Raw genomic sequence first — 56,998 nt, 5'->3', positions numbered from 1 at the left:
GAGCCCCTGGCTCCGTCCGGCCTTCAGCGCCTCGCTACCAGTAGTGCCGCCGACCGCCCACCGCATGCCCGACGGCGCCCAGGATCCACAGAACAATGCCGATGATGACGAGCACGACACCGATCGTCCACAGGATCGAGATGCCTGCCACAAGGCCGATGACCAGCAGAATGACACCGAGGACGATCATGGCGTCCTCCCATCTCACGAGTCCTCCCAGTATGCGCCTGACGCCTCCGCCGTGCGATGCCGTCACGTGGACCGAGGGGCCGGGGCTCCGCCCGTAGGGTGACTTCCCGCGCATGTCGCCGGGGGAGTCCGGGGCCACCGGGCCCGGGCTGGTACCAGCAGGGAATGCCCAGGCGATCGCATCCGCAGCCCGACAGCACGGACCCCCGCGTGCCGCCCGAACGGCGACGGCACCGGATCCGCACCCCGCCACGCCGGGCGCCGCGCTCCGTCGCCCGCCCTGCGACCCGGACGCCGGGCTCGCAGCACGCGCCGCCCGGACGGTGGTCCGGGCCTCGCGTGAACGCCGCGTTGCAGACGGCCGCGGCCTATTCCTGGCGGATCCTCGTCGTGGGAGCCGTTGTGTACGGCGTCTTCTCGGCACTGGGGCGGTTCCACGAGGTCGCGTCGGCCGTGTTCCTCGGCCTGGTGGTCACCGCGATGCTGCTCCCGGTGGCGAATCTCCTGGCCCGCCTGCTGCCGCGGCCGCTCGCCGTCGCCGTGGCACTGATCGGCAGCATCGTCCTGGTCCTCGGCGTCCTCAGCCTCATCGGTGGGGTGGTCGCCGGAGAACGGGCGGGGCTGGAGCAGGAGTTCGGTGACGGTCTGGCCAGGATCGAGCGATGGCTGGAGGCGCCCCCGTTCCGGATGGACCCGAAGGCGCTCGAGGACCTCCGGGGCCGGATCGGGGAGTATCTGTCCAGTCATCGCTCCACCCTCATCAGCACGGCCCTCAGTGGCGTGGGCCGGCTGGTGGAGGTGGTGACGGTGTTCGTTCTCGCCCTGTTCTGCTCGGTCTTCTTCATCCACTCGGGCGACCGGCAGTGGGCCTGGTTCTGCAAGCAGCTTCCGGAGACGGCCCGGGACCGGGTGACGATCGTGGGCCGAGCGGCATGGGGGACGTTCACCGGGTACACCCATGGGATCGTGCTGGTGGCTGCCACCAACGCCGTACTCGTCGGGCTGGCCCTCTTCGCGCTCGGCGTACCCCTGGCGCTGCCCCTGGCGCTGCTGGAGTTCTTCGCCGCCTTCATCCCGTTGATCGGCTCGCCGATCGCCCTCGCCATCGCCGCGGTGGTGGCTCTGGCATCGAAGGGCCCGGTCGTGGCGGCCGTCGTCATCGCACTGATCGTGGTCATCGGCCAGATCGAGGGCCACCTGCTGCACCCGCTCGTGATGAGCTGGGCCGTCCGTCTGCACCCCGTGGTCGTCGCACTCGCGGTGATCGGCGGCGCCATCGCGGCGGGGGTGCTCGGCGCGGTGGTGGCCGTCCCGCTGGTGTCGGTGCTCTGGTCGGCCCATCAGGCCCTGCGCCGGGCACGCGCATCCACGCAGACGAAGGACTGAGCGGAGCGCAGGCCCGGCGCCGGACCCGGAGGGCGTCGACCGGGCTCAGGCCGCCGGGACCCGGTCCGCCGGCAGGATCGTGGCCGTGGGGACGTGGGTCGTGTCGCGGCGGGCGAGCAGCCAGTACAGCAGGGCCGGTACCAGCAGGCCGATCACCCAGGAGATGTCCGCGCCGCCCAGCGGCTCCACCAGCGGGCCGGTGTAGAAGCTCGTCGCCAGGAACGGGAGTTGGGCGGCGATGCCCACCGCGTACACCGTCAGCGCGTCCCAGCGCCAGGCGCCGTAACGGCCGGCCGGGTCGGACAGGGCCGGGATGTCGTACCGCTCGCGCGATATCAGGTAGTAGTCGACGAGGTTGATGGCCGACCACGGAGTGAAGAAGGTCAGCAGGAACAGCAGGAAGTCCTTGAACGAGGCGAGGAAGGTGTCCTTGCCGAGCAGGGCGACCGCCGTGCCCGCCACCATGATGACGGCGATGTACGCGGAACGGCCGCGCTGCGAGAGCGCCCGCTGCCCGCGGAAGCCGCTGATGCCGGTCACCATCGACATGAACCCGCCGTAGGTGTTCAGCACATTGATGGTCAGCTTGCCGAGCGCGATCACGAAGTAGAGCAGGGAGGCGATCAGCCCGGTGCCGCCCAGCTTGACGACGTAACTGACCTGGTCGTCGAGGAACGCCTCGCCCGCGGATGCCGCGACCAGTACGCCGAAGGCCATGGACCACTGGGAGCCGAGCGTCGTGCCGGACAGCGTCCACCAGAAGGTGGCGCGGGCGCTGGTGGTGCGCGGCAGGTAGCGCGAGTAGTCCGCGACGTAGGGCCCGAACGCCAGTTGCCAGGAGGCCGCGATCGACACCGCGAGCAGGAACATCGGCAGGTCGAACGCACGGTCGGCGAGGGCGGCGCCGAGGTCGATGCGGTCGAGCAGCCGGATGCCGAGATAGAGGAAGGCCAGCGCGCAGACCACACTGGCGACCCGGCCGAGGACGTGGACCACCCGGTAGCCGATCGCCGCCATCAGCGCGGTGACCGCGGCGAAGACGAGGATGCCGGGGGTCTGCCCGAGGTGGGTGAGCTCGCCGACCGCCTGGCCGGCCAGCACGCTGCCGCTGGCGAAGAAGCCGACGTACATCACGACCACGAGCAGCAGCGGCACGACGGCGCCCCGCACCCCGAACTGTGCCCGGCTGGAGATCATCTGGGGCAGGCCAAGCCGAGGACCCTGCGCCGAGTGCAGCGACATGACCGCGCCGCCGAGCAGATTGCCCACCAGCAGGCCGATCAGGGACCAGAAGGCGCCGCCTCCGAAGATGACCGCGAGCGCGCCGCTGACCACCGCGGTGATCTGGAGGTTCGCTCCGAGCCAGAGGGTGAACTGGGAGAACGCGGTGCCGTGCCGTTCGTCGTCCGGTACGACGTCGATCGAGCGGCGCTCGACGAGGGAGTCGGCCATGGGGATGCTCCTTCTGCTCTTACTTCTTGGTCAGGCCGTGCGCCGCGGCCCAGTCGTGCGCCACGTCCTCCGGGTCCTTCTTGTCCTTGTCCACGAGGCGGTTGAGCTCCGTGAGGTCCTTCGTGGTGAGCGTGGCGCCGAGGCGGGCCAGTGCCCTGCGGACCGTGGAGTCCGCCGCGCGGTCCGCGATCAGGGGGACCACGTGCTGGCCGGGGATCAGGTTCTTGGGGTCGGTGAGGACCACCCAGCCCTCGGCGGCGATGTCCGTGTCGGTGGTGAAGAGGTTGGCGACGTCGACGTCGCCCTTCTTCAGGGCGCCCTTGACCAGCGGGCCGGATGAGTCCAGCGACTTGAACTCCTTGAACTCGACTCCGTACACGTCCTTCAGACCGACTGCCCCGACCGCCCGCTTCTTCACCTCGGGGGCCGCGCCGATGACGAGCTTCCCGTTCTGCTTCGCGAGGTCGGCGAGGGAGGTGAGGCCGTACTTCTCGGCGGTCGCGGGAGTGACGACGAAGGCGTCCGAGTCCTCGGCCATGCCGTACGGGAGGATCTGGAGGCCTTTGGGGAGGGCGATGGCCAGGGCGTTCTGCATCTCGCCCTCCTCGGTGGCCTTCGCCTTCGGGTCGAGGTAGTGCAGGAGGGCGCCCTGGTATTCGGGGAGCAGGTCGATGTCCCCGCCCTCCAGGGCGGGGATGAGGATCTCGCGGGTGCCCAGGTTGGCCCGCACCGTCGTCTTCACCCCGGCGGCCCGCAGGGTCTCGGCGTACAGGTGGCCGAGCACCTGGTTCTCGGTGAAGTTGGCCGTGCCGATGGTGAGGCCGCCGGCGCTGGAGCCGCCGCCACTGCCGGCGTTCCCCTGGCCGTCGAGCGAGGTGATGCCGCTGCTGCAGGCTGCGAGGGCGGGGACGGCGGCCGCGGCGAGGAGGCCGCCGAGCAGGGAACGGCGGGTGGTGCTGTGGGACGTGCGGGTCATGGGGGGTCTCCTCAGGCGGTGCGGTGGCGGAAGAGGATGCGCTGCAGTCCGGACAGGGCCAGGTCCAGGGCGACGGCCACGACCGCCACCAGGACGGCGCCGCCCAGGACCTGGACCAGGTCGCGCTGGGCCAGACCGTCGAAGACGTAACGGCCGAGACCGCCGAAGCTGACGTACGCGGCGACCGTGGCGGTGGCGACGACCTGGATCAGGGCGAGGCGCAGGCCGGTCATGATCAGGGGGAGGGCGAGGGGGAGTTCCACCTGCCACAGGATCTGGTGGCCGCGCATGCCCTGGCCGCGGGCCGCGTCCTTCACCTCCGGGTCCACGGCCGTCATCCCGGCGTAGGTGTTGGTGACGATCGACGGGACGGCGAGGGCGACCAGTGCCACGTACACCGGGGTCATCGACAGACCGCTGGCCAGGAAGACCAGCACCACCAGACCGACTGTGGGGAGCGCCCGGCCGAACGACGAGAGGTTGATGGCCAGGAATGCGCCGCGCCCGGTGTGGCCGATGAGCAGGCCGATCGGGAGGGCGATCGCGGTCGCGATCAAGGTGGCGAGGAGTGAGTACTGGAGGTGCTCGGCGAGGCGGTGCGCGATGCCGTCCGGGCCCTGCCACTGTTCGGCGTCGGTCAGCCAGGTGCCGAGGTTCGCGAAGAGTTCGTACATCGGTCAGGCCCTCTGCTTCCGCTTCCAGGGGGTGAGCACGTACTGCACGGCCACCAGCGCCGCGTCCGCGATCAGCGCGAGCAGCAGGGTCAGGGCGATGCCGACGACCACCGGGGTCGGGAAGTTGCGCTGGAACCCGTCGGTGAAGAGCTGGCCGAGGCCGCCGTCGCCGATGTACGTGGCCACGCTGACCAGGGAGATCGACATGACCGTGGCGATCCGTACGCCCGCCATGATCACGGGGAGGGCGAGAGGCAGTTCGACGGTGAGCAGGATGCGCAGCGGGCGGGTGCCCATCGCCTTGGCGGCTTCCCTGGTGCGCGCCGGGACGGAGTCCAGGCCCTCGACGGTGTTGCGGAGGAGCACGACCAGTGTGTAGACGGTCAGGCCGATCACGGTGGTGGTGCGGGTCAGTCCGGACACCGGCAGAAGAAGGACGAAGACCGCGATGGACGGGATCGTGAAGAGGATGTTCGACAGGCCGAGGAGGAAGCCGCGCAGGGGGCGTACCCGGTGGGCCAGGACGGCCAGCGGAATCGAGATCAGCAGACCGAGGAGTACGGCGGTCAGGGCGGCCTGGAGGTGGGAGACGGTGAGGGTGGCGAGGTCGCTCGCGTGGTCGGAGATCCACGACCAGTCGATGGTCATGCGCTGCCCTTTCCGGCCGGGGCCGCCGCCGGCCGGGGGGGCCGCGACCGCTGCGGTGTGGGCGTCGCCCGCCCGGGCGTGGACGGCCTCGCGTGCGGTGACCCCGGTCAGTGCGCCCGTGTCGTCGACCCGGGCGATCAGGCCGGCCGGCGAGGCGACCGACTCGTTCAGCGCGGAGAGCAGCGAGTCCGTCTCGCGCAGCGGCCGTACGGGGAGGAGCGGGGCGTCGCCCGCCCGGCCCCGCGGCGTGGCTGCCGGGTCGAGCCAGCCGAGGGGCGCGCCCTCGGCGGAGACGACCAGCTGCCAGTCGGTACGCCCGGCGGGGGCGGTCTCGTCGGCCCGTATCGTCGCGGCCGCCTGCCGGGGAAGGTCCGCGAGTGTGCTCAGCGAGAGCAGTTTCAGGCCGCGTTCGGCGCCGAGGAAGTCGGCGACGAAGTCGTCGGCCGGGCGGGCCAGGAGTTCGGCGGGAGGTGCGCACTGCACCAGATGGCCGCCGGTGCGGAAGACGGCGATCCGGTCGCCGAGCCGTACCGCCTCGTCGATGTCGTGGGTGACGAAGACGATGGTCTTGTTCAGCTCCTGCTGGAGTCGGAGCAGCTCGTCCTGGAGCTGGGTCCGTACGACGGGGTCGACCGCGCCGAACGGCTCGTCCATCAGGAGCACCGGCGGGTCCGCGGCGAGGGCCCGGGCGACTCCGACGCGCTGCTGCTGGCCGCCGGAGAGCTGGTGCGGGTAGCGCTTGGCGGCCTCGGCGGGCAGTCCGACGGTCTCCAGCAGCTCGGCCGCGCGGGCCCGGGCGCGCTTGCGGCCGTGGCCGAGCAGCAGCGGGACCGTGGCGATGTTGTCCAGGATCGTGCGGTGCGGGAAGAGCCCGGCCTGCTGGATGACGTAACCGATGCCCCTGCGGAGCTCGGCGGCGTCCGCCTCGAGGATGTTCCTGCCGCCGAGTGTGATCGTTCCTGAGGTCGGGTCGACCATGCGGTTGATCATCCGGAGGGTGGTCGTCTTGCCGCAGCCGGAGGAGCCGACCAGGACGGTGATGCCGCCCTCCGGCATGGTGAGGCTGAGCTCATGGACTGCGGTGGTGCCGTTCGGGAATCGCTTGTTCACTGCGTCGAATTTGATCATCAGTCGTCCCTTGCCCCGGCTGCATATAGTCATGCAGAGTTCTTGCCAGCTGAATAGGTTGTCAATGCCTCGGGGTAAAACAGTGGTTACGGAAGCCCGAACCACGAGATGCAATGTCTGAATGAGGAGGGTTCGCGCATGATGTCGTCCCACATGATGGACTCCTCGCCCTTCGGTGGCTGGGCCGCGGACCATGCCGTCTCCGTCGTCGAGCTCGACGGCGAGACCCTCCCCGTCGCCGACGTCGTCCGGATCGCCCGCGGCACCGCCCGGCCCCTGCCCGGCATCGAGGCGATGAAGCGTGTCGACCGGTCCTGGGCCGCCGCCCGGGAGCTGGCCGCGACCGGGCGGGTGTACGGGCGCTCCACCGGGGTCGGCGCCAATCGCAACGAGGGCGTGCCCACCGAGGCCGCCGCCGATCACGGGCTGCGCCTGCTGCGCAGCCACGCCGGGGCCATCGGCGACCCGCTGCCCGCCCGCGAGGTCCGCGCCATGCTCGCCGTGCGCGCCAACCAGCTGCTCGCGGGCGGTGCCGGGCTGCGGCCCACCGTCGTCACCGCGCTCTGCGAGGCGCTGGAGGCCGGCGCGCACCCGGTGGTCAACGAGTTCGGTTCGGTCGGCACCGGTGACATCGCCGCCCTCGCCCAGGTCGGCCTCGCGCTCGTCGGGGAGCACCCCTGGCAGGGGCCCGGCGCCGCCCCCGAGCCCCAGGCGCTCGACAACAACGACGCCCTTGCCCTGATCAGCAGCAACGCCCTCACCCTCGGCCAGGCCGCCCTCGCACTCGATGAGCTGCGCCGGCTCGTCACCGCCACCGAAGCGGTTGCCGCGCTCTCGCTGCTAGCGGTCGACGGTTCGCACGAGGCGTACGCCGAACCGGTGCACGCCGCCCGACCGCACCCCGGCTCGTACCAGGTCGCGGCCCGGATGCGAGAGCTGATCGGCGCCCCCGACCGCCCGGGGCCGCCACTCGGCCGGATCCAGGACCCGTACGGCTTCCGCTGCGTGCCGCAGATCCACGGTCCCGCGCAGGACGCTGCGGACGCGCTCGAACGCGTCCTCGCCGTCGAGATCAACGCCGCCGCCGAGAACCCGCTGATCTGCCCGGACGCCGGTCTCAACGACAGCCCCGCCGCCTATCACCACGGCGGTTTCTACATGGCCCAACTCGCCCTGGCCCTCGATCACTTCAGGCTTGCGGTCACCCAGGTCGCCCGGCTGTCCACCTCTCGGCTTTCGGCGCTCAACGAGCCGTCCTTCACCCGGCTGCGGCCGTTCCTCGCGGACGGCGAACCCGCCTCCTCGGGCGTGATGATCCTGGAGTACGCGGCCGGGGCCGCCCTCGGTGATCTGCGGGCGTTCTCCGCGCCCGCCTCGCTGGGGCACGCCGTGCTCTCCCGGGGCGTCGAGGAGCAAGCCAGCTTCGCGTCGCTGGCCGCCCGTCAGACGCTGCGCGCCTGCAGCGCCTACCGGCAGGTCGTCGCCTGCGAACTCGTCTCCGCCGTCCGGGCGTTGCGCCTGCGCGACCTTCGGCCCGATCCTGAGCTTCCGGTCGGGCGGGCGTTCGCGCTGGCCGATTCGCTGCTCGACGCGGACCTCGCGGACCGGCCGCTCACCGATGATGTGAAGGCTGCGGCCGGGGAACTGCTCGACCGCTGCACGGACCTGTGGAACACCGGACTCACCGGAACGGGCCGGGACACCGGACCCGCCGGCACAAGGGGGACAGCATGAGCAGCGGGAGCAGCCCGGCCGCGCGGTTGCAGCAGCTCTTCGAGGGGCACCGGCTCACGCCGACCCAGCGGCGTATCGCGCACTCCATGGTGCGCAAGGCCGCTGACGTGCCCTTCCTGTCGAGCGTGGAACTCGCCGAGCTGGCCGGGGTCAGCCAGCCGTCCGTCACCCGGTTCGCCGTCGCGCTCGGGTTCGACGGGTATCCGGCGCTGCGCAGGCATCTGCGCGAGGTGGCTCCCGGAGCCGGTGAGGCGGCCGCGTCGGCCACCACCGACGACACGTACAACGAGTACCAGCAGGCCGTCCGCGCCGAGATCGAGAACCTGCAGCACCTCGCCGAACTGCTCGCCGACCCGGCGCCCGTCGAGCGGGCGGGACGGCTGCTCGCCGCGTCACGGCCGCTGCCCGTGCTCGGGCTGCGGGCCGCCTCCTCGCAGGCCCGTGGGTTCGGTTACTTCGCCGCCAAGGTCCACCCGGACGTGCGCGTGCTCGACGAGGGCGGCAGCATGCTGCGCGACCGCATCGACGCCGCGCGGCGGGCGGGGGCGAGCGCGCTGCTCTGCTTCGCGCTGCCGCGCCACCCGAAGGAGGTCGTGGAAGCGCTCGCGTACGCCCAGGAACAGGGACTGACCGTGGTGTCGGTCGCCGACTCGGCGTTCGCCCCGGTGGCCGGGCACAGCGATCTGCTGATTCCGGCGGCCGTCGGCACCGGGCTCGCCTTCGACACGGCCTGTGCGCCGATGCTGCTCGGGCGGGTGCTGCTGGAGGCGATGTGCGACGACCTGCCCGACGCCCAGGCGCGGCTGGAGGAGTTCGACGCGCGGGCGGCGGCGCGCGGGCTGTTCGCCGAGTGAGCACGGGGTTGCTGCCGACGGTGTGAGCCGATGGCGGCCAACCGGCCGTCGATTCTCAGGCGTTGCTCAGACGTTGCTCAGAAACAGTCATTAATCTGCGCCCACGGAACACAGGACCGATCTCAGTCGAGAAGGGTACGGACGTGGGGCGCGGAGCGCAGTCGCTGGCGAGGGTGGCCGTGATCGTACGGGCGGGAGCCGCACCGCTGTGGTGGCCGGGGCTGCTGGCCGCCGCCGTCGGTGTGCTCGTCCCGGGGCTCACCGGGCGGCGGATCGGACTGCTCGCCGGAGCGGCGCTCTTTCTGGTCACCGCGGCCGCGGTGGCGCTCGTACGGGGCCGGCGGTACGCGGCACTGGCCGGGGCCGCCACCCGGGCCGGGCGGACCGACTTCCTCCAGGACCGGGCCGTGACCGTACGCAACTGGCGGCGCGGGCACCGGTGGTGGCTGCTGGGGGCGTTTCTCGCGGCGGTCGCCTGCGGGTTCCTGCTGCCCGGGGCCGGTGGGCTGATGCTTGCGGGCGCGGGGGCCGGGCTCTGGCTCAAGGCGGTCCGGATCGGACAGCGGGAGCGCAAGGACGACGTCCTGTACTGGGTGCGCACCGACTGGGTGGCGAAGGGGCGGCCCGCGGGCAGGCAGGTCGCGGCCTACCGGACGACCGGACCGGTGGCGGGCGACGCCGCGCCCGGTGGGGCGCGGCGCCGCTGAGGGCGCCCTGCCGAGGTCAGACGTCCAGCTCGGCTTCGATGCGCTTCAGCTGGTGGCGGGCCATCGCCAGGTTGGCGCGGCCGGCGTCGAGCACCAGGTAGAGGAAGAGCCCGTTGGTGCCGCGCGCCTTGAGCAGCCGGATCAGGTGGTACTGGGCGCCGAGCGTGATCAGGATGTCTTCGATCTCGTCCTTGATGCCGAGGTGTTCCATGGTGCGGAGTTTGGCGCGTACGACATCGGTGTTGCCCGCGGCCGCGACGTCCAGGTTGAAGTCCTTGCCGCCGCCGAGTGTGCCCAGCGCCATGCCGCTGGTGTAGTCGACGAGAGCGACACCGAGGGTGCCCTCGATGGACGTCATTGCTTCCTTGAGTGCCGTTTCGGTGTTGGCCATGAGTGCTCGTTTCCTTTCCTTGCCGGCCGAGGTGACCGGCTCCGTTATCTGGCGCCCCTGGTGCGGACAGGGCTGGCGTTACGTGCGGTGCGGGAGGGGGCCGCCGGGCGGCGGGGTACGTGGGCGCGGCGCGTGCGGTGCGGGCGCGGGCTGCGGCATGCGTTGCAGTGCGGCATCGACCAGTTCGCCGATCCGGGTGCTCGTCCGGCGGCCTTCCAGGTGGAGCCGGCCGACGTTGATCCGGTCCTCGGCCAGGAGCGTGAGGACGGCGGACGAGCCCGCCGCATACGTGGCGACGTAGCCGGTCTCTCCTCGTACGAGCAGTTCGCGGAAGCCGCCCCGGCCGGTCGCCTCCGTCATCCGGAGCGCGACGCCGAGCGCGGCCGCGGTGAGTGCGGCGATGCCCTCCGCCTCCACGCCCGGGGTGTCCTGGGCCAGGACGAGTCCGTCGGTGCTGGCCGTGAGCGCGCCCGCGAGGAGCGGCACCCGGGCCCGCAGCCGCTGGAGTTCGGCCAGGACGTCCTGGACCTCGGCCTCGGGAACCATCAGTTGTCTCCTCCCGGCACGCTGTCTGAGCGCGCGAATCACAGGGCCTCCAATGCGTCTCTGAGCCGGCGCAGCAGGGCGACGTCGGGATCGGCCGTGACCTCGGGAAGCGTGATCCGGCCGGGCGCGGTGGCGGACGGGGCCGCCGTCTGCCGGACCGCTTCGACCAGCCCGGCCGCCGTGAGCCGCCGCAGGTCGACGAGGATGTGGAAGGCCGAGCGGCCCAGGTGCTGTGCGATGTCGGAGGCCGTACGCACGCCGTCCACCAGGTCGAGTACGCGGCGCCGGCGGGAGGGGACGGGGGCGTCGACGGGGTGGGCCGCCCGGACGAGCGGGGCGGTGTCGGTCGTCGCATGGGGCCAGATCCGGTCCAGCAGTTCCCGGCGCCGGAGCGTCTCACGCTGCACGGCATCGACGGGGACGGGGCGCACGGGACCGATCCAGTGCGAGACCCCGTAACGGAACCGGGCCGGGGTCCGGGAGGGTGCGAGGGCGAAGAAGGCGGCGTCGTACAACGCCCCTAAGTGGCAGAGCTCCAGTGCGCCGCCGGGTATCCGTCCGCTGTCCACGAGGTAGCGGCCGACCCGCTGCCCGGCGCCTGCCTGGGCGACTGCGTCCCACCAGCCGTCGCGGTGCACGGTGCCGCTCGTGGTGAGCAGGATGTCGATGCCCGGCGTCGCAGGGCTTTCGGCGTGTACGACCTGGCCGTCCGCGAGGTAGAGCGTGCCGCGGTCGCGCATCAGGGCGCCGGTGGCACGCTCGGCGGCGAGGCGCTGGAGCATGGGGGAGAGGGCGGAGGCTGCTCTCACAGGGGAGGCTCTCTCGGAAGGGGTTCTGTCGGGAAGTGTTCGTTCGGGCGCGGTGGTGCTCATGCCAGGACCAGCCGCTCCGCCATCTCGCTCAGCCGTATTCGGGCGAGCGCCAGGTTGCCGTCGGAGCGGTCGAGCCACAGATGCAGGAAGACACTGCTGTCGAAGGCCGTTTCGACGAATCGGAGGATGTGGTAGCCGGTGTGGGTGGTGACGATGACGTCCTCCACCGGTGGGGCCGCGTCCTTCTCGGCAACAGGGCTCTCTCCTGGACCTGTTGAGGTTTCCGGGGCGGAGAGGGCGAACGCGGGCTGCTCCGCCGCCATGCGCGCCACCTCGGCGGTCTCGGCCGCGGTAGCCTCGTGGTCGCCGTTGGGTGAGTCGCCGATGGTGCCTAGGGCGAGACCGCTCGTCCAGTCGACCACCGCGGCGCCTCGGGCGCCGGGCAGCCTCATGACCTCGAGCAGGCACTCGTCGATTCCGGGCACGCGGACTCCCTCCCGACAGGACGTGCGGCTGTGACTCCGAGGCTACGCAACGTGCTCGCGCCAGGTGGGCGTTCTGGCATTTTCCATTGGTACATGCGGAAGGCGGTCGGAATCGGTCGGCCCCGTTGTCGCTCCTGTCGCGTTCTGTCCGTGTTCGATGCCGCTCCCCGTCTCCGTGGCAGGTCTTTCGGGCGCGCCTGTTGACTACAAGTATTCAGGGCGACAGGATGTGAATAGAAGCATCACAGTCGCGAGGAGGCATTGCCATGTCAGGACCCCGCCCCGTACGGGCACCGCGCGGTACGGAACTGAGCGCCCTGGGATGGCAGCAGGAGGCCGCCCTGCGCATGCTCCAGAACAACCTCGACCCCGAGGTCGCCGAGCACCCCGACAAGCTCGTCGTCTACGGCGGCACGGGCAAGGCGGCCCGCGACTGGCGTTCGTACGACGCGATGGTGCGCACGCTGCAGACGCTCAAGCAGGACGAGACGATGCTCGTCCAGTCCGGGCGGCCGGTCGGTGTCATGCAGACCCACGAGTGGGCGCCGCGCGTCCTGATCGCCAACTCCAACCTGGTGGGCGACTGGGCGAACTGGGAGGAGTTCCGCCGCCTGGAGGCGCTCGGGCTCACCATGTACGGCCAGATGACCGCCGGGTCGTGGATCTACATCGGCACGCAGGGCATCCTGCAGGGCACGTACGAGACGTTCGCCGCCGTCGCCGCGAAGAAGTTCAACGGGACGCTGGCCGGCACGATCACCCTGACCGCCGGACTCGGCGGCATGGGCGGCGCCCAGCCGCTCGCCGTGACCATGAACGACGGCGTCGCGATCTGCATCGACTGCGACCCGCGCGCCATCGAGCGCCGCATCGAGCACCGCTACCTGGACGTGCGCGCCGACTCCCTGGAGCACGCGCTCCAGCTCGCCGTCGAGGCGCGCGACGCGCGCAAGCCGCTTTCCATCGGGCTGCTCGGCAACGCGGCGGAGCTGCTGCCCCGGATGCTCGCCGAGGGCGCCCCGATCGACATCGTCACCGACCAGACCAGCGCGCACGACCCGCTGGCGTACCTGCCGATCGGCGTCGACTTCGACGACATGGCCTCGTACGCCGCCGAGAAGCCCGCCGACTTCACCCAGCGGGCGCGCGAGGCGATGGCCAAGCACGTCGAGGCGATGGTCGGCTTCATGGACGCCGGGGCCGAGGTCTTCGACTACGGCAACTCGATCCGCGGCGAGGCCCAGCTCGCGGGCTACGACCGGGCGTTCGACTTCCCCGGGTTCGTCCCCGCGTACATCCGGCCGCTGTTCTGCGAGGGCAAGGGCCCGTTCCGCTGGGCCGCGCTGTCCGGTGAGGCGTCGGACATCCACAAGACCGACAAGGCGATGCTCGAACTCTTCCCCGAGAACGAGTCGCTGCACCGGTGGATCAAGATGGCCGGCGAACGCGTCCACTTCCAGGGACTGCCCGCCCGGATCTGCTGGCTCGGCTACGGCGAGCGGGACCGCGCCGGTGAGCGGTTCAACGACATGGTGGCGAGCGGTGAGCTGGCCGCGCCGCTGGCGATCGGCCGCGACCACCTCGACTGCGGTTCGGTGGCGTCCCCGTACCGCGAGACCGAGGCGATGCTCGACGGGTCCGACGCGATCGCGGACTGGCCGCTGCTGAACGCCATGGTCAACGTCGCGTCCGGTGCCTCCTGGGTCTCCATCCACCACGGTGGCGGAGTCGGGATGGGGCGCTCCATCCACGCGGGGCAGGTGACCGTGGCCGACGGCACGAAGCTGGCGGGCGAGAAGATCCGCCGGGTGCTGACGAACGACCCGGGCATGGGCGTCATCCGGCACGTCGACGCGGGGTACGACATCGCGGAGTCCGTCGCCGCGGACAAGGGCGTTCGGGTGCCGATGAGCGAGGGCGGGCAGTGACGGTGCCGGGTACGGGTTCCGTCGCACCCGATCATTCCGCTGCGCACGATCGCCCGCAGGCGTCCTTCCACACCATGTGGAAGGAGCTCGCTCCCCTCGGGCGGCACGCCGGGAGCGGTGGCTACCGGCGGTACGCCTGGACCGCTGCCGACCGTGACTGCCGCGACTGGTTCCGGACGCAGGCCGAAGCCCGTGGGCTCGTGTACGAGGCCGACCGGAACGGGAACCAGTGGGCGTGGCTCGGGGATCCGCTCGGTGACGACGCCGTCGTCACCGGGTCGCATCTCGACTCCGTGCCCGACGGCGGCGCCTTCGACGGTCCGCTCGGCGTGGTCTCCTCCTTCGCCGCGTTCGACGAACTCCGCCGCAGGGGAGCGGAGTTCACCCGGCCGTTCGCCATCACCAACTTCGGTGACGAGGAGGGGGCCCGGTTCGGGCTCGCCTGCGTCGGCTCCCGGCTCGCCGCCGGGCAGCTGACCGTCGAGAAGGCGCACCAGCTCCGCGACGGTGACGGGATCACGCTGCCGCAGGCCATGGAGGCGGCCGGCTACGACCCCGACGCCATCGGCCCGGACCCCGAACGGCTGGCCCGCATCGGTGCGTTCGTCGAGCTCCATGTCGAACAGGGGCGCTCCCTCGACCTCACCGGCGACCCGGTGGGCATCGCCTCCGCCATCTGGCCGCACGGCCGCTGGCGGTTCGACTTCCGGGGCGAGGCCAACCACGCGGGCACCACCCGGCTCGTCGACCGGCGCGACCCGATGCTCACGTACGCCGAGACCGTGCTGGCCGCCCGCCGCGAGGCACAGCTCGCCGGGGCTCTGGCCACCTTCGGCAAGATCGCCGTCGAGCCGAACGGGGTCAATGCCATCCCTTCCCTCGTCCGTGGCTGGCTCGACTCGCGCGCCGCCGACCAGGACACCCTCGACGCCGTCGTCACCGGCATCGAGCGGGCCGCCCGGGAGCACGCCGAGCGTGCGGGCATCGATCTCGACGTCGTACGGGAGTCCTTCACGCCCGTCGTGGAGTTCCAGCACACCCTGCGCGACGAACTGGGCAAGATCCTCGCGGGCAGCGGCAACAACGGCGGCGACGCGGGCCGCGCCGTGCCCGTCCTCGGAACCGGAGCCGGGCACGATGCGGGTATTTTGTCCGCTTCGGTGCCTACCGCCATGCTGTTCGTACGGAACCCCACCGGGATCTCGCACTCGCCGGCCGAATACGCCGCCGAGGACGACTGCGCGGCCGGGGTGATCGCACTCGCCGATGTACTGGAAGGCCTCGCGTGCAGCTGACAACGACAGCGACGGGGAAGATGCACGACACCGTGACGTTCTGGCTGTCTCACGCCTGGCTCGGCACCCATGTCGAGCCGGGCGTGGCCCTGGACGTCGCCGACGGGCGGATCGCCGGTGTCCGTACCGGCGTCGACGCCCCGCCGCCGGGTGCCACCGTGCTGCGCGGGCTCACCCTCCCCGGTCTCGCCAACACCCACTCGCACGCCTTCCACCGCGCCCTGCGCTCCACGGTCCAGGTCGGCTCCGGCACCTTCTGGACCTGGCGCGAGCTCATGTACCAGGTCTCGGCCCGGCTCACCCCCGAGTCGTACTACGACCTCGCCCGCGCCGTGTACGCGGAGATGGCGCTGGCCGGCATCACCTCGGTCGGCGAGTTCCACTATCTGCACCACGCGCCGGGCGGAGCCCCGTACAGCAACCCGAACGCGATGGGCGAGGCCCTGATCGCCGCCGCCGACGCGGCCGGCATCCGGATCACCCTGCTGGACACCGCCTATCTCGCCGCCGGCTTCGGGCAGGGCGCCGGCCAGTACCAGCAGCCCGACCAGCACCAGTTGCGATTCTCCGACACCACCGCCGAGGCCTGGGCCGAACGCGCCTCCCTCCTCAAGGGCACCGGCCACACCCTGATCGGCGCGGCCGTCCACTCCGTGCGCGCCGTGCCCGCCGGGCAGCTCGCCACCGTGGCCGCATGGGCCGAGGAACGGCAGGCGCCCCTCCACGTCCACCTCTCCGAACAGGTCGCGGAGAACGAGGCCTGCCAGGCCGCCCACGGCTGTTCCCCCACCCGGCTGCTCGCCGACCACGGGGTCCTCGGCGCACGCACCACCGGCGTCCACAACACGCACCTCAGCGCTGCGGACATCGCACTGCTCGGCGCCTCGGCCACCGGTACCTGCATGTGCCCGACCACCGAACGCGATCTCGCCGACGGGATCGGCCCCGCCGTCGCCCTTCAGCGTGCGGGCTCGCCGCTCTCCCTCGGCAGCGACAGCCACGCCGTGATCGACCTCTTCGAAGAGGCCCGCGCTATGGAGCTCAACGAGCGCCTGCGCACCCAGACCCGCGGTCACTGGACGGCAGCCGCGCTGCTGCGCGCCGCCACCGTCGACGGGCACGCCGCACTCGGCCGCCCGGACGCCGGCACCCTCGAACCGGGCGCCCTCGCCGACTTCACCACCGTCGCCCTGGACTCCGTCAGGACAGCGGGACCGGCGCCCCGACTGGCAGCAGAGGCAGCCGTATTCGCCGCCTCCGCCGCTGATGTGCGCCATACGGTCGTGGCAGGCCGGCACATCGTCCGCGACGGGCAGCACGCGCTCGTCGAGGACGTCCCCGCAGCACTCGCCTCGGCCATCTCAGCCCTGCACGGCTGACGCCGGACCACCGCAAGGAGAGCAGCCCCCCGATGACGACGACCGCCCTCACCAACATCGCCAGTCTGGTCACCAACGACCCCTCCCTCGGTGACAATTCCCCCCTGGGCCTGATCCTGGACGCGGCCGTCGTCATCGAGGGCGACCGCATCGTCTGGACCGGTGAGTCAAGCAAAGCACCCGCCACTGACAACGCCGTCGACGCGGGCGGCCGCGCGGTGATTCCGGGGTTCGTCGACTCCCACTCCCACCTTCTCTTCGCGGGCGACCGAACCCAGGAGTTCAACGCCCGGATGTCGGGCCGCCCCTACACCGCGGGCGGCATCAGGACCACGGTCGCCGCCACCCGCGCGGCCACCGACGACGAGCTCTCCGCCAACGTCGCCCGCTATCTCGGCGAGGCGCTCCGCCAGGGCACCACCACGTTCGAGACCAAGTCCGGTTACGGGCTCACCGTCGAGGACGAGGCCCGCGCCCTGCGCATCGCCGCCCGGCACACCGACGAGGTCACCTACCTCGGCGCCCACGTCGTGTCCCCCGACTACGCCGACGATCCCGCCGGATACGTCGACCTGGTCACCGGACCAATGCTCGACGCCTGTGCCCCGTACGCCCGTTGGGTCGACGTGTTCTGCGAGAAGGGTGCGTTCGACGGCGACCAGGCCCGCGCGATCCTCACCGCCGGCATGGCCAAGGGCCTGCATCCCCGGGTCCACGCCAACCAGCTCACCTACGGCCCCGGTGTCCAGCTCGCCGTCGAGCTGGACGCCGCCTCCGCCGACCACTGCACGCACCTCACCGACGCGGACGTCGACGCCCTCGCCCAGGGCAGCACCGTCGCCACACTGCTCCCCGGCGCCGAGTTCTCCACCCGCGCGAACTGGCCCGACGCCCGCCGCCTCCTCGACGCGGGCGCCACCGTCGCGCTCTCGACGGACTGCAACCCCGGCTCGTCGTTCACCTCCTCCATGCCCTTCTGCGTCGCACTCGCCGTCCGCGACATGGGCATGACCCCGGATGAGGCCGTCTGGTCCGCCACCGCGGGCGGCGCCGCGGCCCTGCGCCGCACGGACATCGGCCGGATCACCCCCGGCGCCCGCGCAGACCTGGCGCTCCTCGACGCCCCCAGCCATGTCCACCTCGCCTACCGGCCGGGGGTTCCCCTGGTGCAGGCGGTCTGGCAGCGCGGCGAACGCACGCTCTGACCGCGCGGACGGCACCTCAATCATGCGGAAGGACCTGCCCGTTGCCGGGGCAGGTCCTTCCGCATGAGGTCGCGCGAGGGCGCGGAACGTGCCGGGGCGTCACTCCTCCAGCGTCAGGCCCTTCCTGAGCCTGTTCAGTGTCCGGGAGAGCAGCCGCGAGACATGCATCTGGGAGATGCCGAGTTCCTCACCGATCTCCGACTGCGTCATATTGGCGACGAAGCGGAGCGAGAGGATCTTCCGGTCGCGTGCGGGCAGCGAGGCGATCAGCGGCTTCAGGGACTCGACGTACTCGATGCCTTCGAGTCCGTGGTCCTCGTAGCCGATCCGGTCGGCCAGCGCGCCCTCGGCGTCGTCCGCCTCCGGCTTGGCGTCGAGCGAGCTCGCGGTGTACGCGTTGCTCGCCGCCATGCCTTCGACGACCTCGTCGTCGGTGAGACCGAGGCGCTCGGCGAGTTCACTCACCGTGGGCGCCCGGTCGAGCCGCTGGGCGAGTTCGTCGCCCGCCTTGGCCAGGTCGAGCCGCAACTCCTGCAGTCGGCGCGGGACGCGCACGGACCAACTGGTGTCGCGGAAGAACCGCTTGATCTCGCCGATGATGGTCGGCATCGCGAACGTGGGGAACTCGACGCCCCTGCTCAGCTCGAACCGGTCGATCGCCTTGATCAGGCCGATCGTGCCGACCTGGACGATGTCCTCCATCGGTTCGCTGCGCGAGCGGAACCGGGAGGCGGCGAACTTGACCAGTGCCAGGTTCAGTTCGACGAGCGTGTTGCGTACGTACGCGTACTCGTGGGTGCCCTCTTCGAGGGACTCGAGCCGGGCGAAGAGCGTCTTCGACAGCGCTCTGGCGTCCAGCGGACCCACTTCGGAATACGGCGGGATCTCGGGAAGTCCCTGCAGTCCTTCGCCGGTGCTTCCGGTCCTGCCGGTGTCACTGCTGGTGCTGCCGGTGTTGCGTGTGCTGCTGCGCTGGCCCGGGACAGCGGCCGTGGCAGGGGAGTCTGATTCGGTCAGTCCCTGAGGACATGCCGACGTCGCGACGTGGGTACGCGGTTCGTCGAGCCGGGGTGACATGGTCTCCTCCATCGTTCTCGGCATATGGCTGCCGATGCCCATACGTGTTCCTGCGGTGAAGCGGCGCCTCCAAAGCCGGCCGTGTTTCGGGTGTCCTCCTACCCTTACCCGCTTCCGACGGTGAGTTACAACCACTAATTGAGAGTAAATGTCCGGTTTGTTGGGGTCTTTGGCTACCGCGTGGCGTACGGAACGCGTACTGTTTTACGAACGTCAGCGACAGCTGCACACGCAACCGCATGCGCAGTGACAGTCAGTGAGGCGTGCGGCGACGCAGGCAGTGACGAACGGTGAAGAGGGACAGGCATGGACCGCCGGACGGTCGGCAGTGCGAACCGGGGTCGACTTCAGGTCGAGACCCGGACCGAGGGGCGCAGTGAGGTCGTGACGCCGGTGGGTGAGCTCGATCACCACACCGCCGATCTGCTCCGTGAGCCTCTGGAGAGCGCGGTCGAGCAAGGGCGCGTGCGCCTGGTGGTCGACTGTTCGCGACTCGAGTTCTGTGATTCCACCGGGCTCAATGTGCTGCTCGGTGCCCGTCTCAAGGCGGAGGCGGCCGGGGGAGGGGTCCATTTGGCCGGAATGCTGCCGGTGGTGGCGAGGGTCTTCGAGATCACCGGGGCCGAGGCGGTCTTCACTGTCCACGACTCCCTGGAAGAGGCTCTGGACGCCTGATCGTGGCGTGTTTCATGACACCGGGCGGCCCGGGTGTTGCCCGAGTCACGCGAACCGCGCAGGCGAAGTGGGTGTTGTCACGATTCGGCCGGGCAGAAGAGAACCCGGCCGGTGCCGGGCGTCCCCTGGGCTTCGTATCCGGTCGGTGCCCGCATCTGTATGTGTATCTGTTCAATGGCGACATGGTGAATCGGTGAGGTGAAGCGCTGATGAGCACCACCCGGCAGCATCCGCCGGGCGACCTCGGCCGCGAGCCGGAGGGGGCGGGCGACGGCGTCGGCGTGCCCTCGGGCGAGCCGGTCGAGCGGCAGTGGCGCACGCTGCCGCTGCGGCAGGTCAGCGGCATCGTGCCGGCGGCCCGTGATTTCGCCCGCCAGGCCCTCCATGAATGGGGCTGGCTGCCCGCGTCGACCGCCGACCGCCGCGCGGCCGCCGAGGACGTCCTGCTGGTCGTCTCCGAACTGGTCACCAACGCCTGCCTGCACGCGGAAGGGCCCGAGGAGCTGCGCATCGCCTGCACCTCGAAGGTGCTGCGGGTGGAGGTTCTCGACGGCGGTGCCGGACAGCCCACCCCGCGCACCCCGCACCGCGCGGGGCGGCCCGGCGGGCACGGCATGTTCATCGTGCAACGGCTCTGCCTGGACTGGGGGGTCCTGCGTGTGCCCGGCGAACCGGGCAAGACTGTCTGGGCGGAGCTGGCCGCCCCCGCGTAGTCAGGGACCCGGCTCCGGCTCCGGACACCTGACTTCGCGTCCCGCAGGAGCGTGCCCGATCGGCGCGCTCTTTGTCTTCCCTCCACAAGGCCCCAGGCGTACCTTGAGCGCCCGATCTGATGTGTCGTCAGTAACTTGCGGCGATGTGATGCGTCGTGCGGCGACTACCGGCATGAGGGGAACTCGAGGTGTCGTACCCGAAGCGAACAGCTCTCGCGCTGGCGTCCGCGCTGGCCGGCTCGTTGGTGCTGCTGGCCGCGCCCGCCGCACACGCCACGGTCGTGGACGTCGACTACAAGTGCAAGACCCCGATCGGCGACAAGAGCGCCGTGTCGCCCATCGATATCAAGGGCGTCAAGAGCGGCAACGGCTACACGCTCACGATGTCCTTCCAGAAGGGTGTCTCGTCCAGCCCCGTAGAACTGGGCAAGGGCGCCATGAACCCCAGTGCGGTGATCCTGCTGGGCGGCGCCGAATCGGGCCAGGTCCGGGTCTCGGGACCGGCGAACGCCGCGGCCGTCCCGGCCAACACCCCCATCAAAATCAGTGACTTGACGGGCACGTACACCCCGAAGAAGAGCGGCAAGGTCACCTTCACCGCCGGGGTGCTCACCATCAAGGCGCTCGGCACGACCACGACCTGCACCCCGGGCAACAGCCCCAAGCCGTCGCTGGAGCTCGACGTGACGGCGGGGGGCGGCGTGCAGAGCTCATCGGACGGCGGCCAACTGCCGAAGACCGGTCCGCTCGACTCCGCGACGGCCCTCGGGATGCTCGGCGGCACGGTGCTGCTGACCGGCGCGGCCGGAGTGCTGTGGCTGACCCGGCGCGGGCAGCGGGCCACGGGCTGAGCCCGAACCGTCCCGGCCGCATCCGCGCACCGCACGTACGCACCAGGGAGCCCTGCCCATGACGTCGTTGACCGGTCACGCCGCCCGAGCCGTCCTCGCCCTTCTGCTGTGTGCGTTCGTCATGACCCCGGTGGCCGGTGCCGCCGGACGGACCGACAGCGCCGCGGACTGGACGGCTCGGCCCGCCGCGGGCGGCGCCGGGACCGGCAAGGACGACGGCAGACCGTACTTCTACCTGGAGGGCGCGCCCGGCACCGTGCTGCAGGACCGGCTCGCCGTCATCAACCCGGGCCGCACCCCGGTCACCGTACGGCTGCGCGGAGCCGACGCGTACAACGCCGGGGACGGCGACTTCGCCGTACGGGGATCGAAGAACTCCACCGGAGCCGGTGCCTGGCTGCGGCTCGCGGCGGACAGGGTGACCGTGCCCGCCCGTACCCGTGCCGACGTGCCGTTCTCCGTCACCGTGCCGATGACGGCGGTGCCCGGCGACCACCCCGGCGCGATCGTCGCCGAGAGCGCCGGCCGTTCGGTCGGCGTCCGCGTCCATCTGCGGGTCGGCGGGCCGGCCCTGGCCGCGCTCACCGTCGAGGACGTCACCGTGTCCGGCCGGACCATCCACTACACCCTCGTCAACCGCGGCAACACCGCCCTCGCCCCGCGCCTCGCCGTCGGCGCGGACGGGGTGTTCGGCACGCTGCTGCGGCGCGAGGCCCGGACCCTGCCGGTGGAACTGCTGCCCGGACAGCGGGTGAAGCTCACCGAACCGTGGCGGGACGTCCCCGCACTCGACTCCGTCACCGTACGGCTGCGGGTCAGCGCCGAGGGCGGCGTGCACAGCGAGGCGGTGGCCTCAGCGGTCTTCGTCCCCTGGGCGCCGGTCACCGGCGGCGCACTGCTGGTCCTCGCCGCGACCGCCTTCGGCGCGTACGGGTACCGGCTCGGGCACAGACAGCGGCGACCGCCGGGCGACGCGAGCCCGCGATCGCGATCCACGTCGGACGAAAGGCACTTGGTGCAGGCGGGAGCGGACACGTGAGAGGACACACCGGAGCCGCGGAACGACGGACGGCCGACCCCGTGCGGCGACGGACCGGAGCGGCATTCCTTCCGCCGGGAAGCCTCCGCTGGTTCGCCGCACTGCTCGTCGCCCTGCTGCCCGCGCTGCTGTTCCCGCCCGCAGCAGGTGCCCGCGCGGCGGACGGCCGGCCTACGGTCACCCTGTCGCAACAGCAGGCGGGCAAGGGCGGTGAGATCACCGTCAAGGGCAGCGGCTGGCGGCCCCACGCCCTGCTGATGATGCTGATCTGCGGGCAGTCCGCACCGGGCAGGGGCGTCATCGGCGGCACCAACTCCTGCTCCAACGCCGACGGACGCGCCGTCACCACGGACGCCAAGGGCACCTTCAGCAAGAAGATGCCGGTCGCCGAGCCGCCCGAACCGTGCCCGTGCGTGGTGCATGTCGCGACGGTCACCGGGGAACAGGCCCTCGCGGATGCCGTGTTCGTCGTCGCGGGCCACCCGGTCGCCCCACTGCCGAAGCAGACCGACGGCGGGAAGCTCGCCGTGCTGGCCGCCACCCGGCTGGAAGGCGACAGCGGGATCCTCACCTGGTTCGGTGCCCCACCCGCCCGCAAGCTCGTGTTCACCGTCGGCAACCTCGGCTCGGCACCCGTCAAGGACCCGGTCTTCGAGGTCGGCACGGCCCACGGGGTCTTCGCGCCGCAGTGGGAGGAGCAGCAGTGGCGCGGCACCGTGGCGCCCGGGCGCAGGGCGCAGATCGAACTTCCGGTCGAGCTGGCGACGGGCGCGCACGGCGACTACCGGATCTCCCTGCGGTACGGGACGAAGGTGCTGGCCGAACAGCCGTGGAGGGTGGGCCGTCCCTGGGGCGTCACCCTCTTCTGGATCCTGCTCTGCGTCGTCGTGCCGGCCGCCGTGTTCAGGATCGGCATGGCGATCGTCGACAAGGTCCGGCCCCGCACGCCGTACGCCTCGGTCCGGCCCGGACGCCATCGCCACCCGCAGCTCACCGAGGTGACCGCGAAGCTTCCGAGGCTGCGCCGGGCACCGGGCACCATCCCCGTGCATCCCGCGACGGCGCCCCTGCCAGGACGCACCGGGCCTGCTGCGGGCACGGCAGCGCTGCCGTGGTTCACACCGGAATCCGCACCGTCAGAGAACAGACCCACGACGAAGGGACATTCGTGAGCACCCAACGGAGGATGAGCGCGGCCGGAGTCGCGCTGATGCTCGGCGGCGCGGGGATCCTGCTGGCCGCGAGCCCGGCCCAGGCCGCCGACGTCTCGTACAAGACGGAGTGCATACCGCCGTCCATCTCCGGGCTGCCGCCCGTGCAGGGCACCACCAAGGTGCAGCTGACCGCACCCGCCGAGGCGAAGGTGGGGGACACCGTCGAGGTGGTGTGGAAGACGGTCGAGGCCGCCTCCAGCAACCCCGACGTCCTCGACCTGGAGAAGGACACGGTCAAGCCGACCGGCACGGTCAAGGTGGGCGGCGCTGCCAGTGGCGACCTGCCGATGGAAGGGCCGCGGCAGAACCCGCCGATCCCCAAGAACAGCCCCATGGTGCTGCCCGACATGAAGGGCACGCTGAAGCTGGAGAAGGCCGGCGAGATCACGCTGACGCCGGACGCGTACAACATCAACGTCTCCAAGCCGATCTCCACCGACACCAAGTGCTCCCCGAAGGAGACCGTCCAGCCGGGCGCGACGATCAAGGTCACGGACGGTGGCGGCGGCACGACGACCGCGGGCGGCACGACAACCGCGGGTGGCACCACGGTCGGCGGTGCGGCCGGCGGAGGCGCGGGCGCCGGCGGTACGGACAGCGGGGGAACGGACTCCGGAGGCACCACCACCGGATCCAGCGGTGGCGGCAACGGCGGTCAGACGGACTTCGAAGGCAAGGAGGTGTCCGTCGCGTACGCCTGCAAGACGCCGATCGGCGACAAGAACGCCACCTCCCCGGTGAAGATCGACGCGAAGAAGAACGGCGGCAGCTTCGACCTCACGGTGAAGTTCAGCAAGTCGGTCATGGACAGCCCAGCCGATATCCCGGCCGACTCGGTGAAGCCCTCCATGGAGGTCAAGCTCGGCGGGGCCGACAAGGGCACGGTCCATGTCGAGGGCCCCACCAACAAGGAGCCCATCAACTCCGGCGACCCGATCGAGATCCCCGATCTCACGGGAACGTACAAGCCGGGTGCGAGCGGCAGGTCCACCCTCAGCCCGGGCGTGCTGACCGTGATGGCGCTCGGCACGACGACGACCTGCACCCCGCCCGCCGGCGTCGCGGTCTCCCTGGAACTGGACACCGCGTCCCAGCCCGGCGGGGCGGCCGGCGGAGCGGCCACGGGCGGCACGGCGAGCGCCGGCGGTACGGACTCCGGTGGCGGGCTGGCTGCCACCGGCGCCGAGGACAACGGCACCCTGCGCGCGCTCGGCCTGGTCGCCGGTACGGCGATCCTGCTGGGCGGCGCCGTGTTCACGTTCACCCCCTGGCGCCGGCTGCGCGGCACCCGGTGAGCTGAGCTCCGTACCAGGGCAACGCGACGGGCCGTCCCACCGGTCAACCGGTGGGACGGCCCGTCGTACGAGCGGTCAGCGCATCAGTGCATCAGCGATGGGTGCGTCAGCGCACGTCGCCCATGAGCTGCTTGACCTTGTTGCGGTACATGAAGATCGCGACACCCGCAGCCGCCGCGAGGGCGGCCTGCAGCGTGACCACGCCGGTGCCGTTGAGGTCGACACCCGCGATGGAGAGCAGACCCGTGGTGCAGTCACCGGCGGTGACGGCCAGGAACCAGACACCCATCATCTGGCTGGCGTACTTGGCCGGAGCCATCTTCGTGGTGACGGACAGGCCCACCGGGGACAGCGTGAGCTCGGCGACCGTCTGGACGAAGTAGATCGCGACCAGCCACATCGCGGCGGCCTTGTGGCCGTCCGTGGCGATCGTCAGCGGAGCCAGGAAGAGGAAGAACGACGCACCGACCAGCACCAGACCGGAGCTGAACTTCACGATGGTGCTCGGCTCCTTGCCACGGCGGTTCAGCGCCAGCCAGAAGGCGGCGAAGACCGGGGCCAGCGCCATGATCAGGACCGGGTTGACCGACTGGTACCAGGAGACCGGGAAGTCCCACCCGAAGACGCTGTTCTCGGCCGAGGAGTCGGCGAAGATCGCGAGCGTCGAACCGCCCTGGTCGTAGATCATCCAGAAGATGGCGGCGGCGACGAAGAACCAGATGTAGCCGGACATCTTCGACTGCTCGGCGGCGCTGAGCTCCTTGTCGCGCTTGATGCGCGCCAGGACCAGCACCGGAATGACCAGGCCCGCGACGGTGATCGGGACGAGGATCCAGTTGAGCGTGTAGACGCCGGTGACGACCGTGATGATGTAGAAGACCGCGGCTATGGCCATCCAGATCATGCCCTTGCGCAGCGTGCTCGCGCGCTCGGCGGCGGACAGCGGCTTCGGAACGACGAGGCTGCGCTCGTTCAGGTGGCGGGTGCCCATCAGGAACTGGACGAGACCCAGCGCCATGCCGGCCGCGGCGAGCGCGAAGCCCAGGTGCCAGTTCACGTTCTCACCGACGGTGCCGATGACCAGCGGCGCGGCGAAGGCACCGACGTTGATGCCCATGTAGAAGATCGTGAAGCCACCGTCACGGCGCGGGTCGTCCGGGCCGTCGTAGAGCTGGCCGACCATCGTCGAGATGTTGGACTTCAGCAGACCGGATCCGATGGCCACCAGGCCGAGACCCACGAAGAACGTGCCCTCCATGGGCAGCGCCAGCGCGAGGTGACCGATCATGATGACCCCACCGGCGACGGCGACGGTCTTGCGGGGACCCCAGACGCGGTCACCGAACCAGCCGCCGGGCATCGCGAGCAGGTACACCAGCGACACGTAGACCGAGTAGATCGCCGTGGCCGTGGCCGGGTTCATGTGAAGCCCGTTGGGGGCGATCAAGTAGAGGGGGAGCAGGGCCCTCATGCCGTAGTAGCTGAAGCGCTCCCACATCTCGGTCATGAAGAGAGTGGCCAGGCCGCGGGGGTGGCCGAAGAAGGTCTTCTCGGAGCCAGACGTGCTGGCTGAGTCCTTCGTCAGGCTGGACGCCATGGTCGATCCTTGCTTGCTCGGGACGCGACGCCCTGTGAGGGTGAGGCGCCCGGTGGGGGGAGGCCGGCACCGATACGGCTGCGCCCCACCCCTCACGCCTGAGAGGGATTCGCTCCGGTCTCCGTACGTGTACGGAGTCGATACCGGAGTCGGAGGACGGACCGCATCGGGATCCACGCCCGGCGCACTTCTTTGCGCTCCGGGCCCGGCCACAGGTCATTCACTGCGTCAAGGCCGACGGGTGTCGGCCCGCACACCAAAGAGACCTTCGGCGCTCAAAGCTGCTCAAAGGTCCTTGAGTAGTGCAACAGGCGTCGAGCCACCATACGACACCACACTGCCGGATATGGAAGGACTTGAGACATGGATCACAGGGAACGGTGCAACCAGACTCACACATTCCAAGGCGTGCCTCGCTCCGCGTCGCTGACCCGAAGGCCTTGTCGATCACCTCACGGCAGCCGCCCCATGCGGACTACCATCACCCCATGACCCGTGTACTGCTCGCCGAGGACGACGCATCCATCTCGGAGCCGCTGGCCCGCGCCCTGCGGCGGGAGGGCTACGAGGTCGAGGTCCGCGAAGACGGCCCGACGGCGCTCGACGCCGGACTCCAGGGCGGCATCGATCTGGTCGTGCTCGACCTGGGCCTGCCCGGGATGGACGGTCTCGAAGTGGCCCGGAGGCTCCGCGCCGAGGGGCACGCCGTGCCGATCCTGGTGCTCACCGCCCGCGCCGACGAAGTGGACACGGTCGTCGGTCTGGACGCCGGAGCCGACGACTACGTCACCAAGCCGTTCCGCCTGGCCGAGCTGCTCGCCCGGGTGCGGGCGCTGCTCCGCCGCGGTTCCACCGAGCCGGCCCCGCAGCCCGCCACGCACGGCGTGCGGATCGACGTCGAGTCGCACCGGGCCTGGATGGGCGACGAGGAACTCCAGCTCACCGCGAAGGAATTCGACCTGCTGCGGGTCCTGGTCCGCGACGCGGGCCGGGTCGTCACCCGCGACCAGCTGATGCGCGAGGTCTGGGACACCACCTGGTGGTCGTCGACGAAGACCCTCGACATGCACATCTCCTGGCTCCGCAAGAAGCTCGGCGACGACGCCGCCAACCCGCGCTACATCGCCACCGTCCGGGGCGTCGGCTTCCGCTTCGAGAAGAGCTGACGTACAGAAACGACCATGCGCCGCCGACTGATCAACTCCACGCTCGCCGTGGTGCTCGTGGTGATCGCCGTCTTCGGCGTCTCCCTCGTCATCGTCGAGACCCGCACCATCAGCAACAGCGCCCAGGAGAGCGTCGACTCCGAGGCGCTGCGACTGATCAGCGTGGTCGAGAGCCGGATCGTCGAATCCGAGCGGATCGACCCCACAGTGCTCGCCGAACAGGTCGACGACAACCGGTACGCGCTCGTCAGGATCCCCGGCCGCGCCCCCCTCGAAGTGGGCACCCGCCCCACCGGCAGCGTCATCAGCAGTACGGCGACGGGGGAGCAGGGCGAGAAGGTCACCGTCGAGGAGTCCCGGTCGGCCGTCACCCGTGAGGTCGGCCGCACGCTGATGATAATCGGCGCGGTTGCGCTGCTCGCGATCGTCTCCGCCGTACTCCTCGCCGTACGCCAGGCCAACCGGTTGACCTCGCCGCTGGTCGACCTCGCCGAGACGGCGGAACGGCTCGGCTCCGGCGACCCGCGGCCGCGCCACAAGCGGTACGGAGTGCCGGAACTCGACCGGGTCGCCGACGTCCTCGACTCCTCCGCCGAACGGATCGCCCGGATGCTGACCGCGGAACGCCGGCTCGCCGCCGATGCCTCCCACCAGCTCCGCACCCCTCTGACCGCGCTCTCCATGCGGATCGAGGAGATCTCCGTCACCGACGATCCGGACACGGTGAAGGAGGAGGCGAACATCGCTCTCACCCAGGTCGAGCGCCTCACCGATGTGGTGGAACGGCTGCTGACCAACGCCCGCGACCCGCGGACCGGCTCCGCGGTCGTCTTCGACCTCGACGAGGTCGTCAAGCAGCAGATCGAGGAGTGGCGGCCCGCATACCGCGGCGAGGGCCGCGCCATCGTCTGCTCGGGCAAACAGGGTCTGCGGGCGGTCGGCACCCCCGGCGCGGTCGCCCAGGTGCTGGCCGCACTGATCGAGAACTCACTGATGCACGGTGGAGGCACCGTGGCGCTGCGTACCCGGGTCACCGGCAACCAGGCGGTCATCGAGGTGACGGACGAGGGCCCCGGCGTCCCGCCCGACCTGGGTGCCCGGATCTTCGAGCGGACGATCAGCGGCCGCAACTCGACGGGTATCGGTCTGGCGGTGGCCCGTGACCTGGCCGAGGCGGACGGCGGCCGCCTGGAACTGCTGCAGCTGCAGCCGGCGGTCTTCGCCCTGTTCCTGAGCCGCGTCCCCGTCACCCGCCAGGAACCGGAACGCCCGGTGCGCTGAACCGGGGGCTCCGAGCCGCGCCCGTCGAGCCGAGGGCAGGGAGATCAGGCCCGCCCGGCCGTCGAGGGCGAAGCGGTGACCGGACGACCCCGGTGCCTCACCGCCGTACCGCTTCCGCCGCTTCCGCCGGCAACGGCGCCCGCCCCTGTGCCACCACGCCTACCCCGTCTTTGGCAGGCAGCGCCTTGAACACCCAGCTCCGGTAGGACCAGAACCGGAACAGCGTCGCGATCCCGATCCCGAGGATCTTGAACACATTGCTCTGGACCGGGCTGTTCCACCCGAACCCGTACGTCGCCGCGTACAGCACGCCGTTCTCGATCACTGCGCCCGCCGCGCTGAACAGCAGGAACAGCATCAGCTCGCGGGTGCGGCCGGTCTTGTCACGGTCCCGGTACGTCCAGTAGCGAAAGCCCACGTAGTTGAAGAGGATGGCGACGAACGTCGCCAGCACGCTCGCCCGCACCACCTGAAGGTCCGTGGTGTGCCGCAGCAGGTTGAAGACCGCGACGTTCACCAGCAGACCCAGCGCACCGACCGCGCCGAACTTGGCGACCTCCCGGGCCAGCCGGTCCAGCCGGGTTCGCAGTGCGCCCCGTTCGCTCATGGTGATCGCTCAACCCCGTCCCTGGATCCGGTCGACCCGGTCATGCTATCCAGCCCACCCGTGGGTTGCCTGTGGGCTGCCGTACAGGTGTGGCTGCCCCGTGCCGCAGACGCCCGGGAGCCGCCCCGGAACCGTCCCGGCAGGGCATCGTCCGGTGCTCCCCGGAGCGGCGGATACCCTGGAGGAGTGACGTTTCCGGTAGTCGGCATGGTCGGTGGCGGGCAGCTCGCCCGTATGACCCACGAGGCGGGCATCCCCCTCGGCATCAGATTCAAGCTCCTGAGTGACACCCCTCAGGACTCAGCGGCCCAGGTGGTGAGCGAAGTCGTCGTCGGCGACTACCGCGACCTGGACACCCTGCGCGCCTTCGCGCGCGGCTGTGACGTGATCACCTTCGATCACGAGCACGTCCCGACCGAGCACCTGCGGGCCCTGGAGGCGGACGGCATCCCCGTGCGCCCCGGCCCCGACGCCCTGGTGCACGCCCAGGACAAGGGGGTGATGCGCGCCAAGCTCTCGGAGATCGGCGTGCCCTGCCCCCGCCACCGCATCGTGGCGGACCCCGCCGACGCGGCGGCGTTCGCCGCCGAGGTCGGGGGCTTCCCCGTCATCCTGAAGACGGTCCGCGGCGGCTACGACGGCAAGGGCGTCTGGGTGGTCCGCTCCGAGGCGGACGCGGCCGAACCGTTCCGGGCCGGTGTCCCGGTCCTCGCCGAGGAGAAGGTCGACTTCGTACGGGAACTGGCGGCGAACATCGTCCGCTCGCCGCACGGCCAGGCCGTCGCCTACCCGGTCGTCGAGTCGATCCAGGTCGCCGGCGTCTGCGACACGGTCATCGCCCCGGCCCCCGACCTGAGCGAGAAGCTCGCCGGTGAGGCCCAGCAGCTGGCCCTGCGGATCGCCGCCGAACTCGGTGTCGTCGGCCACCTCGCCGTCGAGCTCTTCGAGACCGCCGACGGACGCATCCTCGTCAACGAGCTCGCGATGCGCCCGCACAACTCCGGTCACTGGACCCAGGACGGCGCGATCACCTCGCAGTTCGCCAACCACGTCCGGGCCGTGCTCGACCTGCCGCTCGGCGACCCGCGCCCGCGCGCCACGTGGACGGTCATGTCCAACGTCCTCGGCGGCGACTACCCGGACATGTACCAGGCGTATCTGCACTGCATGGCCCGCGACCCGCAGCTCAAGATCCACATGTACGGCAAGGACGTGAAGCCCGGCCGCAAGGTCGGCCATGTCAACACCTACGGCGACGACCTGGCGGACGTGCGCGAGCGCGCCCGGCACGCGGCCGACTACCTGCGAGGAACGATCACCGAATGACTTCCCCCGCCGCGCCGCTCGTCGGCATCGTCATGGGCTCGGACTCCGACTGGCCCGTCATGGAAGCAGCGGCCAAGGCCCTCGACGAGTTCGAGATCCCCTACGAGGTCGACGTCGTCTCCGCCCACCGCATGCCGCGCGAAATGATCGCGTACGGGGAGAACGCCGCGGACCGCGGCATCAAGGCGATCATCGCGGGTGCGGGCGGCGCCGCCCACCTGCCCGGCATGCTCGCCTCCGTCACCCCGCTGCCCGTCATCGGCGTCCCGGTTCCGCTGAAGTACCTGGACGGCATGGACAGCCTGCTCTCCATCGTGCAGATGCCGGCCGGCGTCCCGGTCGCGACCGTCTCGGTCGGCGGCGCACGCAACGCGGGCCTGCTCGCCGCCCGCATCCTCGCCGCCCACGACGGCGAGCTGCTGGCGCGCATGCGTGAGTTCCAGCAGGAGCTGAACGACCAGGCGACGGAGAAGGGCAAGCGGCTGCGCACCAAGGTCGAGGGCAGCGAGTCCTTCGGCTTCGGCAAGTAGACAACCAGAAGAGGAAGCGGGCGACCATGGCGGATCAGATCGCGGGCCGGATCACGGACCACTCCGGTGACCACCTCGCACAGGCGGCGGAACTCCTCGCCGAGTACCCCGTCGTCGACGGCCACAACGACCTGCCGTGGGCGCTGCGCGAGCAGGTCGGATACGACCTGGACGCACGCGACATCGCCACCGACCAGTCCACCCACCTCCACACCGACATCGGGCGGCTGCGCGCCGGCGGCGTCGGCGCGCAGTTCTGGTCCGTCTATGTACGGTCCGACATGGCCGGCGAGGATGCCGTCAGCGCCACCCTGGAACAGATCGACGTCGTCGCCGAGCTGCTGGACCGCTACCCCGCGGACCTGCGGCGCGCCCTGACCGCCGACGACATGGAGACGGCCCGCGCCGAGGGCCGGATCGCCTCCCTGATGGGCGCCGAGGGCGGCCACTCCATCAACAACTCGCTCGGCACTCTGCGCGCCCTGCACGCCCTCGGCGTCCGCTACATGACGCTGACCCACAACGACAACATCGCGTGGGCGGACTCGGCGACCGACGAGCCGGGCGTCGGTGGTCTCTCCCCGTTCGGCCACGAGGTCGTGCGCGAGATGAACCGCACCGGCATGCTGGTCGACCTGTCCCACGTGGCGGCGACGACGATGCGCGACGCGCTCGCCACGTCCACCGCGCCGGTGATGTTCTCGCACTCCTCGTCGCGGGCGATCTGCGACCATCCGCGCAATGTCCCCGACGACGTGCTCGCACAGCTCCCGGCCAACGGCGGTATCGCCATTGCGACCTTCGTACCGAAGTTCGTCCTGCCGGCCGCCGTCGCCTGGACCCGGGCCGCGGACGAGAACATGCGCGCGCATGGACTGCACCACCTCGAGACCACCGCGCAGGCGATGAAGATCCACGCGGAGTTCGAAGCGGCCAACCCCCGCCCGATGGCCACCGTGGCGACCATCGCCGACCACCTCGACCACATGCGCGAGGTCGCCGGGATCGACCACATCGGAATCGGCGGCGACTACGACGGCACCGCGTTCCTCCCCACCGGCCTCGAGGACGTCGCGGGCTACCCGAACCTGATCGCGGAGCTCCTGGGCCGCGGCTGGTCCGCCACCGACCTCGCCAAGCTCACCTGGCGCAACGCCGTACGGGTGCTGCGCGACGCGGAGGACGTCGCCCGTGACCTGCGTAGGCGGCGCGGCCCGTCCCACGCCACGATCGAAGAGCTCGACGCCCCGACGGCCCGGTAACGGCTCCGGAAACGACCCGGGCCCGCGTCTCCCCCGAAGACCTGAACGACAGGGGAAGACGCGGGCCCGGATGTTTGCGGGGACCGGCGGGAGACGCAGGCTCAGGCCCGGGGCCGCCCCATCGCCCGGTACGTCCAGCCCGCCTCGCGCCACAGGGCACCGTCCAGCGCGTTACGGCCGTCCAGAATGATCCGGTGCGTCGCGGCTTCACCCAGCGCCGCCGGGTCCAGCTCACGGAACTCGCGCCACTCCGTCAGGTGCAGCACCACATCCGCACCGCGCACGGCGTCCAGCGCCGACTCCGCGTACCCGAGCGTCGGGAAGAGCCGCCGGGCGTTGTCCATGCCCTTCGGGTCGTAGACAGTGACCTGGCCGCCCTGCAGGTGGATCTGCCCGGCCACGTTCAGCGCGGGCGAGTCGCGTACGTCGTCCGAGTCCGGCTTGAACGTCGCACCCAGCACACCCACCCGCTTGCCGAGGAACGAGTCTCCGCCCACGGCCTCCCGGGCCAGCTCCACCATGTGGCCGCGGCGCCGCATATTGACCGAGTCGACCTCGCGGAGGAAGGTCAGCGCCTGGTCCGCGCCCAGCTCACCGGCGCGCGCCATGAACGCGCGGATGTCCTTGGGCAGGCAGCCGCCGCCGAAGCCGATCCCGGCCCGCAGGAACTTGCTGCCGATCCGCTCGTCGTGGCCGATCGCCTCGGCGAGCTTCTTCACGTCGCCGTCGGCGGCCTCGCAGACCTCCGCCATCGCGTTGATGAACGAGATCTTGGTCGCCAGGAACGAATTCGCGGCGGTCTTCACCAGCTCGGCGGTCGGGAAGTCCGTCACCACGAACGGCGACCCCTCCGCGACCGGCACCGCGTACACCTCGCGCAGCAGCTTCTCGGCCCGCTCGCTCTCCACACCGACCACGATCCGGTCCGGGTGCAGGGTGTCCTTCACCGCGAAGCCCTCGCGCAGGAACTCCGGGTTCCAGGCCAGTTCCGCGTCCGTGCCCACCGGCGCCAGCTCGGCCAGCCGCGCCGCGAGCCGGGCGGCGGAGCCCACCGGCACGGTCGACTTCCCGACGACCAGGGCGGGCCGGGTCAGCTGCGGCGCCAGCGACTCGAAGGCACTGTCCACATAACTCATGTCGCAGGCGTACTCGCCGTGCTTCTGCGGGGTGTTCACGCAGACGAAATGCACATCGCCGAAGGCACCCACCTCTTCCCACGACGTGGTGAAGCGCAGTCGCCCGGTGGACCCCTCGATGCCCGCCACGTGCTTGTGGAGGATCTCCTCCAGCCCCGGCTCGTACATCGGGACCTTGCCGGCGCTCAGCATCTCGATCTTCTCGGGCACGACATCGAGCCCGAGCACTTCGAAGCCGAGCTCCGCCATGGCCGCGGCGTGGGTGGCGCCGAGGTAGCCGGTACCGATCACAGTGATCCTGAGGGCCATGGAGTGCTCCTGGGGGATGCGGACAGACGTGCGGTGAACGAGCATAGTGGTGCCTTCGGATGCCCTGTTTTACCGATCTTACGGACCCCTGTCATGCAGCTCACGTGGACCTCTCATAGGTCTTCGCGGGGCATGGCGCATAAAATTAGGTTACTTAACGGTAGTTAGCATCCTTGGGGAGTGAGCGTCTTGGCGGGTTCCACCGATTTCGACCTGTACCGTCCGGCCGAGGAGCACGACATGCTCCGCGAGACGGTCCGTGCGCTCGCAGAGGCGAAGATCGCCCCGTTCGCGGCGGCGGTCGACGAGGAGGCCCGCTTCCCGCAGGAGGCGCTGGACGCCCTGGTCGCCTCCGACCTGCAGGCCGTGCACGTTCCCGAGGAGTACGGCGGGGCCGGGGCCGACGCCCTCGCCACCGTGATCGTGATCGAGGAGGTGGCCCGCGCCTGCGCCTCCTCCTCCCTGATCCCGGCCGTCAACAAGCTCGGCTCGCTCCCGGTGATCCTCTCCGGCTCCGAGGCGCTGAAGAAGAAGTACCTGGGCCCGCTCGCCAAGGGCGACGCGATGTTCTCGTACTGCCTCTCCGAGCCCGACGCGGGCTCCGACGCGGCCGGCATGAAGACCAAGGCCGTCCGTGACGGCGACTTCTGGGTCCTCAACGGCGTCAAGCGCTGGATCACCAACGCGGGCGTCTCCGAGTACTACACGGTGATGGCCGTCACCGACCCGACCAAGCGCTCCAAGGGCATCTCGGCGTTCGTCGTGGAGAAGTCGGACGAGGGCGTCTCCTTCGGTGCCCCGGAGAAGAAGCTCGGCATCAAGGGCTCCCCGACCCGCGAGGTCTACTTCGACAATGTCCGGATCCCCGCCGACCGCATGATCGGCGAGGAGGGCACCGGCTTCGCCACGGCGATGAAGACCCTGGACCACACCCGCATCACGATCGCGGCCCAGGCCCTCGGTATCGCGCAGGGCGCCCTCGACTACGCCAAGGGCTACGTCCAGGAGCGCAAGCAGTTCGGCAAGCCGATCGGCGACTTCCAGGGCGTCCAGTTCATGCTCGCCGACATGGCGATGAAGCTGGAGGCGGCCCGCCAGCTCACCTACTCGGCCGCCGCCAAGTCCGAGCGCCTCGACGGCGATCTCACGTTCTTCGGTGCCGCGGCCAAGTGCTTCGCCTCCGACGTCGCGATGGAGATCACCACGGACGCGGTCCAGCTCCTCGGCGGCTACGGCTACACGCGGGACTACCCGGTGGAGCGGATGATGCGCGACGCCAAGATCACCCAGATCTACGAGGGCACGAACCAGGTCCAGCGGATCGTCATGGCCCGCAACCTGCCGTAACCCGGCCGGTCTCCGTAACCCGGCGACCGCTGCGAACAGTTGGTGACCACTGATCGGCCCCCGGCATCCTGCCGGGGGCCGATCGCGTTTCCCTGCGCGGCGGGTTGGTGGACGCTCCGCGAACGAGCGCTCGGGATGGCGTAACTTCCCTGTGCATGACCGATATCGACACGCTCACCGGCCTGTTCAGCGCACTCGGGGCCGACGACGCACCGGGCTGGGCCGACTCGGAGGCCGAGGAGAACATTCCGCAGCTCGCCCGCTACCGGTTCCTGCGCATGGTCTGGCAGGACATCGACGCCTGGGGCTCGGCGGCGACGGACTGGGTCGAGGCGTACCGGAAGGAGGGCCTCGCGGGCGGCGCCGTCGAGCGGGCGCTGCGGCTCGGGCTGACACCCGGTGAACTGGGTGAGATAGCCCGCGAGGTGGCGAAGGAGACCGCGTTCGGCCTGCTCTACAGCCTGGCCGATCCGACCGACGGCGATCTGCCGCCCGAGGTCGAGGAACAGCTGCCCGGCTGGTGCCTGGCGGAGCTGTCCCCGCAGGGCGAGCCCACGGGACGGATTCTGGATGCGCTGTACGAAGATCTGGACGAGCTCGAACCGCAGGGACTTCCGGGAGATGCGCGGTGACCGCCTTCGATCTGAGCGAGCGGCGGATCTGGGACGGCCGCGCCGAGGCCTATGCGCGCACCTTCGCCAGGCTCTGCGCCCATCCGGTGCCGCGGCTGCTGGACGCGGCCGGAGTCGGGCCCGGGGTGCGGGTGCTCGACGTGGGGTGCGGCAGCGGCACGGTGACGGTGGCGGCCGCCGGGCGAGGGGCGGTCGTGCGGGCCGTGGACGCCGAACCCGGAATGGTCGAGGCGACCCGGCGCGCCACGCCCGGAGTCGATGTCCAGCTCGGCAGTCTTCCCGAACTCCCTTACGCAGGAGGAGAGTTCGACGCCACGGTGGCGAACTTCGTGCTCAATCACGTGGGCCGGCCCGCGGCTGCTCTGGCGGAGCTGCGCCGGATCACCCGTCCCGGCGGCCGGGTCGCGGTCACCATCTGGCGGGTGCCCGGCGCCGCAGGCCAGGCGCTGATCGGGCGGGCCGCACAGGCGGCTGGACTGACCCGGCCGCAGTGGCTGGCCACGGTCGACGCCGAACACGAATTTCCGCGCACGCAGGACGGGCTGGGTGCGCTGATGTCCGAGGCCGGGTTCGACGATGTGCGGACCGAGGTCCTCGCCTGGGACCACTACGTCGGTGCGGAGGACTGGTGGGCCGGCCCCGCGGCCGGGGTCGCCGCGATCGGCCGGCTGGTCAACAGCCGGGGGCCGGAGGGGGTTGCGGCGGCCAAGCGTGAGTACGACGTGCTGTGCGCCGAGTTCGCTGAGGAGGGCGGCGAATTGGCTCTCCCGCATGTGGCGTTGCTGGCTCAAGGGAGTGTCTAGCCGCAGTCGCACACGTGGCGACGGACGCGTGGCGACGAGCGCGGCGGGGCCCGGACGGCAAACCGTCCGGGCCCCGCCGCCGTCTGCCGTCAGTTGCCGGAGACGGTGACCTTCTCGTCGTTGTTGAGCTGCTGCACCAGCTGCTTGACCTTGGCCTTGTCCCAGACCAGGTTCCCGCCGGTGGAGCCCGAGATCGGCATGTTCATCGACGTGCCGTCACCGCCCGTGACGCCCTTCATCGCGAAGAACATGTTGCCCAGGTTCCACAGCGACATGTCCTTGTCGACGATCAGGGTGTCGAGACCGGCGCCCATCGTCGGGTACAGCTTGAACGGGTTGAGGATCGTGGACGGCGTCGCCGTCTGGCTCGCCAGTGCTGCGAGGAACTTCTGCTGGTTCTTCGTGCGGTCCAGGTCGCTGCGCGCGAACGCGTACCGGGTGCGGACGAAAGCGAGCGACTGCTCGCCGTTCAGCGTCTGCTTGCCGGCCTGGAAGTCTGCGCCGGAGTTCTTGTCCTTGAACGCCTTGGGGATGTCGAGCTCCACTCCGCCGATCGCGTCCACGATCTTGGCGAAGCCGCCGAAGCCGATCTCGACGTAATGGTCGATGTGCAGTCCGGTATTGAACTCGACCGTGCGGACCAGCAGCTCCGGGCCGTCCTCCGCGTACGCGGCGTTCAGCTTCACCATGCGGCCCGTGCCCTTGAAGGTCTTGCCGGATTCCGAGCCGACGAAGGTCGGGATCTCGACGTTCGAGTCACGCGGCAGGGAGATCAGCGTCGGGCCGTTCGATCCGTCGTGAAGGATCATCATCGAGTCGGTCCGCTTGCCCTCGGCGGAGCCGGTGTGCAGCCTCTTCTTGTCCTCGGCCGTCATGCCCGCGCGGCTGTCGGAGCCGACGATCAGATAGTTGGTGCCGTCGCCCTCGCCGGGACGCTCGATCACCTTGGAGAGGTCGACCTCACGCTTGAGCTTGGAGTCGGCCCAGAAGTACGTGCCGATGGAGACGGCCAGCACCACGACCACGAGGGTCAGGGCGCCGATCTTTATTCGGCGGCGCCAGTCCGGCGCGGGCCGGCCCTGGACGTAACCGCCGTCACCCGGGCCGTAACCCCCGTCACCCCGGCCGCCGTAGACCTGGCCGGAGCTGTAACCGCCGTCGTACCCTGCGCCGTCGTCATAGCCGTCCGCGTACCGCGGCGGCTCCGGGCGGCGCTGCGGCGGCGGCGCCGGATACTGCCGCGGCGGAGCCGGGCGCTGCTGCTGCGGCGGCACGGGGTGCCGCTGGACGTGCCGCATCACACGGGCGCCCTCGGGCTGGGCGCTGTCGCTGCCCTGTCCGTAGCGGTCGTCGCGGTTGTCGTCGGTCCATCCACCGGGCCTGTCGCTCATGCGGACCAGTGTGCCGCCCGGACCTGCCGGTGTTACAGGGGGTGTGAGATATCGGGCCAGGGCTGTTGCCAAGCTGATGCAATGTCCGCGTCCCCGGGCCCCCGCATAAGGTGGAGGGCATGACAGATCAGGCCCTGCGCCCGGAGGGCGATATTCCGGGCAAGCCGACCGCGGCGTCCCGGACCACCCTCAGCCACATCATGACCGGCAGTGACACCAATCTGCTGGGTACGGTGCACGGCGGCGTGATCATGAAACTCGTCGACGACGCGGCTGGCGCCGTGGCCGGCCGGCACTCCGGCGGACCAGCGGTGACGGCCTCGATGGACGAGATGGTGTTCCTGGAGCCGGTCCGCGTCGGTGACCTTGTTCACGTGCGCGCACAGGTGAACTGGACCGGCCGCTCCTCGATGGAGGTCGGCGTCCGGGTCATGGCCGAGCGGTGGAACGAATCGACCCCCGCCCAGCAGGTCGGCAGCGCGTATCTGGTGTTCGCGGCGGTCGACGGGGACGGCAAGCCGCGCCCCGTGCCGCCGGTGATCCCGGAGACGGAGCGTGACAAGCGGCGCTACCAGGAGGCCCAGATCCGGCGCACCCACCGCCTCGCCCGGCGCCGCGCGATCAGGGAACTGCGCGAGAAGCGCGTGGCGGACGGCATCGACGTCGACTGACGGCAGCTCCCGCGGGGCGGCGGCCCGGACGGCGCACATGGTCCTACGGGCATGCCACCTGGTCGCCCGTGACCGCGTCGAACCTGCCCCGCTGCGGCTCCTCGGCCCGCACCCGCTCCACCTTGCCGAAGGCCGACCCCACGGTCACCTTCATCGTCCGGCCCAGCTTCGCGACCGCGCGCAGCTCGGCCCCCGGCAGCGCCGCCGCCAGCGATCTCGCCGACCGGTCCCACCGGGGGTCGTACTCGATCAGCGTGCGCTTGTGCTCGCGCAGCTCCGCGTTGAGCGGGGTCCGTGTCGTGTCGAAGCCGGTGGCGTGGAGCGCGTCGTCGACCGCCCGGCCGAGTCCGTTCTTCGGCGTCCCGTTGTAGACCTGGACCCGGATCCCGCGCGGCGCGACATCGACCGTCCGCGCCTTCGGCGCCTTCGGCCGCTTCAAGGCCAGGGGCTTGTCCTCGCGCAGCGCCTCGAAGAGCATCTTCGATTTCTTCGGGTCCCATTTCACCGTCGAGCCGACGCCCTTGACCGGGTAGGAGGCATTGCTGATCGGCACGGAGGTGAACTCGGACGACGCCGGAGTGAAGCCGCGCATGGCCTGGCCGAGGTCCAGCAGCTGATCCGTACCGAACCCCCGGTCGGCCCGGACCGCTCCGAGCATGGTCGACGCGACGTTCCGGAACCTCACCGGGTTCAGCAGCACACCGCTGCTGATCGTCTGCTTGATCAGCGAGGCGAGGAATTTCTGCTGGCGCTGCATCCGGCCCAGGTCGGCGGCCGCGTCGATATGGCGCGAGCGCACGTACTGGAGTGCCTGCCCGCCGTCCAGCCGGTGCGTACCGGCGGCGAGGTCGAGGCCCGTGTACGAGTCCTTCATCGGCCGGGCCGTGCAGATCTGCACCCCGCCGAGGGTGTCCACCGTCTTCATGAAGCTGGGGAAGTCGACCTCCAGGTAGTGGTCGACCTTGACGCCCGTCATGTTCTCGACGGTCCGTACGGTCAGCGCGGGACCGCCCTGCGCATAGGCGGCGTTCAGTTTCACCGGATGGGTGGTGCGCGCGTCGCCACCGGCCGGCCCCCGGCGCCCGGGGAGCTCGACGTAGCTGTCGCGCGGCAGCGAGACGATGCTCGCGCGCTCCCTGTCCGCCGACAGATGCACCAGCATGATCGTGTCGGTGCAGTGGCAGGGCGCACCGCCCAGCCGGTACTTCCGCCGCTGCTCCCGGCTGATCCGGTCGCGTCCGTCGGTGCCCACGAGCAGCAGATTCATGCCGTTGCCGGCGCGGGGCCGGTTCTTCATGTCCTTGAACGGGTCGACCCGGTCGATCCCGGTCTCCAGACTCGTCACCACCGCATGGCCGATCCCGCCGGCCCCGAGCACCAGCACGGACAGACCGGTCGCCAGCCGCATGCCCCAGCGGGGCCTCTCGTCCTGTTTTCTGGACCTGTACTGCGGGGGAGCGGTGCGGCGGTGCGGCGGACGGGGGGAGCGGTGCGGCGTGGGCACGGACGGACCTCCGCGGTGCAAGGGGGACCGTTCGCACAGTAGGCCCATACGATCTCCACTCCGGTGAGCAACCCGGTGGCGCGCGCCCCCGTCCCCCATTCGCGGTAACGTGGCGGCCGAAATACGCCGCCTCCTGGGGTGCGAACCCCCGGCGGCCCCCGAGGACCCCCCGAGGACCACATGCCTGCCGCGCAGCACCCCGCCGTCTCCGTGATCATGCCGGTACTCAATGAGGAACGTCATCTCAGGAACTCGGTCCGGCACATCCTGGAGCAGGAGTACGCCGGCGAGATGGAGATCGTGATCGCGCTCGGCCCGTCCACGGACCGCACCGACGAGATCGCCGCCGAGCTGGTACGCGAGGACTCCCGGGTCCACACGGTGCCCAACCCGACCGGTCGCACCCCCGCGGCGCTCAACGCCGCGATCAAGGCCTCCTCGCATCCCGTCGTGGTGCGGGTCGACGGTCACGGCATGCTCTCGCCGAACTACATCGCGACAGCGGTCCGCCTCCTGGAGGAGACGGGCGCACAGAACGTCGGCGGCATCATGCACGCCGAGGGCGAGAACGCCTGGGAGGACGCCGTCGCCGCGGCCATGACCTCGAAGATCGGCGTCGGCAACGCGGCCTTCCACACCGGCGGCCAGGCGGGCCCGGCCGAGACCGTCTACCTGGGTGTCTTCCGCCGCGAGGCGCTGGAGAAGGCGGACGGCTACAACGTCGAGTTCATCCGCGCCCAGGACTGGGAGCTGAACTTCCGGATCCGCGAGGCGGGCGGGCTGATCTGGTTCTCGCCGGAGCTGAAGGTGCAGTACCGGCCGCGCCCCTCGGTGCGGGCGCTGGCCAAGCAGTACAAGGACTACGGCCGCTGGCGCCACGTCGTCGCCCGCTACCACGCCGGCTCGATCAACCTGCGCTACCTGGCCCCGCCGGCCGCCGTCTGCGCGATAGCGGCGGGCATCGTCGTCGGCGCGGCCGTGACCGCGTGGGGCTTCGTCGTCCCGGCCGGTTACGCCGCGGCGATCATCGCCGGGTCCCTCCCGGCGGGCAAGGGCCTGCCGCTGAAGGCACGGGCACAGATCCCGGTGGCGCTGGCCACCATGCACATGTCCTGGGGCTACGGCTTCCTGACCAGCCCGCGCTCGCTGGCGAAGCGCGTCATCGCCAGCCGCCGCCCGGCGGCCGCGCGGCAGACGGTCTGATCCGGTACGCACGCACGAAGCAGGGGCGCCGGCCGCTCTCCGAGGAGAACGGCCGGCGCCCCTGTCGCGTCGTACGGGCCCCGACTAGAACCGGTACGGCCAGTAGACGTCCATGCAGGCGTCCTCCTGTGCCCCGTTGACGGCCTCGGTGTCCTTGAGCGGGTCGTCCTCGTCGACCGCCTTCTTGGGGTAGTCCGCTCCCGTGCGCCAGTCCGAGCCGACCGTGAGGGTCAGCGTGTCGACCCCCGCCGACACCTTGACCGCACTGGTCGGCAGTCCGAGGGCCTTGGCGACCGACTGCGCGTCCGACTTGCCCTGGGCACCCGAGTCCTTCGGATAGGTCACCGCGGTGGTCAGCGCCGACCCCGGGACGGTCGTGGCGTTGGCCTTGGCGAAGCCCTTGGACCGGAGGATGTCCTGGACGTCCGCCGCCCGGCCGGTGGTGGCGACCTGACCGTCGCCCGCGGTGCCGTTGACCACCGTCAGATCGAGGGCACCGGGTGCGGCCGCGGCCGGTCCCTTGTCCTTCGCACCGGTCTTCGCGCGGTCCTTCGGGTCGAGCGACTCGTCGTCGCGCAGCAGCGCCCAGAGCGTCTCGGCGGCGCCCGGCTTGGGCAGCACGTGGTTCTCGTCCTCCGGATCCGTGACCCGCGGCATGGTCAGCATGTTGATCTTGCTCATCGGTACGTTCTTGAGCTGCATACCGAGGTCGAACAGCTTCTTCACGGAGCCGATCTCCTCGGAGACCTGGAGCGACTTGGTCGCGGTCTCGGCGAGATCCATCAGCCGTCCGGTGTCGGTGAAGGCGTTCTGGCTCTTCAGCTGCCGGATGACCGAGTTCAGGTACATGTGCTGGGCCTTGGCCCGGCCGAAGTCGCTCTCGAAGGCATGGCGGGTACGCAGCCACTGCAGGGCCTGCTTGCCCTGGACCTTGTGCGTGCCCTTGGTCAGCTTCAGATACGAGCCGCCGGGAACCCTGGGCTTGGGGATGTCGTAGACGTTGTCCTTGACACATACGTCGGCGCCGCCGACGGCGTCCGCCATGGCGACCACACCGGCGAAGTCGACCATCACCCAGTGGTCGATATAGATGCCGGTCAGCTGCTCCCAGGTGTCCAGCGTGCAGCCGGGGCCGCCGCGGCCGAGCGTCTCGTTGATGAGCCCGTTGGTGGCCGGGGACTCCTGCTTGGTCTCGGGGTCCACGCACTTCGGGATGTCGACGCGCGTATCACGCGGAATGCTGACGACCGAGGCGTTCTTCCGGTCGGCCGACACATGGAGGAGCATCTGCACATCGGCCAGCGGCTTGGCGCCGACGCTCGACTTCGAGCCGCCGAGCTTGAGGTTCTCCTTGGAGTTACGGTCGTCCGAACCGATCAGCAGAATGTTCAGCGGGGTCTGGCCCGCGGCGTTCGGGGCGGCCTTCTTCGCGCCGCTGTTCCCGGCGCTGCGCTGCCCCTTGCGGAGATTGCTGTTCAGGTGCTCGTACCAGAGGTATCCGGCGGTGCCGGTGCCGAGTATGACGACCGCGAGCGTCCAGGCGATCCAGCGCAGTACGCGGCGCTTCCCGCGTCGGCCGCGCCCGTGCGACCGGCCGCGGCGGCGTTCGGCGCGGCCGGGGCCCGGGCGGTCCCGGTCCCCGTCGTCGCCGCTGCGCCGGTCGTTCCGTCCGCTGTCGTGCCCGTCGTCGGGGCCGACGGACGGGGCGTCGTCGTACAGACCGTCGTCCCAGCCGAGTTGGCCGGCGTGCCGGACGCGTGGTCGCGTCCCCTCTCCGGGCGTGCTGCTCCGTACCACCAGGACCCCCCCCTGCTGCTCAGACTCTTGCCATGGCGCGGTGACCGGGCGTCACTTGGCGCACTCTGCCTTGTCGGCACTTGCCTTCTGGATGCCGTCCGGCGCCTTTGCCGGTCCGGTGACGGGCACACCCGCGCCCTTGAAGTCCGCCCCCAGGGTCAGGACCATCGCCTGCAGGCCCTCGGCGTCCACGGTGCCCTGCTTCAGGGCCGATCCGGGCAGCCCCATCATGGCGGCGAGCGCCCGGGCCTGGTCGGCCTGGTTCGGTGCGTACGTGAGCGTCGTCTTGGAGATCTTCTCGGGGGCGTTGGCCTTGTTGGTCGACTTGAGCACGCCCTGCTGGTTCTGCAGCCAGGTGACCGTCTGCTGCGCGGCGCCCGGGATGTCGCCGCCGTTGAGGACATCGACTCGTACGTCGGCGGCAGCGGCCTTGGTGCCCTTGAGGAGTGCGTCCTGCTTGCTCTTGGCGGCCTTCTTCTGCGCGGCCACCTCGGTCAGCGAGGTGTCCTCGCGCATCATCGCGAACAGCGGATCGGACTTGGCGGTGTTGAGCACCACCGTCGCATGGACCTTCTCGGCCGGGTTGTCTATCACCGGGGCCGTCACGAAGGTGATGTTCTTGGTGTCGACCTTGCTGAGCTCCTTGGCCAGCGACACCAGCTTCTTGCCCGTGCCGATGGCGGAGTCGACGGTCAGGGCACTGGTCGCGACGTTCGCCAGCTTGTACAGCTTCGTCGGGCTGGTCAGTGTGTCGTCCGACTTCATCTGCCGGATCATCGAGCCGATGAACTGCTGCTGCACCTTGATGCGGTCGAGGTCGCTCTCGTTGCCGAAGCTGTGGCGGGTGCGGACGAACGCGAGGGCGTCCTCGCCCTGGATCGTGCTCTCACCTTCCGGCAGGTCGAGGTGCGACTTGGAGTCCTTGACCGCGTGGGCCAGGCAGACCTTGACGCCGCCGACCGCCGTGGACAGCTCCTTGACCGCGTTGAAGTCGACCATCATGAAGTGGTCGACCTTCAGGCCGGTGATCTCCTCGACGGTACGCATGGTGCAGCCCGGGTCGCGCCCGTCCTGGCCGAGGCTGACGTTGAACCGGATGTCCTGCGTCCCCGGGATGACCTTTTCCGTGCCGTCCGGCTGCTTGGTGGTGCAGTCCGGGATGTTGGTGATCAGGTCGCGGGGGATGCTCAGCGCCGTCGCGTTGGTGCGGTCCTTGGAGACGTGGAAGAGGATGTTGGTGTCGGCGTGGCCGGTGCTGCCCTTGTCGCCGTAGCCCTGGTTGCCCTTACCGGTGCGCTTGTCCGTACCGATGATCAATATGTTGAGGGGCGCATTGGCCGTGACGACGTTCTTGTTGCCGGCGTCGCCGACGTCCACGGAGCTCAAGTTGCTGTTGAAGTGCTGGTACAGCGCGTAGGCGCCGACCGACAGCGCGACGAGTACGAACGCCATCACGCCGCCCGTCCAGATGAGCGCCTTCTTGCGGCGGCCCTTCTGCTGCTTGCGCTTGCGCCGGCCTCCGGCCTCCGGGCCGGAACCCTCCGGGCCGCGCGGGCCGTTGGCCGGGCGGCGACCGCGCTGCCCGGGCACCTCACGGCGCGGTGCGGGGCCCCGGCCGCTGCCGTCCCGTGCACCGCTCCTGCCCTCGCCGTCGTCGTCACGAACCGCACCTCTGCGTCCGGAACCACGGGGACTCGGCGCACTTGGCGCGCGGTATGAATCCCCTCCGGATTGGGTCAGTCGCAATTCGTAATCGCCGGTCTGCGGGTTGAGTACCCACTGGTCTGCGGGGTCGATTTCGTCCGCCCGCCCACGGCTTTGCGCGTCCACGGTTGTTTGAGTCCTCCGTCGGTGCCACGCGAGGCGCCTTCCCCGGCAAGGCGCTCGATCTTTCGCTCCAGCAGTGCGCGACCTGACGGCCGGAAGCACCGGATCGCGTCACACTATCGGCCCGATTCGGCCTGAAGCGACGGGCGTGACACATTCCACGGTCCTTACAACCGGTCATTCTGCTCATTAGGTGCCGATCGTCGACGTCTGCTTGGGAATTGCTTTACTGCCTGCACGGGTCGGCGGCCGCATTGCTGCCCGAATAGGTGGGTGTGGGAGTCGGACTCCTGGAGCTCGAACCATCCGAATTGCGATCCCCTTCTTCCGCCGGGACCACCTTGACGGGGGCGTCCTCACGCAACCGCTTGAAGAGTCTGTCCGCGTTGGGCTGTACGAGTTCGTCCCGGTTCGGGTCGGCAGGGTACGGCTTGCGCGGCAAGGTGAGGAACTGCACCTTTTCGGTTGGTACATCACGCATGCTGCGCACCAGTTCGTACAGGTCCTTCAGGCTGTTCAGGCCCGGATCCGTGGTCAGCGACTTGGTGGCCGCGTCGAGCACCGGGTAGAGGCGCGTCGGGTTGAGCAGGACGCCGTTGCTCTGCACCTTGTTCACCAGTGCGCCGAGGAATCGCTGCTGGCGGTCCATCCGGTCGGTGTCGCTGCCGTTCCCGATGGACTTGCGGGCCCGTACGTACCCCAGCGCCTCCTCGCCGTCGAGCGTCTGGCGCCCCGCGCGGAGCTTGAGATGCGCGTCGGGGTCGTCGACCGGCTCCTTGAGGCAGATCTCGACGCCGTGCACCGCGTCGACCATGTCCTTGAATCCGTTGAAGTCGACGACCATGTGGTGGTCGACGCGGATGCCCGTCATCCGCTCGACGGTGCGGATCGTGCAGGCGGTGCCGCCGAATTGGAAGGCCCAGTTGAATTGGGCGAATTGCTTCCTGGTGGGTTTTCCGTCCGCTTGATGACAGCTGGGGATCTCGGTCATCAGATCGCGCGGGATGGACATGGCGGTGGCGCTCTTCCGGTCCGCGGCGAGGTGCAGCAGGATCGTGGTGTCGGAGCGCTGGCTGTCGCCGTAGCTGCGGCCGTACTTGCGGTTGTCGCCGACGCGGCTGTCGGAGCCGATCAGCAGGATGTTCTCCGCGTCGTGCACGACGGACGCGGGGCGCTCCTTCTCGTACGCGCGCAGTTCGGCGGCCGCGGACGTGTCGGTCCTGATGTTGGCGTCGAGCTTCCGGTACAGCCACCAGCCGCCGCCCGCGGCGACCAGGACGAGGAGCGAGGCTGCGAGCGCCGCCCAGCGCAGCCAGCGGTGCCTGCGCCTGGCCGGAACGTCCGCGTCGTGCGGCTTCCGGTGGGACCCGCCCCCGCCCTGCGACGTGTCCCGGTTCCCGTTCCGGTCCGCGGCCGAGTGGTCGGGGCCGGTCGGCGGGCCGGCGCTTTCGGTCACGTCTGCGTCCATCCTTCACGTTCGGCGGCGCGCTGGGCCGCCGGTCGCAGGAGTAGACGGCTGAACCTCACGCTGGGTTGTACTTCAGGACCTGAATGGTCTGTACCGCCGATGATGTACCGGAGTTGATGCGCAGGCCCGGGGGCTCGGCCCGGTATGGGCCGGATGAGTGTCCGTCAGCGGGCTTGTCATACCGCGGTGTTGGTGACCCGCTCGCTCACCACGCGCTTGGCGAGCCCGTCCGCGCCCAGCTCCCCCAGATGGCGGCACAGGACCACGGAGCCACCGGCGGCCAGCGGGGCGAAGAGCCCGGCGCTGAGTCCGTCCCAGCCGTCGAACGTACGTCCCGACAGCAGCCGCGATCCGGGTGCCAGCCCCAGCCCCGAGGCGTCCTCGCGGGCGCGCGCCACCAGTTGTGCCCCGGTCAGCTCGACCCCGCCGGCGACGAGCGCGGGCGCGTCCGGATCCACCGGCGCGTACGGCGCGAACCGGTCGCCCTGGCTCGGTACCTCCACGGCGTAGTCCGCGAACCCCTCGGGCGGCTGCGGGAACCGGCCGCCCAGCGGGCGCAGGGCCAGCGCGATCCGCTCGCCACGGCAGGCGCGCGCGGCGTCCAGCGTGTCCGGGCCGGTGACGACGAGGTCGGCGGCGGCGGGGTCTCCCTGCACATCGGCGACTACGCCGACCGAGGAGCAGGCGAGCAGCCAGACCGCGGACTGCCAGTGCGCGGGCAGCAGGAGGGCGACCCGGTCGCCGGGTTCCGCCGCGAGGTCGCCCTGCAGCAGGTTGGCGGTCTTGGCCACCCAATTGGCGAAGGTGGCCACCGACAGTTCGACGCGCTCTCCGGTGGCGTCGTCGTAGAAGGTGACCATGGGGCGGGCCGGGTCCGCGGCGAGCGCGGAACGCAGCAGGTCGGCAGGGGTGCGGTCGCTGGCGTTCATCCGCGCAAGGGTACGCGCCGGTGCCGGGCCGGGCCGGGTGCCACAGGCATCGGGTACACCGGTTCGGCAGACGGCCCGTCAATTGTCCGGAGATATCCCGGTAGCCGGAGTTATTGGATTGTGCCCAGTATCGTTCGTATGCGTGCCTTCATTGCATCCGCCATTGGTGTCACCTGCTCGGCAGCCCTGATACTGCCGCTGGCCGCGCCCGCGAGCGCCGCCCCCGACACCTCCGTCAACGCAGCGGCCGAGGTCGCCGATCCCGCCGATGTGCCCGGGTCGACGCAGTCCCTGCCGCTGTCGCCGCTGTCCACCACGTCCACGCGGGAGACCGGCGCCCCCGCCGTCCAGGGCCTGCCCCGACGCGATGTCCACCCCTTCTCCCTGGTCGGCGTGGTCTGGGACGACGCCGACGCAGAACTCCACGGCAGCGTCCAGGTCCGCACCCGCGCCCTCGACACCGGCCGTTGGTCCGGCTGGCAGGACCTGGAGACCCACAACGCCGAGCACGCCGCCGACCCCGGGAGTGCCGAGCGCGACTCCGGAACCGTCCGCGGCTCCACCGCCCCGCTCTGGGTCGGTGACAGCGACGGCGTGGAAGTCCGGGTCAGCCCCGAGACGACGGACGTCCGGGGGCCGGGCAGCACCAGCGTCGCGCTGCCCGAGGGACTGCGGCTGGAACTCGTCGACCCCGGCAAGGGTCCGCAGCAGCCGCCGGTGACCGGCACGGACGAGTACGGCACCGAGCAGGCCGGCGCCGAGTCCGGAAGCGACGGCCGCTCCGGTATGTCCGTCCAGGGCTCCGCGTCCTTCCAGGGCTCCGTCATCCCGGCGCTGAGCAAGGCGCGGACGGAGGTGGAGGCGGAAGCCGCGGCCGGCGCCGTGCCAGGCAGCAAGCCGTACATCGGCCCCCGCCCGCGCATCGTCACCCGCAAGGGCTGGGGGGCCGACGAGAAGCTCCGTGAGCGCGCCTTCGCGTACACGAAGACCGTCAAGGCCGCCTTCATCCACCACAGTGCGACGGGCAACAACTACACGTGCTCCCAGGCGCCCTCGGTCCTTCGCGGTATCTACCGCTACCACGTGAAGAGCAGTGGCTGGCGCGACATCGGCTACAACTTCGCCGTCGACAAGTGCGGAAACATCTACGAAGGACGCGCCGGAGGCGTGACGAAGGCGGTCATGGGGGCGCACACCCTCGGTTTCAACACCAACAGCATGGGCATCGCGGTACTCGGCACCTTCACCAAGTCCAATCCGCCGGCCGCCGCGGTGACGGCCATTGCGAAGCTGACCGCCTGGAAGCTCGGCCTGTTCGGTGCCAACCCCCGCGGCAGGACGACCCTTGTCTCGGGAGGAGGAAATCGCTTCAAGAAGGGAAAAAAGGTCAAACTCAACGTCATCTCCGGTCATCGGGACGGCTTCGCAACCGAATGCCCGGGAACCCGTCTCTACAAGAAGCTCGGCACAGCCCGGACCAGCTCCGCCCATCTGCAAGGCCGCTGACGGCCCGTGCGGACGCCGGCGGAGAGCGCCGGACTGCCCTGCTGGGCGCTGACCGGGGATGATCCGACCGGTCTGCTTACACTGGCCAGCCGACACCAGGGCCGGCCCCAGCAGGAAGCAGAGACAGTGCTGTGACAGAGGCAAAAGAAGCGATTCTCCTGGTCGGTGGCAAAGGCACCCGACTGCGCCCGCTCACGGTGCACACCCCGAAACCCATGGTTCCGGCGGCCGGCGTCCCGTTCCTGACGCACCAACTGGCGCGGGCGAGGGCCGCCGGGGTCGAGCACATCGTCCTCGCCACCTCGTACCTGGCGGAGGTCTTCGAGCCGTACTTCGGTGACGGTTCGTCGCTCGGCCTCCATATCGAGTACGTCACCGAACGCGAACCGCTCGGCACCGGCGGAGCCATCCGCAACGTGGCGTCCCGGCTCGTCTCCGGCCCGGACGAACCCGTTCTCATCTTCAACGGGGACATCCTCACCGGCCTCGACATCCGGGCACTGGTCGCCTCGCACGCCACATCCGGAGCGGATGTCTCACTCCACCTCACCCGGGTCGAGGACCCGCGTGCCTTCGGTCTCGTACCGACGGACGCCACCGGCAGGGTGACCGCCTTCCTGGAGAAGCCGCAGACGCCCGAGGAGATCGTCACCGACCAGATCAACGCGGGGGCGTACATCTTCCGCCGCTCGGTCATCGACACGATCCCGGCCGACCGCCCGGTCTCCGTGGAGCGCGAGACGTTCCCCGGCCTGCTCGCCTCCGGCGCGCACCTCCAGGGCATGGTCGACTCCACGTACTGGCTGGACCTCGGCACCCCGCAGGCGTTCATACGCGGCTCCGCCGACCTGGTCCTCGGCCGCGCCCCGTCCCCGGCCGTGCCGGGCCGGTGCGGCGACAGGCTCGTCCTGCCGACCGCCTCCGTCGCCGCCGACGCCAAACTCGTCGGCGGTACGGTCATCGGCGAAGGCGCCCTGATCGGCGCGGGTGCGCGGATCGACGGCTCCACGGTGCTGGCCGGCGCGGTCGTCGAACCCGGCGCGGTGATCACGGACTCGCTGGTCGGAGCCGGCGCCAGGATCGGCAGCCGTACGGTGCTCGCCGGAGCGGTCGTCGGCGACGGGGCGCAGGTCGGTGCGGACAACGAACTGCGTGACGGCGTCCGCATCTGGTGCGGGGCGACACTGCCGGACGCGTGCGTCCGTTTCTCGTCGGACCAATGACGGGCCCCTGCGGCGCGTACGCTCGATAGGCAGCCCCGACGACCGAGGACCTCATCCGTGGCAGGACGATTCGCCCCCCGCAGCGCCCCGCGCAGCCCTGTCCCGCGCCAGGCGGCAGCGGACCCGGCGGCACCCCGGGAAGCGGCGGCGCTGACCCGGGAGTGGACCCCGCCTGGCCCGCTGGACCTTCGCCTCGTCCTCGGCCCGCTGCGTCGTGGCCCCGCCGATCCCACGTTCCGTATCGACCGGGACGGTTCGGTCTGGCGGGCCACCCGCACCCCGGCCGGCCCCGGCACGCTCCACGTCACCGACCGGGGCGGCCGGATCGGGGCGACGGCCTGGGGCCCCGGCGCGTCATGGCTCCTGGAGCAGCTCCCGGTCCTGCTGGGTGCGGAGGACGACCCGGAGGCCTTCCGTCCCCGCCACCGCCTGGTCGCCGCGGTGCAGCACCGCCGCCCGGGCCTGCGGCTGCTGCGCACCGGTCTGGTACTGGAGTCGCTGATCCCGTCGATCCTGGAACAGAAGGTCACCACCGACGAGGCGTACCGGGCCTGGCGCCTCCTGGTCCGCACGTACGGCACCCCGGCCCCCGGTCCCGCGGCCACCCTGTTCACCACACACGGCCTGCATGTGATGCCGGACGCGCGCACCTGGTCCCTGATCCCGTCCTGGGAATGGCACCGTGCGGGCGTCGACGCCAAACGCTCGGCGACGATCCTGCGCGCGGTACGGGTGGCCCGCCGTCTGGAGGAAGCGGCCACGATGCCGCTGCCGGAGGCGACGGCCCGGCTGGAACTGATCCCCGGCATCGGCCCCTGGACCTCGGCCGAAACCCTCCAACGAGCCAACGGCGCTGCCGACGCGGTCACCGTGGGCGACCTTCACCTTCCCGGCATCATCGGCCACGCCCTGGCGGGCAACAGGAACGCCGACGACGAGGAGATGCTGACCCTGCTCACCCCCTACGAGGGGCAGCGCCATCGAGCCACCCGCCTGATCCTCCTCTCCGGCCACACCCCGTCCCGCAGAGCCCCGCGCATGACAAGGGGCGACATCGCCCGGTTGTAGTCACAGCGGATTCGGCCCTGCCGGCCCCGCGCCCGCGGGGTGTGACGAGGCGGAGCGAAGCGCTCCCTGCCGGCGTGTGCCCGCGGCTCGCGACGAAGCGCGGCAGGACCGAGCCCGTCCGGCGATCGAGGACACAGCGCGGCCGAAGGCCGCGTCCCGGGCTCCCGGGCCGCCCCGGGGAACGGGCGGGCAGGGGGAAACGCACCCCCACTCGTCACCGCACCGCGACGAACGCCTCCGCGTTCCGCTCTTCCCTCTCCCGCGGCACCCCCGCCGCGCGCCCCACGGCCACCGCCCCCAGCGGATCCCACTGCGCCGGCAGATCCAGCACCTCGCGCACCACGTCCCGGCAGAACATCGTCGAAGACACCCACGCCGACCCGAGCTGCTCACCGGCCAGCGCCACCAGGAAGTTCTGGACGCCCGCCCCCGCCGCGACCACGAACATCTCGCGCTCCGCCGCGTCCCGCCGCGCGTCCCCGTAGGTGTGGGAGCCGTCCATCACCAGGCACGGCACCGCCAAATACGGAGCCCTGCGCAGCACATCGCCCCGCCGTACCCGCTTGGCGATCGACTCCTCGCTCTTGCCGTCACGGCGCAGATCCGCGATCCACGCATCGCGCATCGCGTCGAGCAGCCGGGTCCGCGACTCCTCGGACTCCAGGAGCACGAACCGCCACGGCGTCGTGTGATGCGGCGCCGGAGCCGTCACCGCTGCGGCCACGGCGCGGCGTACCGCCCCCGGGTCCACCGGCTCGTCCGTGAACTCCCGCACCGTACGCCGCAGCGTCACCGCTTCCCGTACCGCCTCGGACGTCCCGAGCCGGAACATGTCGTCGGCCGCGACCCGCACCAACGCCCGCGCCCCGGAACCGGAGTCACCGGAACCGGACCCACCGGAGCCCGCCCCGTGCCCGGGGCCACCCGCCCCGTCCACCACGTGCGAGAGACCCCGCACCACCGCGACCGGCAGCCCCTCCGCCTTGCCCTTGACCAGATCACCGGCCGAGGCCAGCTCATCCGCGGTGGCGACGACGGTCGCGCTCAACGGGTTGCCGTACGCATCCGTCCCGCCCCGCAGGTCGTCCAGCACCCGCACCCCGGCCGCCCCGATCGCGACATCGGTCAGCCCGTTGCGCCACGGCCGCCCGAAGGTGTCCGTGACGACGACTCCGACCTCCACGCCGAGCGTATCCCGCAGTCCGTCCCGGATCGCGCGGGCCGACGCGTCCGGGTCCTCCGGCAGCAGCAGCACCGTGCCCGCGGGGGTGTTCGAGGCATCGACCCCGGCCGCGGCCATGACCAGCCCCTGCCGGTTCTCGACGATCCGCAGCGTGCCGCGGCGCGCCACCACCCGTACCGTCTCGGCATCGATCGCCGCTTCCCGGTCCGCCGCCTCGACGATCCGGCCCTCCGCCTTGGAGATGATCTTCGAGGTGACGAGCAGGATGTCGCCGTCCACAAGCCCCGGTTCCGTGGCGGCGATCAGCTTCGCGAGATCGTCCCCGGACCGCACCTCGGGCATCCCGGGCAGCGCCCACACCCGGTACGAGGGCGCCTCGGGGGTGGCCGCGCCGCCGCTCACGCCCGTACCTCCTCGGCCAGCGCCAGCGCCTGCCGTGCCATCTCGGCCGTCGCGTCCACGTCCGTCATCATCAGGGGCATGGCCAGGCAGCGGATGCCCGCGGCCTCCACCTCGTCGACCGCCCCGGCGTCCACCGTGTCGACGAGCCAGCCGTCGAGCAGCCCGGAACCGTAGTGCTGGGCAACGGCCGCGGCGGTCGACTCGACGCCCACCGCGGCAAGCACCTTGTCCGCCATACCCCTTACGGGCGCGTCCCCGACGATGGGGGAGAGGCCGACGACCGGTACCCCGGCCTCGGCGATCGCCTCCCGGATCCCGGGCACGGCGAGGATGGTCCCCACCGAGACGACGGGGTTGGAAGGCGGGAAGAGGATGACGTCGGCCTCGGCGATGGCCTCCAGCACACCGGGCGCCGGCTTGGCCTGCTCCGCGCCGACCGGCACGATCGCCCGGGCCTCCACGGAGGCACGCAGCTTCACCCAGTACTCCTGGAAGTGGATCGCCCGGCTCTCGCCGTCCACGTCGACCGCGACATGCGTCTCGACCCGGTCGTCGGACATCGGCAGCAGCCGGACCCCCGGCTTCCAGCGTGCGCAGAGCGCCTCGGTGACGGCGCTGAGCGGATAGCCCGCGCCGAGCATCTGCGTACGGACGATGTGGGTCGCGAAGTCACGGTCACCGAGCCCGAACCACGCGGGGCCCACGCCGTACGCCGCGAGTTCCTCCTTGACCTGGAAGCTCTCGTCGGTACGCCCCCAGCCCTGCTCCTCGTTGATGCCACCGCCGAGGGTGTACATCACGGTGTCGAGGTCGGGGCAGACCTTCAGCCCGAACAGATGGATGTCGTCACCGGTGTTGCCGATCACCGTGATGTCCGCGTCGGGCGCGGCCTGCTTGAGGCCACGCAGAAAACGAGCACCACCGATACCGCCGGCCAGAACCACAATGCGCATGCACAACAGTCTGTCAGGCGGAGCCTGATCGTTGGTGGGGTGGTGGCGGGCGACGGGTGGGCTGTCAGGCGGCTACGACGTCGGCGGCCGTCGGGGCGCACTGCGCCGCGTGCATCGGCATCTCGGTCAGACCCGGGTAGTAGATGTGCAGGCTGACGGCCGGTTCGAGGGAGTCGTTGACCACTTCGTGGACGTATCCGGGCGCGAACACGCGCTGCGCGCCCGCTTCCAGTGACCGGCTGCCGCGCTCCGTGCGCTCGGTCAACTCGCCTTCCAGGACGGTCAGTACGCCGGAGGACCGTCCGTGGTCGTGCAGTCCGCTGCCCTGGCCGGGGACCCAGCTGAGCAGCCACACCTCGTAGCCGAGCGGGGTCTCCCCTGCTCGAGCGGAGCCGAGAACCTGGGGAACGGCGCGGAGCCGGTGGTACCAGCGGGTGGTCGCGTCGTACTGGACGAGCGGTGCCCACTGCGCGCGGTCGGCGGCGATGGCGCGGGCGAGCCCGACGAACTCGGCCACCGTGGCGGGATGGGTGCGTGCGGGCTGGAGGAGGTGCTGAACCTCAAGGATGTCGCCGGCGATCTGAAGGTCGCTGTCGCTGTTCATGGGCGCGGTGGTTCCTCGGCAAGGGAGTGCGGGGCTTGGGTGCAGACGCGGATGCGGGGGTGTCGCGTGGACCGGAGGCCGTGGGAACCGAACCGCTCGGCGGGCGAGGCCGCAGAGAAGCCGGCGAAGGCCGGGTCCGAGGAAGAGCCGTGACTAGCTGGAGCGCGAGGGCTTCGACAGCGGGGACGGCATCAACAGCTGAGACAGCTGGAACAGCAACAGCGAGCCTGGACAGCGGTACGGAACCCACGGATGTGGGTGACGCGCTTCGCTGACTTTGCTGGCATGCCAGCAAGCAGAACCGAGCAAAGGTCCCGCTGTCAACCCAATGCCCGATTTGGAGGCAATGTTTCACCTCATCCGGTTACTCCAGTCGGAGAAAGGTTTGTGCAGTGATTGCAGCGGAGATGTGGCGCAACAACCGTGCCCGTAAACGTCGCAGCGGTCTCGTGACCCGACTGTGATCTTGATCGCTTCGGTGATCGAATCGAAACATGGCCGCGCCCTCGGGCGTCCCACCCTGTGGCGGACGGGGGTGCGGTGGAGCCTGTGGCATATGTCAGTTTTTTTGGTGATTTGCACACTTTCCGCTTACGCTTGGTTCCGCAGAGTGAATACCGGACCCAATAGCAGATCTCCGCTTGACTGGCCCGGATCCACACACTTGTAATTTCACTCGTGTCGTTCTGCCGAATCGATAACGGCTGCATCACGGGGACGCAAGAGACAGACGAGGGGCGCACATGACCGAGCTGTTCCAGCAACTGCTGGTCGAGGACGCGGACGAGGAGCTCGGCTGGCAGGAGCGCGCACTGTGCGCCCAGACCGATCCCGAGTCCTTCTTCCCCGAGAAGGGCGGATCGACCCGCGAGGCCAAGAAGGTCTGCCTCGCCTGCGAAGTCCGCTCCGAATGCCTTGAGTACGCGCTTTCCAATGACGAACGGTTCGGAATCTGGGGCGGTCTTTCCGAACGGGAACGCCGACGCCTGAAGAAGGCCGCGGTCTGACCGCGGAGCCCGCGCACGACGCCGGGAAGGCCCGCACACGACGCCGGCAGAACCCGGCCGGCCCACGGACTGTCCGCCCGCCGGACCGGATGGACCGGAACGCCCCGGCCGCCGGAGCGCCACGGCCACGCTCCGCGCCCCACCCCCCGGACCAGACCCGCGACCACATCACGGACCGCCCCGGACCCCGCTCCGGAACCCCGGCCGCCATGGCCCGTCACCTGCATCCTGCCCGCAGGCGACGGGCCGTTTCCCTGTCCGCGGCCCCGTCCAGGGCCGTGCTGCTGCCCTGCCCACCGCCCCGCACGCGGACCGGTCGTACCACCTCGCTGCCGCCCTCTCTCACCCGCTCGGCGCCGCCCCGGCTGTCCGTAGCGTTAGTGTGGGGCCCCGTCCGAGACGCGCCAACGCCCCGCCGGAGCGCGCGTGTACACCGATGCAGCCCCTGGGGGGACCGCCCCCCGGACCTGGCCGGAGGGCCCGTACCTCGATGTCCGTGCACAGCCAATCGACGGCGCCGTACGCGGCCGCCGCCGCCCCAGAGTTCCCCCGGCATGTCGTCACCGCCGTGCTCGTCTCCCATGACGGCGCACGCTGGCTGCCCGACGTGCTCGCCGGGCTGCTCGGGCAGGAACGCCCCGTCCAGGACGTCGTCGCCGCCGACACCGGCAGCGCCGACGACTCCGCGCGGCTGGTCACCGAGGCGCTCGGCGCCGAGCGCGTCCTGCACCTCGCACGCCGTACGAGCTTCGGCACGGCCGTCGACGAGGCGGTCCGCACGGTCGGTGAACTCACCCCCGACGACCTGCCGTACCTCAAGCGCCCCAGCGGCTGGGACCCCGTCACCAGGAGCTGGCGCGACGACGCGTACGACCTGCCCGAGCTGCCGCACGGCGAACCGGTGCAGTGGCTCTGGCTGCTCCACGACGACTGCGCGCCCGAGCCCGACGCGCTCGCCGAGATGCTGCGCGTCGTCGACACCGACCACCACGCTGCGATCGTCGGCCCCAAGCTCCGCGGCTGGTACGACCGCAGGCAGCTCCTCGAGGTCGGCGTCTCCATCGCCAACAGCGGGCGCCGCTGGACCGGACTCGACCGGCGCGAACAGGACCAGGGCCAGCACGACCAGGTCCGTACCGTGCTGTCCGTGTCCTCCGCCGGCATGCTGATCCGCCGCGACGTCTGGGAGGAGCTCGGCGGGTTCGACCGCAGACTCCCGCTGATGCGTGACGACGTCGACCTCTGCTGGCGCGCCCACGCCGCCGGACACCGGGTGCTCGTCGCCCCCGACGCCATACTCCGGCATGCCGAGGCCTCCGCCCGGGAACGCCGCCCCATCGACTGCGCCGGCCGCTTCGTCGCCTCCCCGCACCGTGTGGACAAGGCCGGTGCCGTCTACACGATGCTCGTCAACGCGCGCGGCAAGATGCTTCCGTGGGTCCTGCTCAGGCTCGTCCTCGGGACCCTGCTGCGTACCCTCGCCTACCTCGTCGGCAAGGTGCCGGGACAGGCACTCGACGAGGTCGCCGGCCTCTTCGGGACCCTGCTGCGGCCGGGCAGGATCTTCGCGGCCCGGCGCAGGCGCGGCACGGGTGTCGTGGACGCGGCCGAAC

51 protein-coding genes and 1 pseudogene (1 of these 52 cut by a window edge) are annotated in these 56,998 nt (G+C 70.7%); 29 read left to right on the top strand and 23 right to left on the bottom strand.

From position 1 onward, the window contains the following. Window positions 1-34 precede the first annotated feature (34 nt). The gene (locus LRD69_RS12030) at window positions 35-190 is read right to left on the bottom strand and encodes a DUF6131 family protein (RefSeq protein ID WP_277329706.1); all 156 of its coding nucleotides are present in this window, start codon (window positions 188-190) and stop codon (window positions 35-37) included. A gap of 338 nt (window positions 191-528) precedes the next feature. On the opposite strand from LRD69_RS12030, the gene LRD69_RS12025 reads away from it, so the two are divergent. Continuing rightward, a complete protein-coding gene (locus tag LRD69_RS12025) occupies window positions 529-1,575 on the top strand; it encodes an AI-2E family transporter (protein WP_277326563.1) in 1,047 nt (348 codons plus the stop codon). A 45-nt stretch (window positions 1,576-1,620) separates the two neighbouring features. Here the strand turns inward: LRD69_RS12025 and LRD69_RS12020 are convergent, their stop codons facing one another. The 5 genes and pseudogenes from LRD69_RS12020 to LRD69_RS12000 form a co-directional block, all read right to left on the bottom strand. Next, window positions 1,621-3,027, bottom strand: coding sequence for a cytosine permease (locus tag LRD69_RS12020; protein WP_277326562.1), 1,407 nt, complete (start codon window positions 3,025-3,027; stop codon window positions 1,621-1,623). Window positions 3,028-3,046: 19 nt separating this feature from the next. Next, complete coding sequence (locus LRD69_RS12015) at window positions 3,047-4,003, bottom strand: ABC transporter substrate-binding protein (protein WP_277326561.1); 957 nt, start codon at window positions 4,001-4,003, stop codon at window positions 3,047-3,049. 11 nt (window positions 4,004-4,014) lie between these two features. Continuing rightward, window positions 4,015-4,677, bottom strand: coding sequence for an ABC transporter permease (locus LRD69_RS12010; protein ID WP_277326560.1), 663 nt, complete (start codon window positions 4,675-4,677; stop codon window positions 4,015-4,017). A 3-nt stretch (window positions 4,678-4,680) separates the two neighbouring features. Then, the gene (locus LRD69_RS12005; protein ID WP_277329705.1) at window positions 4,681-5,325 is read right to left on the bottom strand and encodes an ABC transporter permease; all 645 of its coding nucleotides are present in this window, start codon (window positions 5,323-5,325) and stop codon (window positions 4,681-4,683) included. 39 nt (window positions 5,326-5,364) lie between these two features. Then, window positions 5,365-6,453: pseudogene (locus LRD69_RS12000) on the bottom strand (ABC transporter ATP-binding protein); the annotation flags it as partial. Window positions 6,454-6,594: 141 nt separating this feature from the next. Between LRD69_RS12000 and LRD69_RS11995 the strand changes: the two are divergent. From LRD69_RS11995 to LRD69_RS11985, 3 genes are all read left to right on the top strand, one after another. Then, window positions 6,595-8,187, top strand: a complete 1,593-nt coding sequence (locus LRD69_RS11995; RefSeq protein ID WP_277329704.1) for an aromatic amino acid ammonia-lyase — start codon at window positions 6,595-6,597, stop codon at window positions 8,185-8,187. Continuing rightward, entirely contained in the window at window positions 8,184-9,041 is an 858-nt protein-coding gene (locus tag LRD69_RS11990; protein WP_277326559.1) for a MurR/RpiR family transcriptional regulator, read from the top strand. The genes LRD69_RS11995 and LRD69_RS11990 overlap by 4 nt, the downstream gene beginning before the upstream one ends. Before the next feature lie 143 nt (window positions 9,042-9,184). Beyond that, window positions 9,185-9,748 carry a hypothetical protein gene (locus LRD69_RS11985; protein ID WP_277326558.1) on the top strand — a complete coding sequence of 188 codons (564 nt, stop codon included), beginning with the start codon at window positions 9,185-9,187 and terminating at the stop codon, window positions 9,746-9,748. Between the two features lie 16 nt (window positions 9,749-9,764). On the opposite strand, the gene LRD69_RS11980 is transcribed toward LRD69_RS11985, so the two are convergent. From LRD69_RS11980 to LRD69_RS11965, 4 genes are all read right to left on the bottom strand, one after another. After that, entirely contained in the window at window positions 9,765-10,139 is a 375-nt protein-coding gene (locus tag LRD69_RS11980; RefSeq protein WP_277326557.1) for a hypothetical protein, read from the bottom strand. Window positions 10,140-10,217: 78 nt separating this feature from the next. Beyond that, window positions 10,218-10,685, bottom strand: a complete 468-nt coding sequence (locus LRD69_RS11975) for a roadblock/LC7 domain-containing protein (RefSeq protein ID WP_277326556.1) — start codon at window positions 10,683-10,685, stop codon at window positions 10,218-10,220. A gap of 38 nt (window positions 10,686-10,723) precedes the next feature. Continuing rightward, window positions 10,724-11,467: a helix-turn-helix domain-containing protein gene (locus tag LRD69_RS11970; RefSeq protein ID WP_277329703.1), complete on the bottom strand. Its 744-nt coding sequence runs from the start codon at window positions 11,465-11,467 to the stop codon at window positions 10,724-10,726. An 86-nt stretch (window positions 11,468-11,553) separates the two neighbouring features. After that, the gene (locus tag LRD69_RS11965) at window positions 11,554-11,982 is read right to left on the bottom strand and encodes a hypothetical protein (protein ID WP_277326555.1); all 429 of its coding nucleotides are present in this window, start codon (window positions 11,980-11,982) and stop codon (window positions 11,554-11,556) included. Between the two features lie 266 nt (window positions 11,983-12,248). Here LRD69_RS11965 and hutU point away from each other — a divergent pair, with 266 nt between their 5' ends. From hutU to hutI, 4 genes are all read left to right on the top strand, one after another. After that, entirely contained in the window at window positions 12,249-13,910 is a 1,662-nt protein-coding gene (gene hutU, locus LRD69_RS11960) for a urocanate hydratase (RefSeq protein ID WP_277326554.1), read from the top strand. A gap of 74 nt (window positions 13,911-13,984) precedes the next feature. After that, on the top strand, window positions 13,985-15,205 hold the full coding sequence (locus LRD69_RS11955; RefSeq protein WP_277326553.1) for an allantoate amidohydrolase: 1,221 nt from the start codon (window positions 13,985-13,987) through the stop codon (window positions 15,203-15,205). A 20-nt stretch (window positions 15,206-15,225) separates the two neighbouring features. Further along, complete coding sequence (locus tag LRD69_RS11950) at window positions 15,226-16,584, top strand: formimidoylglutamate deiminase (protein ID WP_277329702.1); 1,359 nt, start codon at window positions 15,226-15,228, stop codon at window positions 16,582-16,584. Between the two features lie 32 nt (window positions 16,585-16,616). Beyond that, window positions 16,617-17,789 (top strand): imidazolonepropionase, encoded by a 1,173-nt coding sequence (gene hutI / locus LRD69_RS11945; protein WP_277326552.1) that lies wholly within the window; start codon window positions 16,617-16,619, stop codon window positions 17,787-17,789. 99 nt (window positions 17,790-17,888) lie between these two features. Here hutI and LRD69_RS11940 read toward each other — a convergent pair whose 3' ends face one another. After that, entirely contained in the window at window positions 17,889-18,866 is a 978-nt protein-coding gene (locus LRD69_RS11940; protein ID WP_277329701.1) for an RNA polymerase sigma factor SigF, read from the bottom strand. Between the two features lie 306 nt (window positions 18,867-19,172). Here LRD69_RS11940 and LRD69_RS11935 point away from each other — a divergent pair, with 306 nt between their 5' ends. The 6 genes from LRD69_RS11935 (at window position 19,173) to LRD69_RS11910 (ending at window position 24,653) form a co-directional block, all read left to right on the top strand. After that, window positions 19,173-19,541 (top strand): STAS domain-containing protein, encoded by a 369-nt coding sequence (locus LRD69_RS11935; protein ID WP_277326551.1) that lies wholly within the window; start codon window positions 19,173-19,175, stop codon window positions 19,539-19,541. 209 nt (window positions 19,542-19,750) lie between these two features. Next, window positions 19,751-20,254 (top strand): ATP-binding protein, encoded by a 504-nt coding sequence (locus LRD69_RS11930; protein WP_277326550.1) that lies wholly within the window; start codon window positions 19,751-19,753, stop codon window positions 20,252-20,254. 188 nt (window positions 20,255-20,442) lie between these two features. Beyond that, entirely contained in the window at window positions 20,443-21,105 is a 663-nt protein-coding gene (locus LRD69_RS11925; protein ID WP_277326549.1) for a peptidase, read from the top strand. Window positions 21,106-21,226: 121 nt separating this feature from the next. Next, the gene (locus tag LRD69_RS11920) at window positions 21,227-22,144 is read left to right on the top strand and encodes a hypothetical protein (RefSeq protein ID WP_277329700.1); all 918 of its coding nucleotides are present in this window, start codon (window positions 21,227-21,229) and stop codon (window positions 22,142-22,144) included. A gap of 101 nt (window positions 22,145-22,245) precedes the next feature. Next, window positions 22,246-23,316 (top strand): hypothetical protein, encoded by a 1,071-nt coding sequence (locus LRD69_RS11915; protein WP_277329699.1) that lies wholly within the window; start codon window positions 22,246-22,248, stop codon window positions 23,314-23,316. Between the two features lie 14 nt (window positions 23,317-23,330). After that, window positions 23,331-24,653: a hypothetical protein gene (locus tag LRD69_RS11910; protein WP_277329698.1), complete on the top strand. Its 1,323-nt coding sequence runs from the start codon at window positions 23,331-23,333 to the stop codon at window positions 24,651-24,653. Between the two features lie 106 nt (window positions 24,654-24,759). Here the strand turns inward: LRD69_RS11910 and LRD69_RS11905 are convergent, their stop codons facing one another. After that, entirely contained in the window at window positions 24,760-26,250 is a 1,491-nt protein-coding gene (locus tag LRD69_RS11905) for an oligopeptide:H+ symporter (protein WP_277326548.1), read from the bottom strand. 488 nt (window positions 26,251-26,738) lie between these two features. On the opposite strand from LRD69_RS11905, the gene LRD69_RS11900 reads away from it, so the two are divergent. Together LRD69_RS11900 and LRD69_RS11895 are read left to right on the top strand one after the other, a co-directional pair. Continuing rightward, a complete protein-coding gene (locus LRD69_RS11900) occupies window positions 26,739-27,416 on the top strand; it encodes a response regulator transcription factor (protein WP_277326547.1) in 678 nt (225 codons plus the stop codon). Between the two features lie 15 nt (window positions 27,417-27,431). Further along, window positions 27,432-28,697, top strand: coding sequence for an ATP-binding protein (locus tag LRD69_RS11895; protein WP_277326546.1), 1,266 nt, complete (start codon window positions 27,432-27,434; stop codon window positions 28,695-28,697). A 97-nt stretch (window positions 28,698-28,794) separates the two neighbouring features. Here the strand turns inward: LRD69_RS11895 and LRD69_RS11890 are convergent, their stop codons facing one another. Beyond that, window positions 28,795-29,304 (bottom strand): GtrA family protein, encoded by a 510-nt coding sequence (locus tag LRD69_RS11890; protein WP_277326545.1) that lies wholly within the window; start codon window positions 29,302-29,304, stop codon window positions 28,795-28,797. 186 nt (window positions 29,305-29,490) lie between these two features. Here LRD69_RS11890 and LRD69_RS11885 point away from each other — a divergent pair, with 186 nt between their 5' ends. From LRD69_RS11885 to LRD69_RS11875, 3 genes are read left to right on the top strand one after another with little or no spacing between them, the layout of a single operon-like run. Beyond that, window positions 29,491-30,630, top strand: coding sequence for a 5-(carboxyamino)imidazole ribonucleotide synthase (locus tag LRD69_RS11885; RefSeq protein ID WP_277326544.1), 1,140 nt, complete (start codon window positions 29,491-29,493; stop codon window positions 30,628-30,630). Further along, the gene (gene purE / locus LRD69_RS11880) at window positions 30,627-31,160 is read left to right on the top strand and encodes a 5-(carboxyamino)imidazole ribonucleotide mutase (RefSeq protein ID WP_277326543.1); all 534 of its coding nucleotides are present in this window, start codon (window positions 30,627-30,629) and stop codon (window positions 31,158-31,160) included. The genes LRD69_RS11885 and purE overlap by 4 nt, the downstream gene beginning before the upstream one ends. A gap of 26 nt (window positions 31,161-31,186) precedes the next feature. Next, entirely contained in the window at window positions 31,187-32,422 is a 1,236-nt protein-coding gene (locus LRD69_RS11875; RefSeq protein WP_277326542.1) for a dipeptidase, read from the top strand. 101 nt (window positions 32,423-32,523) lie between these two features. Here LRD69_RS11875 and LRD69_RS11870 read toward each other — a convergent pair whose 3' ends face one another. Beyond that, on the bottom strand, window positions 32,524-33,867 hold the full coding sequence (locus tag LRD69_RS11870; RefSeq protein WP_277326541.1) for a UDP-glucose/GDP-mannose dehydrogenase family protein: 1,344 nt from the start codon (window positions 33,865-33,867) through the stop codon (window positions 32,524-32,526). Window positions 33,868-34,056: 189 nt separating this feature from the next. On the opposite strand from LRD69_RS11870, the gene LRD69_RS11865 reads away from it, so the two are divergent. The 3 genes from LRD69_RS11865 (at window position 34,057) to LRD69_RS11855 (ending at window position 36,649) form a co-directional block, all read left to right on the top strand. Next, window positions 34,057-35,214 carry an acyl-CoA dehydrogenase gene (locus tag LRD69_RS11865; protein WP_277329697.1) on the top strand — a complete coding sequence of 386 codons (1,158 nt, stop codon included), beginning with the start codon at window positions 34,057-34,059 and terminating at the stop codon, window positions 35,212-35,214. A 155-nt stretch (window positions 35,215-35,369) separates the two neighbouring features. Then, window positions 35,370-35,846 carry a hypothetical protein gene (locus tag LRD69_RS11860; protein WP_277326540.1) on the top strand — a complete coding sequence of 159 codons (477 nt, stop codon included), beginning with the start codon at window positions 35,370-35,372 and terminating at the stop codon, window positions 35,844-35,846. Beyond that, entirely contained in the window at window positions 35,843-36,649 is an 807-nt protein-coding gene (locus LRD69_RS11855) for a class I SAM-dependent methyltransferase (RefSeq protein WP_277326539.1), read from the top strand. Before LRD69_RS11860 ends, LRD69_RS11855 begins: the two co-directional genes overlap by 4 nt. Before the next feature lie 89 nt (window positions 36,650-36,738). Here the strand turns inward: LRD69_RS11855 and LRD69_RS11850 are convergent, their stop codons facing one another. Continuing rightward, window positions 36,739-38,040 carry an LCP family protein gene (locus tag LRD69_RS11850; protein WP_277326538.1) on the bottom strand — a complete coding sequence of 434 codons (1,302 nt, stop codon included), beginning with the start codon at window positions 38,038-38,040 and terminating at the stop codon, window positions 36,739-36,741. A 119-nt stretch (window positions 38,041-38,159) separates the two neighbouring features. On the opposite strand from LRD69_RS11850, the gene LRD69_RS11845 reads away from it, so the two are divergent. Further along, window positions 38,160-38,711, top strand: a complete 552-nt coding sequence (locus LRD69_RS11845) for an acyl-CoA thioesterase (protein ID WP_277326537.1) — start codon at window positions 38,160-38,162, stop codon at window positions 38,709-38,711. Between the two features lie 43 nt (window positions 38,712-38,754). On the opposite strand, the gene LRD69_RS11840 is transcribed toward LRD69_RS11845, so the two are convergent. After that, on the bottom strand, window positions 38,755-40,119 hold the full coding sequence (locus LRD69_RS11840; RefSeq protein WP_277329696.1) for an LCP family protein: 1,365 nt from the start codon (window positions 40,117-40,119) through the stop codon (window positions 38,755-38,757). A 276-nt stretch (window positions 40,120-40,395) separates the two neighbouring features. Between LRD69_RS11840 and LRD69_RS11835 the strand changes: the two genes are divergently transcribed. Next, window positions 40,396-41,418, top strand: coding sequence for a glycosyltransferase family 2 protein (locus LRD69_RS11835; protein WP_277326536.1), 1,023 nt, complete (start codon window positions 40,396-40,398; stop codon window positions 41,416-41,418). An 84-nt stretch (window positions 41,419-41,502) separates the two neighbouring features. On the opposite strand, the gene LRD69_RS11830 is transcribed toward LRD69_RS11835, so the two are convergent. The 4 genes from LRD69_RS11830 to LRD69_RS11815 all read right to left on the bottom strand — a co-directional run bounded on the left by LRD69_RS11830 (window position 41,503) and on the right by LRD69_RS11815 (window position 47,439). Further along, complete coding sequence (locus LRD69_RS11830) at window positions 41,503-43,215, bottom strand: LCP family protein (protein WP_277326535.1); 1,713 nt, start codon at window positions 43,213-43,215, stop codon at window positions 41,503-41,505. A 51-nt stretch (window positions 43,216-43,266) separates the two neighbouring features. Further along, on the bottom strand, window positions 43,267-45,045 hold the full coding sequence (locus LRD69_RS11825) for an LCP family protein (protein ID WP_277326534.1): 1,779 nt from the start codon (window positions 45,043-45,045) through the stop codon (window positions 43,267-43,269). Between the two features lie 223 nt (window positions 45,046-45,268). Continuing rightward, window positions 45,269-46,498 (bottom strand): LCP family protein, encoded by a 1,230-nt coding sequence (locus tag LRD69_RS11820; RefSeq protein ID WP_277326533.1) that lies wholly within the window; start codon window positions 46,496-46,498, stop codon window positions 45,269-45,271. A 188-nt stretch (window positions 46,499-46,686) separates the two neighbouring features. Continuing rightward, window positions 46,687-47,439, bottom strand: a complete 753-nt coding sequence (locus LRD69_RS11815; protein WP_277326532.1) for a TIGR03089 family protein — start codon at window positions 47,437-47,439, stop codon at window positions 46,687-46,689. Window positions 47,440-47,577: 138 nt separating this feature from the next. On the opposite strand from LRD69_RS11815, the gene LRD69_RS11810 reads away from it, so the two are divergent. The 3 genes from LRD69_RS11810 to LRD69_RS11800 all read left to right on the top strand — a co-directional run bounded on the left by LRD69_RS11810 (window position 47,578) and on the right by LRD69_RS11800 (window position 51,236). Further along, complete coding sequence (locus tag LRD69_RS11810; protein ID WP_277326531.1) at window positions 47,578-48,945, top strand: peptidoglycan recognition protein; 1,368 nt, start codon at window positions 47,578-47,580, stop codon at window positions 48,943-48,945. 131 nt (window positions 48,946-49,076) lie between these two features. Continuing rightward, on the top strand, window positions 49,077-50,168 hold the full coding sequence (locus tag LRD69_RS11805; protein ID WP_277326530.1) for an NDP-sugar synthase: 1,092 nt from the start codon (window positions 49,077-49,079) through the stop codon (window positions 50,166-50,168). A 57-nt stretch (window positions 50,169-50,225) separates the two neighbouring features. Continuing rightward, the gene (locus LRD69_RS11800; RefSeq protein WP_277326529.1) at window positions 50,226-51,236 is read left to right on the top strand and encodes a DNA-3-methyladenine glycosylase 2 family protein; all 1,011 of its coding nucleotides are present in this window, start codon (window positions 50,226-50,228) and stop codon (window positions 51,234-51,236) included. Window positions 51,237-51,450: 214 nt separating this feature from the next. Here LRD69_RS11800 and LRD69_RS11795 read toward each other — a convergent pair whose 3' ends face one another. The 3 genes from LRD69_RS11795 to LRD69_RS11785 form a co-directional block, all read right to left on the bottom strand. After that, on the bottom strand, window positions 51,451-52,821 hold the full coding sequence (locus LRD69_RS11795) for a coenzyme F420-0:L-glutamate ligase (RefSeq protein ID WP_277326528.1): 1,371 nt from the start codon (window positions 52,819-52,821) through the stop codon (window positions 51,451-51,453). Beyond that, window positions 52,818-53,774, bottom strand: a complete 957-nt coding sequence (gene cofD, locus LRD69_RS11790) for a 2-phospho-L-lactate transferase (RefSeq protein ID WP_277326527.1) — start codon at window positions 53,772-53,774, stop codon at window positions 52,818-52,820. The genes LRD69_RS11795 and cofD overlap by 4 nt, the downstream gene beginning before the upstream one ends. Window positions 53,775-53,838: 64 nt before the next feature. Beyond that, window positions 53,839-54,378: a cysteine dioxygenase family protein gene (locus tag LRD69_RS11785; protein ID WP_277326526.1), complete on the bottom strand. Its 540-nt coding sequence runs from the start codon at window positions 54,376-54,378 to the stop codon at window positions 53,839-53,841. Window positions 54,379-55,121: 743 nt separating this feature from the next. Between LRD69_RS11785 and LRD69_RS11780 the strand changes: the two genes are divergently transcribed. Both LRD69_RS11780 and LRD69_RS11775 read left to right on the top strand, forming a co-directional pair. After that, on the top strand, window positions 55,122-55,385 hold the full coding sequence (locus LRD69_RS11780; protein ID WP_030927001.1) for a WhiB family transcriptional regulator: 264 nt from the start codon (window positions 55,122-55,124) through the stop codon (window positions 55,383-55,385). Between the two features lie 490 nt (window positions 55,386-55,875). Beyond that, window positions 55,876-56,998: the beginning of a glycosyltransferase gene (locus tag LRD69_RS11775; RefSeq protein WP_277326525.1), read on the top strand. It continues 2,705 nt past the right edge of the window; the window shows 1,123 of its 3,828 coding nt (coding positions 1-1,123); it begins with the start codon at window positions 55,876-55,878; its stop codon lies beyond the right edge, outside the window.

The sequence above is a fragment of the Streptomyces sp. JH14 genome (assembly GCF_029428675.1).
Lineage (GTDB): Bacteria > Actinomycetota > Actinomycetes > Streptomycetales > Streptomycetaceae > Streptomyces.
This window is presented reverse-complemented; position numbering and strand designations above follow the sequence as displayed.

Coding starts and splice junctions, on each gene's coding strand:
- LRD69_RS12030 (WP_277329706.1), bottom strand. CDS start 190: ATGATCGTCCTCGGTGTCATTCTGCTGGTCATCGGCCTTGTGGCAGGC.
- LRD69_RS12020 (WP_277326562.1), bottom strand. CDS start 3,027: ATGGCCGACTCCCTCGTCGAGCGCCGCTCGATCGACGTCGTACCGGAC.
- LRD69_RS12015 (WP_277326561.1), bottom strand. CDS start 4,003: ATGACCCGCACGTCCCACAGCACCACCCGCCGTTCCCTGCTCGGCGGC.
- LRD69_RS12010 (WP_277326560.1), bottom strand. CDS start 4,677: ATGTACGAACTCTTCGCGAACCTCGGCACCTGGCTGACCGACGCCGAA.
- LRD69_RS12005 (WP_277329705.1), bottom strand. CDS start 5,325: ATGACCATCGACTGGTCGTGGATCTCCGACCACGCGAGCGACCTCGCC.
- LRD69_RS11995 (WP_277329704.1), top strand. CDS start 6,595: ATGTCGTCCCACATGATGGACTCCTCGCCCTTCGGTGGCTGGGCCGCG.
- LRD69_RS11990 (WP_277326559.1), top strand. CDS start 8,184: ATGAGCAGCGGGAGCAGCCCGGCCGCGCGGTTGCAGCAGCTCTTCGAG.
- LRD69_RS11980 (WP_277326557.1), bottom strand. CDS start 10,139: ATGGCCAACACCGAAACGGCACTCAAGGAAGCAATGACGTCCATCGAG.
- LRD69_RS11975 (WP_277326556.1), bottom strand. CDS start 10,685: ATGGTTCCCGAGGCCGAGGTCCAGGACGTCCTGGCCGAACTCCAGCGG.
- LRD69_RS11970 (WP_277329703.1), bottom strand. CDS start 11,467: ATGCTCCAGCGCCTCGCCGCCGAGCGTGCCACCGGCGCCCTGATGCGC.
- hutU (WP_277326554.1), top strand. CDS start 12,249: ATGTCAGGACCCCGCCCCGTACGGGCACCGCGCGGTACGGAACTGAGC.
- LRD69_RS11955 (WP_277326553.1), top strand. CDS start 13,985: ATGTGGAAGGAGCTCGCTCCCCTCGGGCGGCACGCCGGGAGCGGTGGC.
- LRD69_RS11950 (WP_277329702.1), top strand. CDS start 15,226: ATGCACGACACCGTGACGTTCTGGCTGTCTCACGCCTGGCTCGGCACC.
- hutI (WP_277326552.1), top strand. CDS start 16,617: ATGACGACGACCGCCCTCACCAACATCGCCAGTCTGGTCACCAACGAC.
- LRD69_RS11940 (WP_277329701.1), bottom strand. CDS start 18,866: ATGTCACCCCGGCTCGACGAACCGCGTACCCACGTCGCGACGTCGGCA.
- LRD69_RS11935 (WP_277326551.1), top strand. CDS start 19,173: ATGGACCGCCGGACGGTCGGCAGTGCGAACCGGGGTCGACTTCAGGTC.
- LRD69_RS11930 (WP_277326550.1), top strand. CDS start 19,751: ATGAGCACCACCCGGCAGCATCCGCCGGGCGACCTCGGCCGCGAGCCG.
- LRD69_RS11920 (WP_277329700.1), top strand. CDS start 21,227: ATGACCCCGGTGGCCGGTGCCGCCGGACGGACCGACAGCGCCGCGGAC.
- LRD69_RS11910 (WP_277329698.1), top strand. CDS start 23,331: ATGAGCGCGGCCGGAGTCGCGCTGATGCTCGGCGGCGCGGGGATCCTG.
- LRD69_RS11905 (WP_277326548.1), bottom strand. CDS start 26,250: ATGGCGTCCAGCCTGACGAAGGACTCAGCCAGCACGTCTGGCTCCGAG.
- LRD69_RS11900 (WP_277326547.1), top strand. CDS start 26,739: ATGACCCGTGTACTGCTCGCCGAGGACGACGCATCCATCTCGGAGCCG.
- LRD69_RS11895 (WP_277326546.1), top strand. CDS start 27,432: ATGCGCCGCCGACTGATCAACTCCACGCTCGCCGTGGTGCTCGTGGTG.
- LRD69_RS11890 (WP_277326545.1), bottom strand. CDS start 29,304: ATGAGCGAACGGGGCGCACTGCGAACCCGGCTGGACCGGCTGGCCCGG.
- purE (WP_277326543.1), top strand. CDS start 30,627: ATGACTTCCCCCGCCGCGCCGCTCGTCGGCATCGTCATGGGCTCGGAC.
- LRD69_RS11875 (WP_277326542.1), top strand. CDS start 31,187: ATGGCGGATCAGATCGCGGGCCGGATCACGGACCACTCCGGTGACCAC.
- LRD69_RS11870 (WP_277326541.1), bottom strand. CDS start 33,867: ATGGCCCTCAGGATCACTGTGATCGGTACCGGCTACCTCGGCGCCACC.
- LRD69_RS11860 (WP_277326540.1), top strand. CDS start 35,370: ATGACCGATATCGACACGCTCACCGGCCTGTTCAGCGCACTCGGGGCC.
- LRD69_RS11850 (WP_277326538.1), bottom strand. CDS start 38,040: ATGAGCGACAGGCCCGGTGGATGGACCGACGACAACCGCGACGACCGC.
- LRD69_RS11845 (WP_277326537.1), top strand. CDS start 38,160: ATGACAGATCAGGCCCTGCGCCCGGAGGGCGATATTCCGGGCAAGCCG.
- LRD69_RS11840 (WP_277329696.1), bottom strand. CDS start 40,119: ATGCGGCTGGCGACCGGTCTGTCCGTGCTGGTGCTCGGGGCCGGCGGG.
- LRD69_RS11835 (WP_277326536.1), top strand. CDS start 40,396: ATGCCTGCCGCGCAGCACCCCGCCGTCTCCGTGATCATGCCGGTACTC.
- LRD69_RS11815 (WP_277326532.1), bottom strand. CDS start 47,439: ATGAACGCCAGCGACCGCACCCCTGCCGACCTGCTGCGTTCCGCGCTC.
- LRD69_RS11810 (WP_277326531.1), top strand. CDS start 47,578: ATGCGTGCCTTCATTGCATCCGCCATTGGTGTCACCTGCTCGGCAGCC.
- cofD (WP_277326527.1), bottom strand. CDS start 53,774: ATGCGCATTGTGGTTCTGGCCGGCGGTATCGGTGGTGCTCGTTTTCTG.
- LRD69_RS11785 (WP_277326526.1), bottom strand. CDS start 54,378: ATGAACAGCGACAGCGACCTTCAGATCGCCGGCGACATCCTTGAGGTT.
- LRD69_RS11780 (WP_030927001.1), top strand. CDS start 55,122: ATGACCGAGCTGTTCCAGCAACTGCTGGTCGAGGACGCGGACGAGGAG.